Origin of the sequence: Pelomonas caseinilytica (assembly GCF_021353235.1) — a bacterium.
Lineage (GTDB): Bacteria > Pseudomonadota > Gammaproteobacteria > Burkholderiales > Burkholderiaceae_C > Pelomonas > Pelomonas caseinilytica.
Genome location: NZ_JAJTWT010000017.1, coordinates 1 through 55,132 on the forward strand (window position 1 = coordinate 1; position 55,132 = coordinate 55,132).

The 55,132-nt window shown below is 69.9% G+C and carries 51 protein-coding genes and 7 tRNA genes (1 of these 58 cut by a window edge); 31 read left to right on the top strand and 27 right to left on the bottom strand.

Annotated features, from left to right (window positions below):
- Positions 1-82: 82 nt before the first annotated feature.
- A complete protein-coding gene (locus LXT12_RS24570; protein WP_233394946.1) occupies positions 83-715 on the bottom strand; it encodes a hypothetical protein in 633 nt (210 codons plus the stop codon).
- A gap of 10 nt (positions 716-725) precedes the next feature.
- Positions 726-1,103, bottom strand: a complete 378-nt coding sequence (locus tag LXT12_RS24575; protein ID WP_233394947.1) for a hypothetical protein — start codon at positions 1,101-1,103, stop codon at positions 726-728.
- 362 nt (positions 1,104-1,465) lie between these two features.
- On the opposite strand from LXT12_RS24575, the gene LXT12_RS27165 reads away from it, so the two are divergent.
- Both LXT12_RS27165 and LXT12_RS24580 read left to right on the top strand, forming a co-directional pair.
- Positions 1,466-1,564, top strand: a complete 99-nt coding sequence (locus LXT12_RS27165; protein WP_419964795.1) for an SEC-C metal-binding domain-containing protein — start codon at positions 1,466-1,468, stop codon at positions 1,562-1,564.
- A 162-nt stretch (positions 1,565-1,726) separates the two neighbouring features.
- Positions 1,727-2,287 (top strand): HNH endonuclease, encoded by a 561-nt coding sequence (locus LXT12_RS24580; RefSeq protein ID WP_233394948.1) that lies wholly within the window; start codon positions 1,727-1,729, stop codon positions 2,285-2,287.
- 10 nt (positions 2,288-2,297) lie between these two features.
- Here LXT12_RS24580 and rtcR read toward each other — a convergent pair whose 3' ends face one another.
- Positions 2,298-3,905, bottom strand: coding sequence for an RNA repair transcriptional activator RtcR (gene rtcR / locus LXT12_RS24585; protein WP_233394949.1), 1,608 nt, complete (start codon positions 3,903-3,905; stop codon positions 2,298-2,300).
- 206 nt (positions 3,906-4,111) lie between these two features.
- On the opposite strand from rtcR, the gene LXT12_RS24590 reads away from it, so the two are divergent.
- From LXT12_RS24590 to LXT12_RS24615, 6 genes are all read left to right on the top strand, one after another.
- Positions 4,112-5,686 carry a vWA domain-containing protein gene (locus LXT12_RS24590; protein ID WP_233394950.1) on the top strand — a complete coding sequence of 525 codons (1,575 nt, stop codon included), beginning with the start codon at positions 4,112-4,114 and terminating at the stop codon, positions 5,684-5,686.
- Between the two features lie 750 nt (positions 5,687-6,436).
- Positions 6,437-7,654: an RtcB family protein gene (locus LXT12_RS24595; protein WP_233394951.1), complete on the top strand. Its 1,218-nt coding sequence runs from the start codon at positions 6,437-6,439 to the stop codon at positions 7,652-7,654.
- 57 nt (positions 7,655-7,711) lie between these two features.
- Entirely contained in the window at positions 7,712-8,527 is an 816-nt protein-coding gene (locus LXT12_RS24600) for a nucleotidyltransferase domain-containing protein (protein ID WP_233394952.1), read from the top strand.
- A gap of 19 nt (positions 8,528-8,546) precedes the next feature.
- On the top strand, positions 8,547-9,584 hold the full coding sequence (gene rtcA / locus LXT12_RS24605) for an RNA 3'-terminal phosphate cyclase (protein ID WP_233394953.1): 1,038 nt from the start codon (positions 8,547-8,549) through the stop codon (positions 9,582-9,584).
- A gap of 25 nt (positions 9,585-9,609) precedes the next feature.
- Positions 9,610-11,217: a hypothetical protein gene (locus LXT12_RS24610; protein ID WP_233394954.1), complete on the top strand. Its 1,608-nt coding sequence runs from the start codon at positions 9,610-9,612 to the stop codon at positions 11,215-11,217.
- Between the two features lie 185 nt (positions 11,218-11,402).
- On the top strand, positions 11,403-11,957 hold the full coding sequence (locus LXT12_RS24615) for a 3'-5' exonuclease family protein (RefSeq protein ID WP_233394955.1): 555 nt from the start codon (positions 11,403-11,405) through the stop codon (positions 11,955-11,957).
- A gap of 223 nt (positions 11,958-12,180) precedes the next feature.
- Here the strand turns inward: LXT12_RS24615 and LXT12_RS24620 are convergent, their stop codons facing one another.
- Positions 12,181-12,546, bottom strand: coding sequence for a hypothetical protein (locus LXT12_RS24620; RefSeq protein ID WP_233394956.1), 366 nt, complete (start codon positions 12,544-12,546; stop codon positions 12,181-12,183).
- A gap of 575 nt (positions 12,547-13,121) precedes the next feature.
- On the opposite strand from LXT12_RS24620, the gene LXT12_RS24625 reads away from it, so the two are divergent.
- The 10 genes from LXT12_RS24625 (at position 13,122) to LXT12_RS24670 (ending at position 16,586) form a co-directional block, all read left to right on the top strand.
- A tRNA-Arg gene (locus tag LXT12_RS24625) sits at positions 13,122-13,280 on the top strand.
- A gap of 28 nt (positions 13,281-13,308) precedes the next feature.
- A tRNA-Tyr gene (locus LXT12_RS24630) sits at positions 13,309-13,393 on the top strand.
- 10 nt (positions 13,394-13,403) lie between these two features.
- Positions 13,404-13,545 (top strand) — tRNA-Glu (locus tag LXT12_RS24635).
- A 111-nt stretch (positions 13,546-13,656) separates the two neighbouring features.
- Positions 13,657-13,733 (top strand) — tRNA-Pro (locus tag LXT12_RS24640).
- An 11-nt stretch (positions 13,734-13,744) separates the two neighbouring features.
- A tRNA-Asp gene (locus tag LXT12_RS24645) sits at positions 13,745-13,820 on the top strand.
- A 176-nt stretch (positions 13,821-13,996) separates the two neighbouring features.
- Positions 13,997-14,081, top strand: a tRNA-Leu gene (locus LXT12_RS24650).
- Between the two features lie 56 nt (positions 14,082-14,137).
- Entirely contained in the window at positions 14,138-14,314 is a 177-nt protein-coding gene (locus tag LXT12_RS24655; protein ID WP_233394957.1) for an SEC-C metal-binding domain-containing protein, read from the top strand.
- A gap of 53 nt (positions 14,315-14,367) precedes the next feature.
- Complete coding sequence (locus LXT12_RS24660) at positions 14,368-14,928, top strand: HNH endonuclease (RefSeq protein ID WP_233394958.1); 561 nt, start codon at positions 14,368-14,370, stop codon at positions 14,926-14,928.
- Positions 14,929-15,128: 200 nt separating this feature from the next.
- A tRNA-Ser gene (locus tag LXT12_RS24665) sits at positions 15,129-15,197 on the top strand.
- A gap of 252 nt (positions 15,198-15,449) precedes the next feature.
- A complete protein-coding gene (locus tag LXT12_RS24670; RefSeq protein WP_233394959.1) occupies positions 15,450-16,586 on the top strand; it encodes a slipin family protein in 1,137 nt (378 codons plus the stop codon).
- Between the two features lie 334 nt (positions 16,587-16,920).
- Here LXT12_RS24670 and LXT12_RS24675 read toward each other — a convergent pair whose 3' ends face one another.
- From LXT12_RS24675 to LXT12_RS24695, 5 genes are all read right to left on the bottom strand, one after another.
- A complete protein-coding gene (locus LXT12_RS24675; protein ID WP_233394960.1) occupies positions 16,921-18,270 on the bottom strand; it encodes a glycoside hydrolase family 27 protein in 1,350 nt (449 codons plus the stop codon).
- A gap of 206 nt (positions 18,271-18,476) precedes the next feature.
- A complete protein-coding gene (locus LXT12_RS24680; protein WP_233394961.1) occupies positions 18,477-19,511 on the bottom strand; it encodes a M48 family metallopeptidase in 1,035 nt (344 codons plus the stop codon).
- 2 nt (positions 19,512-19,513) lie between these two features.
- Positions 19,514-20,698: a YjgN family protein gene (locus tag LXT12_RS24685; RefSeq protein WP_233394962.1), complete on the bottom strand. Its 1,185-nt coding sequence runs from the start codon at positions 20,696-20,698 to the stop codon at positions 19,514-19,516.
- Positions 20,699-20,994: 296 nt separating this feature from the next.
- Positions 20,995-22,110, bottom strand: coding sequence for a YbdK family carboxylate-amine ligase (locus LXT12_RS24690; RefSeq protein WP_233394963.1), 1,116 nt, complete (start codon positions 22,108-22,110; stop codon positions 20,995-20,997).
- Complete coding sequence (locus tag LXT12_RS24695) at positions 22,107-23,354, bottom strand: cation:proton antiporter (protein WP_233394964.1); 1,248 nt, start codon at positions 23,352-23,354, stop codon at positions 22,107-22,109. The genes LXT12_RS24690 and LXT12_RS24695 overlap by 4 nt, the downstream gene beginning before the upstream one ends.
- Positions 23,355-23,459: 105 nt before the next feature.
- On the opposite strand from LXT12_RS24695, the gene LXT12_RS24700 reads away from it, so the two are divergent.
- Positions 23,460-24,020 carry an MOSC domain-containing protein gene (locus LXT12_RS24700; protein ID WP_233394965.1) on the top strand — a complete coding sequence of 187 codons (561 nt, stop codon included), beginning with the start codon at positions 23,460-23,462 and terminating at the stop codon, positions 24,018-24,020.
- Positions 24,020-25,153 carry a right-handed parallel beta-helix repeat-containing protein gene (locus LXT12_RS24705; protein WP_233394966.1) on the top strand — a complete coding sequence of 378 codons (1,134 nt, stop codon included), beginning with the start codon at positions 24,020-24,022 and terminating at the stop codon, positions 25,151-25,153. Before LXT12_RS24700 ends, LXT12_RS24705 begins: the two co-directional genes overlap by 1 nt.
- Positions 25,154-25,159: 6 nt before the next feature.
- On the opposite strand, the gene LXT12_RS24710 is transcribed toward LXT12_RS24705, so the two are convergent.
- Positions 25,160-26,248 (bottom strand): alkene reductase, encoded by a 1,089-nt coding sequence (locus tag LXT12_RS24710; RefSeq protein WP_233394967.1) that lies wholly within the window; start codon positions 26,246-26,248, stop codon positions 25,160-25,162.
- Positions 26,249-26,411: 163 nt separating this feature from the next.
- Here LXT12_RS24710 and LXT12_RS24715 point away from each other — a divergent pair, with 163 nt between their 5' ends.
- The 4 genes from LXT12_RS24715 (at position 26,412) to LXT12_RS24730 (ending at position 30,654) form a co-directional block, all read left to right on the top strand.
- On the top strand, positions 26,412-27,266 hold the full coding sequence (locus LXT12_RS24715; protein WP_233394968.1) for a 23S rRNA (adenine(2030)-N(6))-methyltransferase RlmJ: 855 nt from the start codon (positions 26,412-26,414) through the stop codon (positions 27,264-27,266).
- Positions 27,267-28,051: 785 nt separating this feature from the next.
- Entirely contained in the window at positions 28,052-29,041 is a 990-nt protein-coding gene (locus LXT12_RS24720) for a substrate-binding domain-containing protein (protein WP_233394969.1), read from the top strand.
- A gap of 29 nt (positions 29,042-29,070) precedes the next feature.
- The gene (locus LXT12_RS24725) at positions 29,071-29,832 is read left to right on the top strand and encodes a YecA/YgfB family protein (RefSeq protein ID WP_233394970.1); all 762 of its coding nucleotides are present in this window, start codon (positions 29,071-29,073) and stop codon (positions 29,830-29,832) included.
- 54 nt (positions 29,833-29,886) lie between these two features.
- Positions 29,887-30,654 (top strand): metallophosphoesterase, encoded by a 768-nt coding sequence (locus LXT12_RS24730; RefSeq protein WP_233394971.1) that lies wholly within the window; start codon positions 29,887-29,889, stop codon positions 30,652-30,654.
- On the opposite strand, the gene LXT12_RS24735 is transcribed toward LXT12_RS24730, so the two are convergent.
- Positions 30,629-31,597 (bottom strand): DMT family transporter, encoded by a 969-nt coding sequence (locus LXT12_RS24735; protein WP_233394972.1) that lies wholly within the window; start codon positions 31,595-31,597, stop codon positions 30,629-30,631. The two genes, LXT12_RS24730 and LXT12_RS24735, sit on opposite strands and share 26 nt — an antisense overlap.
- 37 nt (positions 31,598-31,634) lie before the next feature.
- Complete coding sequence (glpD, locus tag LXT12_RS24740; protein WP_233394973.1) at positions 31,635-33,107, bottom strand: glycerol-3-phosphate dehydrogenase; 1,473 nt, start codon at positions 33,105-33,107, stop codon at positions 31,635-31,637.
- 22 nt (positions 33,108-33,129) lie between these two features.
- Between glpD and glpK the strand changes: the two genes are divergently transcribed.
- Positions 33,130-34,596 carry a glycerol kinase GlpK gene (gene glpK, locus LXT12_RS24745; protein WP_233394974.1) on the top strand — a complete coding sequence of 489 codons (1,467 nt, stop codon included), beginning with the start codon at positions 33,130-33,132 and terminating at the stop codon, positions 34,594-34,596.
- Here the strand turns inward: glpK and LXT12_RS24750 are convergent.
- From LXT12_RS24750 to LXT12_RS24760, 3 genes are all read right to left on the bottom strand, one after another.
- Entirely contained in the window at positions 34,593-34,910 is a 318-nt protein-coding gene (locus LXT12_RS24750; protein WP_233394975.1) for a DUF805 domain-containing protein, read from the bottom strand. The two genes, glpK and LXT12_RS24750, sit on opposite strands and share 4 nt — an antisense overlap.
- A 66-nt stretch (positions 34,911-34,976) precedes the next feature.
- A complete protein-coding gene (locus tag LXT12_RS24755; RefSeq protein ID WP_233394976.1) occupies positions 34,977-35,555 on the bottom strand; it encodes a TMEM165/GDT1 family protein in 579 nt (192 codons plus the stop codon).
- Between the two features lie 142 nt (positions 35,556-35,697).
- Positions 35,698-35,898: a hypothetical protein gene (locus tag LXT12_RS24760; protein ID WP_233394977.1), complete on the bottom strand. Its 201-nt coding sequence runs from the start codon at positions 35,896-35,898 to the stop codon at positions 35,698-35,700.
- A 75-nt stretch (positions 35,899-35,973) separates the two neighbouring features.
- Between LXT12_RS24760 and LXT12_RS24765 the strand changes: the two genes are divergently transcribed.
- Positions 35,974-36,663 (top strand): helix-turn-helix transcriptional regulator, encoded by a 690-nt coding sequence (locus LXT12_RS24765; protein ID WP_233394978.1) that lies wholly within the window; start codon positions 35,974-35,976, stop codon positions 36,661-36,663.
- Positions 36,664-36,985: 322 nt separating this feature from the next.
- On the opposite strand, the gene LXT12_RS24770 is transcribed toward LXT12_RS24765, so the two are convergent.
- The 9 genes from LXT12_RS24770 to LXT12_RS24810 all read right to left on the bottom strand — a co-directional run bounded on the left by LXT12_RS24770 (position 36,986) and on the right by LXT12_RS24810 (position 47,265).
- Positions 36,986-37,318: a four-helix bundle copper-binding protein gene (locus LXT12_RS24770; RefSeq protein ID WP_233394979.1), complete on the bottom strand. Its 333-nt coding sequence runs from the start codon at positions 37,316-37,318 to the stop codon at positions 36,986-36,988.
- Positions 37,319-37,386: 68 nt separating this feature from the next.
- Positions 37,387-37,776, bottom strand: a complete 390-nt coding sequence (locus tag LXT12_RS24775; protein WP_233394980.1) for a DUF488 domain-containing protein — start codon at positions 37,774-37,776, stop codon at positions 37,387-37,389.
- Positions 37,777-37,786: 10 nt separating this feature from the next.
- Positions 37,787-40,615, bottom strand: a complete 2,829-nt coding sequence (locus LXT12_RS24780) for a PAS domain-containing hybrid sensor histidine kinase/response regulator (RefSeq protein ID WP_233394981.1) — start codon at positions 40,613-40,615, stop codon at positions 37,787-37,789.
- Positions 40,596-42,578, bottom strand: a complete 1,983-nt coding sequence (locus tag LXT12_RS24785) for a ferritin-like domain-containing protein (RefSeq protein ID WP_233394982.1) — start codon at positions 42,576-42,578, stop codon at positions 40,596-40,598. Before LXT12_RS24785 ends, LXT12_RS24780 begins: the two co-directional genes overlap by 20 nt.
- Positions 42,579-42,873: 295 nt before the next feature.
- Positions 42,874-43,956: an acyltransferase family protein gene (locus LXT12_RS24790; RefSeq protein WP_233394983.1), complete on the bottom strand. Its 1,083-nt coding sequence runs from the start codon at positions 43,954-43,956 to the stop codon at positions 42,874-42,876.
- Between the two features lie 153 nt (positions 43,957-44,109).
- Positions 44,110-44,658 carry an SRPBCC family protein gene (locus LXT12_RS24795; RefSeq protein ID WP_233394984.1) on the bottom strand — a complete coding sequence of 183 codons (549 nt, stop codon included), beginning with the start codon at positions 44,656-44,658 and terminating at the stop codon, positions 44,110-44,112.
- A gap of 75 nt (positions 44,659-44,733) precedes the next feature.
- A complete protein-coding gene (locus LXT12_RS24800) occupies positions 44,734-45,054 on the bottom strand; it encodes a BON domain-containing protein (protein WP_233394985.1) in 321 nt (106 codons plus the stop codon).
- 127 nt (positions 45,055-45,181) lie between these two features.
- The gene (locus LXT12_RS24805; protein ID WP_233394986.1) at positions 45,182-46,345 is read right to left on the bottom strand and encodes a vWA domain-containing protein; all 1,164 of its coding nucleotides are present in this window, start codon (positions 46,343-46,345) and stop codon (positions 45,182-45,184) included.
- 29 nt (positions 46,346-46,374) lie between these two features.
- Positions 46,375-47,265: an AAA family ATPase gene (locus LXT12_RS24810; protein WP_233394987.1), complete on the bottom strand. Its 891-nt coding sequence runs from the start codon at positions 47,263-47,265 to the stop codon at positions 46,375-46,377.
- Between the two features lie 144 nt (positions 47,266-47,409).
- Here LXT12_RS24810 and LXT12_RS24815 point away from each other — a divergent pair, with 144 nt between their 5' ends.
- The 4 genes from LXT12_RS24815 to LXT12_RS24830 all read left to right on the top strand — a co-directional run bounded on the left by LXT12_RS24815 (position 47,410) and on the right by LXT12_RS24830 (position 50,920).
- Entirely contained in the window at positions 47,410-48,282 is an 873-nt protein-coding gene (locus LXT12_RS24815) for a hypothetical protein (protein ID WP_233394988.1), read from the top strand.
- A gap of 46 nt (positions 48,283-48,328) precedes the next feature.
- Positions 48,329-48,547, top strand: coding sequence for a hypothetical protein (locus tag LXT12_RS24820; protein WP_233394989.1), 219 nt, complete (start codon positions 48,329-48,331; stop codon positions 48,545-48,547).
- A 3-nt stretch (positions 48,548-48,550) separates the two neighbouring features.
- Positions 48,551-49,087 (top strand): DUF924 family protein, encoded by a 537-nt coding sequence (locus tag LXT12_RS24825; RefSeq protein ID WP_233394990.1) that lies wholly within the window; start codon positions 48,551-48,553, stop codon positions 49,085-49,087.
- Positions 49,088-49,159: 72 nt separating this feature from the next.
- On the top strand, positions 49,160-50,920 hold the full coding sequence (locus LXT12_RS24830) for a hypothetical protein (protein ID WP_233394991.1): 1,761 nt from the start codon (positions 49,160-49,162) through the stop codon (positions 50,918-50,920).
- On the opposite strand, the gene LXT12_RS24835 is transcribed toward LXT12_RS24830, so the two are convergent.
- The 3 genes from LXT12_RS24835 to LXT12_RS24845 are packed head-to-tail and all read right to left on the bottom strand — an operon-like array spanning position 50,911 to position 54,540.
- Positions 50,911-51,687 (bottom strand): FAD binding domain-containing protein, encoded by a 777-nt coding sequence (locus LXT12_RS24835; RefSeq protein WP_233394992.1) that lies wholly within the window; start codon positions 51,685-51,687, stop codon positions 50,911-50,913. The two genes, LXT12_RS24830 and LXT12_RS24835, sit on opposite strands and share 10 nt — an antisense overlap.
- A 20-nt stretch (positions 51,688-51,707) precedes the next feature.
- Complete coding sequence (locus tag LXT12_RS24840) at positions 51,708-54,065, bottom strand: xanthine dehydrogenase family protein molybdopterin-binding subunit (RefSeq protein WP_233394993.1); 2,358 nt, start codon at positions 54,063-54,065, stop codon at positions 51,708-51,710.
- 1 nt (position 54,066) lies between these two features.
- The gene (locus LXT12_RS24845; RefSeq protein WP_233394994.1) at positions 54,067-54,540 is read right to left on the bottom strand and encodes a (2Fe-2S)-binding protein; all 474 of its coding nucleotides are present in this window, start codon (positions 54,538-54,540) and stop codon (positions 54,067-54,069) included.
- A gap of 98 nt (positions 54,541-54,638) precedes the next feature.
- Here LXT12_RS24845 and LXT12_RS24850 point away from each other — a divergent pair, with 98 nt between their 5' ends.
- Positions 54,639-55,132: the 5' portion of an XdhC family protein gene (locus tag LXT12_RS24850; RefSeq protein WP_233394995.1), read on the top strand. 487 nt of this gene lie beyond the right edge of the window; 494 of the gene's 981 nt are visible here — the first part of the coding sequence; the start codon lies at positions 54,639-54,641; its stop codon lies off the right edge, out of view.

Consider the following 55,132-nt stretch of genomic DNA (forward strand, 5'->3'; position numbering starts at 1 on the left):
CGAGGCGGGCTGAGGAGGCTCACCGCTACAGTTGTCCACAGCCGGCATCAGCCGATGCCGGCCCCAAGCCCTGGGTCAAAGTTCAATCGGCAGGGTGGGTCAAATTTAGATCGGCGCCAACACGCTTGACCACCTTTGCATCGCGGTCGCTCCAATGCCATTGGCCGGGGAACGCGCCTTCCCATCGACCAGACCAGTGGACGAAGATGACGTCGAGTTGTTCCCAGTCGCATTGGCCCTTCTTCTTGGGATTCGGGCATCCGTCGGGCGTGAGGTTCTCGAGGTCCTTGTCTAGGTCGACCAGTCTCTCGTAGTCTTGGAACATTCCGCAGGTCCTGCATACGAAGGTAAGCGGTGCGGGCGTGTACTCCATGTGCGACGGTCGGCACAGGTAGAAGCGGTCTTGTCCAGGCAGCTGAAACTGCGACTTGGTCTGGTCCAGCAACGCTTGGTCGACGCACTGAGCTGGGAGCACCCGCGGCTTGCTGGCGTCACCGTCACGGGCCGCGGAGGCCGCGTCGAACCACGCACGGCCGAGCTCGCTCATGCGCTCGAAGACCAGGTCCATGGTCGAGTCGGAGAGTTGGATGTACTCGCCCGCCGTTGAGCGAGCGATGCATGCCCCCAGCCCCCCCTCGAATGTGAAAAAGCTCTCTGGCGCATAGGCGGTCGCTAGCTGGTTGCGCGACCGATTCATCGTCTTGGCTTTTGCCATGTTCTCCTCCTCAGGTGCGCGACTCGGTAGCGCCGTCGGTCGAGTCGATATCCGCCCCTGACCCGCGGCGGATGAACTTCATTGCGCGCGCCGTCATGCCGTCGCTTACCTGTCTATAGCCAGCATCGGCTTTGGACTCGTGTATCAGCCCAGGCAGGTCCACGTCGCGCAGGGAGGTCATGGGGCGTAGAAGGCTGTTGCGCACTGCGAAGAACTTGCCCAATGGCGTGCTGTTGACGAACTTGTCGATGCCGAGGTCCTGTTGATAGAGGTTCAACTGGGTCTTAACCAGCGAGCGGTAGTAGTTCTTCCCTTCAGGCGACGGCGAGAAGGAAAGCCCAAGCGCTCTCTCCATGAAGCCCTCGGCCGCCTTGAGGTTCGCAGGCACATTGAGGAAATCTCGCACCGTGACGTCGCAATGACGGATCTCAAAGTCTCGTTGAGATCAGGGAACGGTTGGTTGACGCCAACGCGCCTTTCCGCGCGGCGCACAATGTCCTGAATGTCCGCAGCGGACACCGCTCCAGAGATGAGCTCGGAGTTCAACGCCTCCTCGTCGTACCCATCGGCCTTGTGCAGCTTGTCGAACTGCACCTTCTCCGTGTCGATGACCTGGTCGCCACCCTTCTTGTTCGTGACGTAGGTCAGCGCGATGCGGTGAAGGTCCACAAGTGTTAGCAGGGTCGCGAAGTCTTCCCATCTGAGACGCAGGTCAAGCGAGGCGACCGCATCGTCGGCGGCCACAAGGAGCTGCTCGAGAAGCTCGGCCGCAACGACCCATGCCCCTGCGGATCCGGGAGGTCGTTTCAAGCGCTGCTGCCTGAGCAGCGGCTGCTTTTGACGGCGTGAACCGACATCACTACCGGCGCTGATCCCGCGCCGACCCAAACACCAGGTGGGGTGTAGCTCAATCGGAAGAGCAGCGGACTTTGACTCCGCAGGTTGCAGGTTCGAACCCTGCCGCCTCTGCCAGAGAACCTGAACCGTGCCCGTCGCAGAAAGGAGGACGTCATGCACGACGTATTGCAGTTGGACATCACCGGCCTCCCGCAGGCCTGGATCTCGGTCGAGCAGGCAGCGGTGCACGTGGCGACGCGCTCGGTGGCCTGGTCGCTCGGCGACGAGCCGCTGGCTGTGCTTCGTGGCGGCATGAATGCTGACACCGGGCGCCAGTCCGTGCTCGAAGTGCCGGCGATCCTGGCGCTGCGTGGCAGCTCGCGGCTGAACCTGTTCGACATCACGCCCTGCTTCAGCAAGGGCAAAGTGTTGCGGCGCGACCGCCGGACCTGCGCCTACTGCGGCAGCCAGCACGAGCTGCGCGACCTGACGGTCGACCACATCCTGCCGGCGTCCCGTGGCGGCCCGCTGAGCTGGATGAACACGGTCGCTGCCTGCCGCGGCTGCAACGCGCTGAAGGCCGACCGCACGCCGGAGGAAGCGCGCATGCCGCTGCTGTTCACGCCCTACGTGCCCAGCCGCTTCGAGGACTTCCTGCTCAAGGGCAGGCGCATCCGGGCGGACGTGCATGAATGGCTGGCCGCACGGCTGCCGAAGGAATCGCGCCTGAGCTGACCCTGACCGGTCAGCCCGGGCGCTTGACCACGTCCCAGGTCAGCCCGAACTTCAGCAGGTACTTGCGCAACCGGTCAGCGTCGTTGATGACGGTGCGCTGCACGCGTGACCGATCAAAGAGCCGGCGTCCCGCTTCCGACAGGGTCGAGGACGTCTGGCAGATACGCACGACCGCCTCCAGCTGAAGGCGGTCAAATAGATCGAGCGATGCCTCGACCTCTGCCGACAGCTGCGAGCTCAGCTCAACCGCGGACTCGGCCTGGCCGTTCCCCACAGGCTTCCAGAGCCACTGCAGCCGCTGAATCTCCGCGTCGACCAACGCTGTGGAGATGCGCCCGCCATCTGCCAACGTCGCCATCCGCGTCGCGCTCGCCATCAGGTCCCGGAAGTTGCCGCTCCAGAGCGCCTCCGCGGACCGCGCGAATTGCAGGTACCTGGCCTTGGCCTCCACGTTGAACCGCACCGCGCGACCGGATTCCGCCGCAAACCGTGCCAGCAAGTGGTCGATGTTGGGCTCGATGTCCTCCGGCCGTTGCGCCAGGCCCGGCAGCGTGTAAGCCCACAGGTTGATCCGCGCAAACAGATCTTCGCGAAAGCGACCCTGGGCCACGTCGACGCGCAGGTCGCGGTTGGTGCCGGCGATCAGCTGGAAGTCGCTGCTGACCTCACGGTCGCTGCCCATCGGGAAGAAGCGCTTCTCCTCCACCGCCTTGAGCAGCATGGCCTGCTCGTCGAGCCCCAACTCGCCAATCTCGTCGAGGAAGAGCACGCCCTGGTGGGCGGTGCGCAGCAGGCCAGCCCGGTCCGCCGCTGCGCCGGTGAAGGCGCCCTTCTTGTGGCCGAACAGGGTCGAGGCCGCGCTGTCGCCGCGCAGCGTTGCGCAGTTCACCTCAACGAAATCGCCTTGCACCTGGTGCCGCGACTTCTTCAGCTCGAACATGCGCCGTGCCAGATGCGACTTGCCGGCGCCCGTGGGGCCGGTCAGCAGGATGGGTGCCTGCGAACGGATGGCCACCCGCTCGATCTCCTCGATGAGCGCGTTGAAACGAGTGTTGCGCGTCGGGATGCCGCTCTTCAGGAACTCCAGCGCCTCGGCATGCGCCTGATTGAAGCGCTGGGCCAGCACGTCATAGCGGGACAGGTCAAGGTCGATGAGCGTGTAGCTGCCCGGGTTGCCCGCCTGCTGCTTCTTGGGTGGCGCCGTCTGCAGCAGCACGCCAGGGATGAAGCGCGACTCCACCATCAGGAACATGCAGATCTGTGCCACGTGGGTGCCCGTGGTGATGTGCGCCCAGTACTGCTCGTGCGCCGGGTCGAAGCGGTAGGCGCGCGCCCAGTCGTAAAGCGCGGCGTACATCTCGCCGAAGTCCCAGGGGTCGGCCACGTCCATCGGCACGAGGTTGACCTGGGTGTCCGGCGAGGCGTTCGCGATGTCACGCACCAGTTGCTGCGCCAGTGCCGTGTGCTTGGCCGAGTGCAGCAGCTCCAGGCGGTCGATCAGCGTGTCGTCATGCTGGACGAGCGAGATGGTCGGACGCCATTTCTCCCAACGGCCGGCGCCCTGGCCGGAATCAAGCTGGGAGCCGAGGAAGCCGATGACGACGGTTTTCTTGGGCATAGCGAATTGGATAGCAAGCTAGCTACAAGTCTAGCTTTGGAGGGTTGTTCCCAAGTGTCGACACCGCGGCGCATCGCAGGTAAAGCCATTTTTCCAAGGCAATTCAATTATTTGCGCGCATCCGCCTGCACCGCCGCCAGACCTGGCACACCCGTTGCAATGAAGAAGGCACAAACGAAACGTTGAATGCAAAAGAGGAGAACCTCATGGTCAACACCCAGCTCTTCCACACGATCAAAGGCGCCCTGCTGCCCGCAGCCACGGCGCGCAACGCTCACCAGGCCACGGCCTACGCCTTCGGCCCTCGCCACCAGCTGGCGCAACTGGCCGCCACCGGCTGCCTGAGCCGCACGTTCTACGCAGACGCAGAGCAGCAACTCGACCAGGTGCTGGCACTGACCCAGACCCTGGAGCCCGCTTTCATCGCCAAGACGGCGATCTACGGTCGCCAATCCGGCTACATGAAGGACATGCCGGCCCTGCTCGCTGCCAGCCTGGCGGCGCGTGATGTCGCGCTGCTGGGTCAGGTTTTCTCTCGCGTCGTCGACAACGGCAAGATGCTGCGCAACTTCGTGCAGATCCTGCGAAGCGGCGCGGTGGGGCGCAAGTCGCTGGGTTCCCGCCCGAAGAAGCTGGTCCAGCACTGGTTGCTGACCGCAACCGAGAAGCAACTGCTGAACGCTGCGGTGGGCAACACGCCGTCGCTGGCCGACGTGGTCAAGATGGTTCACCCCAAGCCTGCCGAGGCCTGGCGTGCCGCGTGGTTCGCCTGGCTGATCGGCCGGCCTTTTGATGAAGCAGCGCTGCCGCCCATCACCCAGGCGTTCGAACGCTTCAAGCGTGCGGCTGCCCAGGGTGAGGCTGCCGAGCTGCCTGACGTGCCGTTCCAGATGCTGACCGCGCTGGCGCTGACCTCCGCCCAATGGGCGCAGATCGCTCGCCAGGGCTCGTGGCAGATGGTGCGCCAGAACCTGAACACCTTCGCGCGGCATGGCGTGTTCGACCTCCCCGGCATGACCGAGGTGGTGGCCGCCAAGTTGAGCGACGCCCAGGCTGTGGCCAAGGCGCGGGTGATGCCGTACCAGCTGCTGTCCGCCTTCAAGGCGGCCGGCGAGGCGGTGCCGGCGCAGGTGCGTGACGCGCTGCAGGATGCGATGGAGCTGTCGCTGGCCAACGTGCCGGCGTTGGCCGGTCGTGTCGTGGTGTGCCCCGACGTGTCGGGCTCGATGAGCTCGGCTGTCACGGGGCACCGCGGTTCGGCGACGTCCAGCGTGCGCTGCATCGACGTCGCTGCCCTGGTGGCTGCGGCGGTGCTGCGAAAGAACCCGCAGGCCCGTGTGCTGCCGTTCGAGCAGGATGTGGTGAAGCTGCAGCTGAACGCTCGCGACTCGGTGATGACCAACGCCCAGGCGTTGGCCAAGATCGGTGGCGGCGGGACGAACTGCAGCGCGCCGTTGGCGGTGCTGAACCGCGAGCGTGCGGCGGTCGACGTGGTGATCCTGGTCTCGGACAACGAGTCCTGGGTTGACGCTAACCGGCGCGGTGCGACGCAGACCTTGCGCGAGTGGGAACTGCTGAAGCAGCGCAACCCGAAGGCGCGCCTGGTGTGCATCGACATCCAGCCGACGGCGACCACGCAGGCGGCGGAGCGGCACGACATCCTGAATGTCGGCGGCTTCTCGGATGCGGTGTTCACGATGGTGGCGAACTTCGCCACCGGCAAGATGGACGCCGAGCACTGGGTCGGTGAAATCGACAAGGTGTCGCTGGCCGCGCAGTAAGGCCGCGACACCCACTTTTGGAAGGTGTCCCGGGCGAATGCCTGCAGGAGTACAGCACCCTTTGGCCGCGTGGGCCCGCAAGCCCGCAACGGAGAACCCGTAGGCCGCTCTTGCAACTCTCGTCGCCCGGGGCACCCACCTTTCAACACAGCACGCGTCGTCGCGTGGCGAATGCAGGTGGGACTACATCCCAAGCGTGTCTCACCGCCTGTTAGTCGCCACGCGGGGGCTCCGGTTTTGCGCGAATGCTGGCAGGACTACATCGGTACGCCGGGGGTTCGACTCCTCAGCTGGGAAACCAGTGTGGCTATGTCTTGCTTCTCTAGTCGCGCTTCTTGTTTGAGATGCCTTGCTGCGAATGCAGGTGGAACTACAGCCTTCTAAGCTCGTGGTCGCGGGTTCGAGTCCCGCCGGTCCCAGATTAGGGGGACCGTAGCTCAGCGGTAGAGCACGACGTTTCACCGTTCCTTGTCGCAGCAGGGCATCACCTTTGATTTCGGGCGCGCTGGCACAGAAGGGAGCGCCACTGCCAAAAATGATTGACATGCCGGCAGCCTGGGTAGCACCAGGTGCAGCAGGCAAGTTGGTCGGCGGGTACGGTTGAGGATGCAGGTGCCGGCTCCGATGACGGGTCGTCACTGGCGCGCGTTTCCAATCGCCGACGATGCCACTGGCCTAGAAACCGTGGTTGCTGCATTGATGCGGGTTCGAATCCCGTCGCGTCCACCAATGAATAGCCATGAGAACAACATGAACTACAACATCGAACAACCCGAAGGCGGCGTCCCCATCAAGATGTGGACGCAAGGCGTTCCCGTCGAGCCCGAGGCCAAGCAGCAGCTTGCCAACGCCGCCAAGCTGCCCATCGTCTTCAAGCACATCGCGGCCATGCCGGACGTGCACCTGGGCATCGGCGCGACCGTCGGCTCCGTGATCCCGACGATCAAGGCCATCATCCCGGCCGCGGTCGGCGTGGACATCGGCTGCGGCATGATGGCCGCGAAGACCACGCTGCGTGCGGAAGACCTGCCGGACAGCTTGGCCGCCCTGCGTTCGGCGATCGAGAAGGCTGTGCCGCACGGCTCGGCGCCCAAGCACCGCGGTCGTGACCCGGGCAGCTGGGAGAACCCGCCTGAGACGGTGGACCAGGTCTGGGCCACGCTGGTGGACGAGTTCGATGCGCTGTGCGAGCTGCACCCGCGCTTGAAGAACACGAACAACCGCAAGCACCTGGGCACGCTGGGGACCGGCAACCACTTCATCGAGGTCTGTCTCGACGAAGTCGGCTTCGTCTGGTTCATGCTGCATTCGGGCTCGCGCGGCGTGGGCAATGCCATCGGCACGCACTTCATCGAGCTGGCCAAGAAGGACGCGGAGCGCAACCAGCGCAACCTGCCGGACAAGGACCTGGCCTACTTCGAGGAAGGCGCCCAGTACTTCGGCGACTACGTGCGCGGCGTGTCCTGGGCCCAGAAGTTCGCGATGAAGAACCGCGAGGTCATGATGGCCAACCTGATCGCCACCGTGCGCTCGGTCATCACGAAGCCCTTCGAGGCGCATGTGGAAGCCGTGAACTGCCACCACAACTATGTGCAGCAGGAGCGCCACTTCGGCGAGGACGTGTTCATCACCCGCAAGGGCGCCGTGAGCGCCAAGCGCGGCGAGATGGGCATCATCCCGGGCAGCATGGGTGCGCGCAGCTACATCGTTCGCGGCCTGGGCAACCCGGAAAGCTTCGAGAGCTGCAGCCACGGCGCCGGTCGCGTGATGAGCCGCACCAAGGCCAAGAAGATGTTCACCATCGAGGACCAGGTCAAGGCCACCGAGGGCGTGGAGTGCCGCAAGGACGCCGACGTCATCGACGAGATCCCGATGGCCTACAAGGACATCGACGCCGTGATGGCTGCGCAGAGCGACCTGGTGGAAGTGGTGCACACCTTGAAGCAGGTGGTGTGCGTGAAGGGATGAGCGGGTGAGGGCCTCGTGCGCTCACCTGCTCAACCAAATGAATTGAGGAGGGAGAGCATGAAAAAAGAGTCCGTGTTGAGCGCCCACCCCGTCTCGGACGAGATGCGCGCCACTGTGCTTCAGAACCTGGCGGCCCTGGAACAGCGTCACGACGTGAAGGTGCTGTTCGCCTGCGAATCCGGCAGCCGCGGCTGGGGCTTCGCGTCGCCTGACAGCGACTACGACGTGCGGTTCATCTACGTGAACCGCTTGCCTTGGTACCTGACCGTGGAGCCGGGCCGCGATGTCATCGAGCAGCCCATCAGCGGTGATCTGGACATCAACGGCTGGGACCTGCGCAAGACGCTGCAGCTGCTGAAGGAGTCCAACCCGACGCTGCTGGAGTGGCTGCGTTCGCCCATCGTCTATCAGCAGGATGCCGAGTGGGTCGCACGCCTGCGCACGCTGGCCGAGGAGGGCTTCTCGCCGGTGCGGGGCTATCACCACTATGTGTCGATGGCCAAGAAGAACCTGCGCGAGCACCTGTACGGCGAGGTCGTTCGCTACAAGAAGTACCTCTACGTGCTGCGCCCTTTGTTGGCGGCGCGGTGGATTCGCGAAGGCCGCGGCGTGCCGCCGATGCGCTTTGCCGAACTCGCCACACAGACACTGACCGACCGTGCGGTGCTCGACGAAGTGAACGCGCTGCTGGAGGTCAAGATGCGCGCCGGCGAATCGGCGACCAGCCCGCGCTGGGTCGGCATCCACGACTTCATCGAGGCGGAGCTGGCCGAGGCGATGTGCTTCACGCCGGACCAAGGGCCGAAGGCGGATGCCAGGCTGCTGGACCAGTACCTGCACGACGCCGTCCTGCACTTCGGCGCCGAGACCTAGAACCACAAGAGAACAAGACATGATCGACATCGATGGCTCCGTCGGCGAGGGCGGAGGACAAATCCTGCGGACGTCGCTGGCCCTGTCCATGTGCACGGGCCAGCCCTTCACGCTGACCAAAATCCGCGCCGGCCGCGCCAAGCCCGGCCTGATGCGACAGCACCTGACCTGCGTGAACGCAGCGGCCGAGGTGTGTGGCGCGGAAGTGCAAGGCGCCGAGCTGAACTCGCAATCCATGGTCTTCACGCCGGGCCCGGTGCGGGCGGGCGACTACGTCTTCAACGTCGGCACCGCCGGCAGCTGCACGCTGGTGCTGCAGACCGTCTGGCCCGCGTTGATGCTGGCGGATGCGCCCAGCCGCTTGAAGCTGGGCGGCGGCACCCACAACCCGATGGCACCGCCCTTCCACTTCCTGGAGCGCGCCTATGCGCCGCTGCTGGCCAAGCTTGGCGCAAAGGCCGACCTTGCGCTGCGCCGGCTGGGCTTCTACCCCGCCGGTGGCGGCGAGATCGACGCCACGATCTGGCCGGCGAAGGAAAGCCTGAAGCCCTTCGACTTGAACGACCGTGGGGCGAAGCTGGAGAGCTATGCCGAATGCTTCGCGCCAGCACTGCCTCGCTCGGTGGCTCGGCGTGAGCTGGAACAACTGGGCACAGGCCTCGGCTGGGGTGACGATCAGTTGCGGGAGGCAGCCAGCCGCCAGAACGAGGGACCCGGCAACGCGCTTCTGGCGACGCTGGCCTACGAGAACGTCTGCGAGGTCTTTACCGGATTCGGCGAGAAGGGCGTCAGCGCCGAACAGGTCGCGCGCAATGTTGTGCGCGAGGTGCGTGCCTACCAAGTCAGCGATGCCGCTCTCGGGGCCCATCTGGCCGACCAGTGGGCACTTCCGCTGGCGCTTGCCTTATGGCAGCGTGGGGGCAAGGCGTCGTACACCTGTACGGAACTGACGCCTCACGCGACAACGAACTTCGACGTGATTGAGCGGTTTCTGCCGGTGAGGTTCTCACCTGTAGCGACCGCGAGCGGCTTCGCAGTAAAGGTACAAGTTGGATAGCCGATTTCGGCAATAGGGAGGAGCGATGCAACAACCAACCGCAGTCGCTGACGCAGCTCGGCACAACCATGATGACGCTGAATACCTCGGGTTCCTGGCCCGCATTCAGGCGAGGTTCCAGTCACGCAGCCGTGATGGTGCCCGCTCGGTTTTCCTCACCGATGCGGAAGATCTGTGGTCCATCTATTTGGACAGCTTCTCCGATCCGGTGAGCCGGCGATACCGCAGCTGCTCGGCGTGTCGGAAGTTCATCGACCGCTTTGGCAGCTTGGCCATCGTCGAGGAAGACGGCTCTGTTGGCTCGGCGTTCTGGCATCCAGAGGACGCACCCGACGAGTACGCAACGGCTGTTGCGCACCTCGACAAGGCAGTGCGCCGCGCCAAGATCGTCAGCCCATTCCTCAGCCGCGACGCAGTTTTGGGCCTGCCAGAGGCGGGTGGTTGGGTGCATCTGTCTATCACGTTGCCTGAGGCAATGCGCTACACGGGTGCGGTTCTGAAGCCCGAACAGGCGATGGCCGAGAAGCGCGAAGACTTCAAGACGGTCATGCACGCGTTGAACGAGTTCACGCTGCCGATGATCGAGACGGCCATGCGGCTGCTGAAGTCCGACCATCTCTACAGCAGCGAGCGTGTGCTTGGTCAGGCTGAATGGCTGCACAAGCTGCACGTCGCCCGAGCAGCAGCAACAGGCAACGGTAAAGCCGCAGTGGTGTGGTCGGCGATTGCCAAGGCGCCGGCAGGCTTTTGCCATCCGCGCAGCTCCATGATCGGCACGCTTCTGGAGGACATCGCCGCTGGCATGGAGTTCAGCGACATCGCCAGGCGATTTGCCGACAAGATGCACCCGCTGCGCTATCAGCGCCCGCAGGCACTTCCGAGCGCTGGCAACGTTGCTCAAGCTGAAAAGCTGTTTGCCCAGTTGGGCCTAGCACCGGCTCTGGACCGGCGCATGGCGCGCATCGACGAGATCCCACTGCTCTGGTCGCCGAAAGCCGACGAGCCGCCAGTGGGCGCCGGCGGTGGCATCTTTTCTCGCCTGAAAACAAAGTCGACCTCGGCTACGTCGGGCTTGAGCATTCCTGCCATCACCATGACGGCAGAGAAGTTCCTGCGCGAAGTTGCCCCTGACGCCGACACCATCGAGCTCGACCTGCCCGCCGGCAATCACACATTCATCGGACTGACGACAGCAGTGAATGCCGATGCCCCCAAGCTGTTCCAGTGGGACCATCCAGTCTCCTGGTACGTCTGGCACGGCGGCGCGCCTGCGAGCCAGTATGGGCTAAAACCTGGCTGGCTGAATGTCAACGGCATTACTCGCTTGCCGGCACGATGGAACGACGATGGCCAGCGCTTCAAGCACCACGGTGACGGGATCATCTTGTTGCTGGCAGGAGCGCGTGAGACGCGTCAAGCAGGCGCCGCACTGTTTCCCGCGCTGCTGCGGTCGGAGCTCCACGGTGTGCGCTCAACGATCGAAGCGCATTCGCAAGGGGCTCAAATGCACGGCTTGGCCGAAGGCAGCGCCGTTGGCATCGATCTCAGAGCCGGCGGGGATTCATTCCCGACAACCGTCCGCGTCAGGTCGGCCGGACACACGCAGACCTACATGATTGACCGTTGGGACTGAAGCGTGTCGCTGTCGCGTCATGCATGGCCAGCTAGCACGGATGCCGTGCCTAGCCGTTTCATCCGGTGGCCCTGAGCGACCTTCGGAGGCGCCTTGGCCACGCACGGGCAGTGATCCATTCGGGCGATGGCGGCCGGTGATCCTGATGCGACCTCGGTTGCCTGCCAACCAGATTCAATTGAGCAATGAAAGAGATCTACATCAGCACGGACGTTGAGACTGACGGGCCCATCCCCGGCCCGCATTCCATGTTGAGCTTCGGCTCGGCGGCTTACACGGCCGACAAGCAACTCATCAGCACCTTCTCCGCTAACCTGGAGACGCTGGAAGGCGCCACAGCCCATCCGGCCACGGCCGCATGGTGGGCCACCCAGCCTGAAGCGTGGGCGGCGTGTCGCTCCGATCTGCAATCACCGGAAGTCGCGATGCGGGCCTACGTGGCGTGGATCAAGTCGCTGAATGGCAAGCCGGTGTTCGTGGCCTACCCCGCCGGCTTCGACTTCCTGTTCGTGTACTGGTACCTGATGCGGTTTGTGGGCGAGAGCCCCTTCAGTCACTCGGCGCTCGACATGAAGACGTACGCCATGGCCGTCCTCAAGACGGGCTACCGCGACAGCACGAAGCGGAACATGCCCCGCAGTTGGTTTGACAAGCTGCCTCACACCCACGTGGCGCTTGACGATGCCATCGAGCAAGGCGCACTGTTCTGCAACATGATGAGGGCGAACCAGGCGGCGTGAGTGAATGGCGGCAATCGCTGGACACCATGCGCTTCTGAACCTGGATCTCTACGGTCAGCCCGGACAGTCAAGAAAAGTTCAGAACTCGATGAACGCAAACCCGAAATGTTCAGAACTCAGCGAGCAGGACGTCCAGAATCGTTGGAGCCGAGATGCTGCAACCCATTGAATTCCCATGCACCCCGAGTTCATGATTCAGAGAACTTCGACAGCAGCGCCATGGCTACTCCGCGAAGGACTTGAGCCACTGCCTCAGGCGTTTGCGCCCGTCGCTGTTGGTGGCCCGGTAGGTCTTGAGGGCCAGCGCCAGGAACTGCTGTTCGCCGGGAGACAGCCCCGCCGGCTCTCGTTCTTCATCCAGCCAACCGGCTGGCTTGCTGCAGTGCTGCTCGATCTGGCGGGCCAGCTTGTCGCCGATCGGCCTGGCCCCGCTCTTGGCCATTGACCAGGTGGCCCCGCTCACCTCGATCCGAGCCGCCCAGGCCGCCTCCAGCCCCTTGGGCGGGTCGCCCGCCGTGATGCGTTCTTCAGCAAAGGCCTGGAAGAGCGACAGGGCGTTGAGGCGGCGAAAGGTCGAGATGCTGGACACGGCATGTGTTGTGAAAACACTTCACATCCATTCTAGGTGCTCACGCCGGGTTGACGGCGGCGTGAACACTCTTCACAATCCGCCCATTCGTTGATTCACCCCCAACCCATTCGGTCTCATCATGTCCCGCCTAGCCCTCGCCACCAACGCCAAGCGCCCCTTCTCGGGCGAGATGGCCTTGTGCGTCGCTGCGGGTCGACATGAGACCGCGCTGGCTCTCAGCCAGCCGCGCCATGACCGATACGAGGGTGACGCAACGCCACCGGGGAAAGCTCCAGCCCACTGAAGCTTTCAACCTCCAGGGATCTCGAGATCCCCAGAAGCCCGGTCTCCCGCAGGAACCGGGCTTTTTGTTTGGCTCCTGCTGTTCAGGTCGATTCCTCCGGATTGGCGCCGACGGGCGCTGGTCAGGGGCGAGTCGTACCGGATGCCATCTCGGGTGTGCCCGTGCACAAGCACCGGCCTGCCTGGTGTGCATGTGTGCCCCAGCACGTTCTGCAGACGGAGCCGGCATGCAGCGGTTCAGCCGAGCTCGCCTCGTCTGGGTCGCGTGCGGACACAGCCGAGATGACATCGCCTCGTTAGCTCAGTGGAGAAGAGCGCCGGCCTACGAAGCCGGAGGCTGAGGCCGGACACGGGATCCACCTGCGTGGAGCCTGTGCCTGCCGAAGAGTGTGAGCTCTGCGAACACGCGGCCTGCAAGGTCGGAGGTTCGACCCCTTCACGAGGCGCCAGATACAGCGAAGGTCGACTTCGCACTACGGACGCTTGGCAGAGTTGGTCGATTGCGCCTGGCTGTAAACCAGGTCCTCACGGCACGGTGGTTCGAATCCATCAGCGTCCACCACATCAACAACGTCCCGTTGGACTTCCGGTGAGGTCCTCGGCCCTTCAAGCCGAAGAGGCGGGTTCGCTCTGATCGGCACTGCCGATCAGGACGCAGCCTGCTGCGGGCCGAAGGACTGGCGCACAGCGCCAGCACTCCCGCACGGGACACCAGACCCAGAAGCCTGTCGTCGAGCTCACGCTTCGACAGGCGCAAACCGGCCGCAACGATTGGGCGGCGTCGGAACCCGTCACCGACAACCATTCAGAGCACTGAAGGATGACCCGTGTGTGGCGCAATCAGGGAGCGCTGCTGCTTTGGGAGCAGAGGGTTGCAGGTTCGAGTCCTGCCGCACGGACCAGTAGTGAAGTAGCCGCCATAGCTCAGTTGGAAGAGCGCCAGTCTGTCGAATCGGAGGCCGCGGGATCGTAGCCCGCTGGCGGCGCCAGTTTGAAGACGACGTGTGTTTGGGGTTGACCGTCGCCTAGTGGCCTAAGGCTCAAGGTCGTGACCCTTGCATCACCGGTTCGCTCGGCGCGCCGCGCCGGACGCGCCGATGGCGCGGGCCGAAGGCCGAGCGCGAAGCGCGAGCTATCCGGTCGGTCAACCCCAAGCGCATTCGCACCCCTCGTGGCGGAAATGGCAGACGCAACGGTCCCAGAAGCCGTGGCCGCAAGGCATGCCCGTTCGACCCGGGCCGAGGGGACCAACACAGCCAGGAGAACACCATGAAGAAGATCCAGAACGACCACAGCTTTCGAGGTCATGAGCAAACGCCGCAAGGGCTTCCCGTCTGAGACGCAGGTCAAGCGTGGCGGCCGCATCGTGGGCGGCCACAAGGAGCTGATGGAAAAGCTCGGCCGCAACGACCCATGCCCCTGCGGATCCGGGAGGTCGTTTCAAGCGCTGCTGCCTGAGCAGCGGCTGCTTTTGACGGCGTGAATCGGCATCACTATCAACGCTGACCCGTGCCCAGTCGCAGAAAGGAGGACGCCATGCACGACGTATTGCAGTTGGACGTCACCGGTCTCCCGCAGGCCTGGATCTCGGTCGAGCAGGCGGCGGTGCACGTCGCGACGCGCTCGGTGGCCTGGTCGCTCGGCGACGAGCCGCTGGCCGTGCTGCGCGGTGGCATGAACGCCGGAACGGGCCAGCAGTCCGTGCTCGAAGTGCCGGCCATCCTGGCGCTGCGTGGCAGCTCGCGGCTGAACCTGTTCGACATCACGCCCTGCTACAGCAAGGGCAAGGTGTTGCGGCGCGACCGCCAGACCTGCGCCTACTGCGGCAGCCAGCACGAGCTGCGCGACCTGACGGTCGACCACATCCTGCCGGCGTCACGTGGTGGCCCGCTGAGCTGGATGAACACGGTCGCCGCCTGCCGCGCCTGCAACGCGCTGAAGGCTGACCGCACGCCGGAGGAAGCACGCATGCCGCTGCTGTTCACGCCCTACGTGCCCAGTCGCTTCGAGGACTTCCTGCTCAAGGGCAGGCGCATCCGGGCGGACGTGCATGAGTGGCTGGCCGCGCGGCTGCCGAAGGAATCGCGCCTGAGCTGACCCCCCGGGGGCGGCGCAGGCGCCAACAGATCTGCCTTGGAAGGCAAGGGCTCACAGGCTCGGGGGTACACCCCACCGGTGCGCTGCGGCCGGGTCCGTCCCGTCGCCTTGGCGCATGCCGCCCCGTCGGAAGAGGTTGATACGGTGAAACACGGTTGTCCCGCAAGGGCCCGGGTTCGACTCCCGGATTCACCACCACTGGATAGCTCAGTCGGGTAGAGCAACGGACGACTAATCCGTGTGTCGTGGGTTCGACTCCCACTCCACCAATGGCCTGAACCGCCAGTGAAACCGGTCGCTAGACCACCCCGCCGAACGTGCCGGCATGCCCTTGGGCTTGCAGGCATCAGCGCGGCCACCCGTGCTTCGGGCATGCGGGACCTGCGTTCACGGTCAGTCGAAGGTGTGCAGGGAGGGCATACACGAGACGCGCCGCGACACCCAGGCCTTGGCATCCGAGGTCCGTGTCCGTGCTGTAACGGCACCTATTTCAAAGCACGCTGAACAAGAAGGAGAACCCCATGACGATCAAGCGTGTCACTGTGAAGAAGAGCGAGCGCGGCCTGCTGCTGCGCAATGGCGACTTCGAGCGCGTGTTGCAACCCGGCACGCACTGGCTATTCGCCGGCCTGGACTCCCTCCAGATTGAAGTGTTCGAGTTGGAGGCGCCGGCCTTCGTGCACCGCCTGACCGAATATCTGCTGGCCAAGGAGCCCGAGGTGGTCGAAGCCGAGTTCTTACGCGTGGAGCTGAACGCGCACCAGGTTGGTCTGCGCAGCGAGAACGGCGTGCTGGTCGAGCTCCTGCCGCCCGAAACCCGGCGTCTGTACTGGAAGGGCTTGGTGGACGTTCAGGTCGAGGTGATCGACCTGGAGAAGTCCATCGAGCTGCCCGCGGCATTGACGGCGCGCCTGCTGCAAACCCAGCTGCGCCCGCGCAGCATCACCGGCCTCGCCGGCGTGCTGCAGGTGGTCGTGCCCGAGCACGGCGCGGGCATCCTGTGGGTGGATGGCAAGGTCGAACGCCTGCTGGGCGCCGGTTCCTTCGCGTTCTGGAGGTTCAACCGCAACGTGAGCGTGGAGCTGGTCGACCTGCGGCTGCAGGCCGTCGAGGTGACGGGCCAGGAAATCCTGACCCGCGACAAGGTGGCCCTGCGGCTCAACCTCTCGGCGACCTGGCGCTTCACCGATGTGCTGACCGCGTTCAGGGAGCTGGCCAAGCCGGCCGAGCACCTGTACCGCGAACTGCAGTTCGGTCTGCGCGCCGCGGTGGGCACGCGCTCGCTCGATGAGCTGCTTGAGAACAAGAGCGTCATTGACGAAGTCGTGACCGCCCAGGTCAAGACCAAGCTCGCGTCCTTCGGGCTTGAGCTGGCCAGCGTGGGCGTGAAGGACATCGTGCTCCCGGGCGAGATGAAGACCATCCTCGCCCAGGTCGTGGAGGCGGGTAAGTCGGCCGAAGCCAACGTGATCCGCCGCCGCGAGGAAACTGCCGCGACCCGCTCGCTGCTCAACACCGCCAAGGTGATGGAAGACAACCCCGTCGCCCTGCGCCTTAAGGAACTCGAAACCCTGGAGCGCGTGGCGGAGCGCATCGACAAGATCTCCGTGTTCGGAGGTCTGGACCAGGTGCTCAACGGGCTGGTGAAGCTGCGTTGACACCGCGCCCCATTCCGTATGGGATGGGGTGCACACCATTGGAAGAACAATTATGGAAACCCAATACATTCACGAAGACGTGCCCGGTGGCGTGCCGCTGAAGTGGACAGCCGCTTGCGCACGTCGTTGTTCGTCGATCGGTAGGTCTTGAGGGCCAGCGCCAGGAACTGCTGTTCGCCGGGAGACGGACCCCGGCTGCTGTGGAGTACTGACGGCGGGAGTCGTTTGCATCAGTCAGAAGGCCCGGTCGCCGGAGTTTCGGAACGCATCCGGCGGTCCAAGGAGGTCCTGGGGCTGCTGACCAGAAAACCCGGCTGAACGCCGCCGTGCCCGGTCAGCCGACCCGGTACAGGCCGGCGCCGTGCGGTGGCAGGGTTTGGGCGAAGCGCCCCGAGGCCGCGTCCAGCGGGCGCCGGGCCCACAGGTCGCGCACCGGGCGCCTGCCGTCCAGCCCCAGGTCGCGCAGCGCGACGGACACCTCGCGGGCTTTGTCCGTCGGGTTGAACAGCGCGACGTAGCGGCCCTTGCCATCGTCCGGCCTGGCTGACCAGATGCGCACGAAGTCCTCGACGAAATGCGGCCGGTTGTCGGAGCTGGCCTGGTCCACGGCCAGCACCTCGGGGTTGGTCAGCAAGGCCAGCGTCGGCTCGTCGAGGTGGCGCAGGTCGCCACCCATGATCAGCGGCGAGCGGGTGATGGCCCACAGGGTCATCAGCGTGCGCTGTTCGTCGGGCGTGAATCGGGTGTCGCGCTCCCCCAGAGCCAGGCGGCCCAGCGGCAGCATGTCGGGGTCGGGCCAGGCACCCGGCTGCCGCCAGGGATTCCAGTTCTCCAGGCGCGTGAACTGGGCCTCCAGCATGGGCCACTCGTCCCAGAAGTCGTCGGAGATGCGCCACATCTGCGCATGGCGGCGCACATGTTCGGCCCGGCTCACCGGAGTCTCGCCGGGCGAGAGACTCAGCACCATCGGCCGCTTGGTGTGCTGGATGGCCTGGTGGGCGGCCTCGATCTCCGGCGCATGGGCGTCGTAGGGGCGGCTCATGTCGTCCATCTTGACGAAGTCAACGCCCCAGGAGGCATAGAGGGCGAAGACGCTGTCGTAGTAGGCCTGTGCGCCGGGCTTGCGCATGTCCACGCCGAACATGTCGGGGTTCCAGGTGCAGGTGCTGGTGGTGTCGGCGATGTCGGCGGCGCGATAGGGCGTGCCCAGGATGGGCAGGTTGCGCTTCACCGCCAGACGGGGGATGCCACGCATGAGGTGGATGCCGAACTTCAGGCCCATGGCGTGCACGTCGGCCGCCAGCGGAGCGAAGCCGCGCCCCCCGGCGCTTGACGGGAAGCGGTTCACGGCCGGGATCAGGCGACCGTGGCCGTCCATCGCCGGCTCGGGGTCGGCGCTGTACGCGTAGCTCGACGCCGTGGGCTCGTACCACTGGATGTCGATGGTGAAGACGTTGTAGCCGGACGGCAGTAGCTTGTCCGCCATGATGCGGGCCGTCTCGCGGGCCTGGGCCTCGTTGATGGTGGTGGCGAAGCTGTTCCAGCTGTTCCAGCCCATCGGCGGCGTCGGGGCCAGCAGGCCCTTGGCAGGTCCGGCGGCGGCGCATGCGGCGCGGGCAGGCAGCGTGGACGCCGCGATGGCGGAGAGGCCGGTGCCGATCAGGTTCCTGCGATTCAAGGGCATGGGAGCTTGTCCTGTGTATTTTTGTGGCAGGACGGCGGTGTATGCCTTTCCTTCAAAACGATCCAATGGTGTTTTTAGCGAAACCCATGTCGTTTTGGACATGTCTCGAGGTCTTGGGCGCGAGGCACCCGTTCACGATCCAGTGAACTTCGACAGAGCCACCCGGGGAGCAGGGGACGGCCGCCGCGGTCGCCAGCTCCTTGGGATCACCTGGTCGCCTCTCCGCCCTGGAAATGCCGAACCCGTTCGCTGTCCGCAGGGTGGCTGGAGAAGGCTATGGCCAGCGGTGACTCGTCTTGTGCGCCATAAGTGTCACGGACTCGCTTGAAGAACAGCGCGATGCGACCGGCGTCCACGCCGGCGGCGAGCGTCAGGCGCCGCGCATAGTCGTCCGCCTCGCGCTCATGGTCGCGCGAGTAGGACGCGGTGAAGAGCAGGGCAGGCAGGCCGTTGATGAAGGAGGAGTAGTCCCCCAGCCACACGGCGGCCACCGCGGTGACGGCCGCCGCCCGCGCGGCCAGGCGCAGGCCGTGGCGGCCCTGCACATGGCCCACTTCGTGGGCGAGGATGGTTAGCACGGCGTCCGGTTCGTCGCGCATCAGGCCGATCAGTTCGTCGGTTACGCACAGCTTGCCGCCCGGCAGTGCGAAAGCGTTGGGGCCGAGCATGCGTCCGCCACGTCGGAAGCCCAGGTCAAGCCCTGCCGGAACCACCGCGCCCGCCTGCGCGCCGGCGCGGTGGAGCATGTCTGCGAACCGTCGGCGCCACATTGCCTGCTCCGCCTCGGTCAGCTCGGAGGGGCGCAGCCATTGTTCGTCCAGCAGTTTCATCGCTTGCTCACCGATGGGAGCTTCGGCGCTCGGCGGAATCCTGCGGACCAGCCAGTCTGCTGCCCACGGCAGGCCGCCCGTCAGGCCGACGGCAATGAGCAGGGCCGACAACATCAGCGAGGCGGTGGCCAGCCAGGCGCTGCGCTGCCAGCGGTCGATCCACCCCGGCGTTCGGCCTGCCTGCAGGGCCCAGGCGTCGAAGATCTCGGCTTGCTGGAAAGTGAGCGCCCCCCGGCCGGGCAGCTGCAGCTGACGCTGGCCCCATTGGAAGCCGTCCGGCCAGCCCAGTTCATCCAGGTGCAGGCGCTGGTCGGCGAAGCAGAGTTCCTTTCCCTCGATCCAGACCTGGACGAGCGTCGGACGGCCTTGGTGGCCATCGAACCAGCGGGCGTCGATGCTGACGGGCTTCATGGTCACAACCCCAGGTCCATGCCGAAGAAATCGCCCGCCGCCTCACCGGCGGCATCTGCATGTGCAACGCCCTTCGGCGCCAGCCAATGATCCGGCTCCGTCTCTACGGAAATGCCGATCGCCTCCAGCCGCAGCCGCAGTGTCGCCATGGTCGCCGACGGCCGATACAGCCCTGCGGTGAGCAAGATCAGCAGCCAGTTCCTGACCGTCAGATGGACCAGCGCCCAGCCGTCCAGCGAGCTCTCGAATCGCAAGCCATCGCTGCGGGTGTTGGACCACGTCAGGTTCTGCAGCCGCGTCGCCGCGTAGGGGGTCAGCACGCCGCCGTAGAACAACCCGAAGAGAAGCACCATCATGAGACTGACGTAGGTGCTTGAACCCGCCAGCCCGGCCCCATGGTTCAAGGCAAGGCCGAGCAGTGAGCCCAGCGCAAAGCCCGCCGCCATCACGACCAGGCTGGCGAAGAATCCCAGCATCGCCGACTTGAAGCCGATGAAGTAGACAGAGCGCGCCTGCAGCCTGATGCGCAGGCGCTGGTCGGCGATGCGGTAGCCGCCGTGCTGATAACGCTTGGCGAGGGTCAAGGTCCAGGGCGCCGTGAGCGAGAGGGCCAGGCCCGAGACCAATCCCCACAGCCCCGTGTTGAGCGCCGGGTCGGTGCTGGGCCCGTGGCTCGCCATGGCGCCGTCGAGCAGAGCGCTCATGGTCAGCGGCACGTAGACGGGCAGGAAGCACAGATAGGCGTCATGCAACGAACCTTCGAAGCCCATGCGCAAGCCTCGCCAGGAGGTGTTGGCCAGGCGGTACTGCATGGACGCCCGCCACAGCGCCGGCCACACGGCGTAGAGCATCAGCAGGACGGCAGCCGAAGCGGCCGGCGCGAATTCCCCAGCGCCGAGGTAGGCAACGGCCAGGACTGCGAGCATCAGGAAGCCGCGGAACATCCGCCATGGGTCGCCATGGAAGGCCAAGGCTTCGCCGTCCACCCAGGTGTTGGCGTGCACGTATCGCAGGCGACGTGCCTTGGCGAGCGGCAGGTAGAGCCCGAGCGTCAACAGCACGAGCAGGACGTTCACCGCCCAGATGCGGAAGTACTCGGTGCCAGAGCCGGTGAAGTGCACGGCGAGCTGTCGTGTCGCGGGCGCCGTTGTTGGCGCCGCCTCGATGGATGTCGGATGGCCGTCCACGTTTTTCCCTCCCTCGGCCGGTGTGCTGTGGCGGCGCACGCTAGGCCAGAGCGCAGAGAGCGGGCAGGGCGAGTCATGAAATGCCGACGCATGGCCATGAACGGCCCGGCCGGCACCACCAAAAGAAACGAGAAGGCCCGACGCGTCGGCGCCGGGCCTTCTGCCGGTCTGTCAATCGGGTGGCCTATCGGGGCAACCACACTGACTCGCGACAGGACCAATTTAGGCCGTCGCTTTCGCGTCGGCCAGCTCTCCTCGGCCGCATGCGCGCGTAGGTCGGCCCCTACAGCGGGGGATCAGCCATGCCAGCGGCGAGTGGCGCGGCGCACCACCTCGGGGAGCAACTGGTTCTCGTCCTCCACGCGGCGCAGCCAGGCGGCGTCGTTGCCCGCTCCGGCGATCTCGCGGCGCAGGTATTGCAGGGCGGCTTCGGCGTGCAGGTCGCCGGCATGACCGTCCAGGCGGCTGAGCACGGCCATCAGGTCGTCGCGCAGCACGCGGTGCTCGCCCGTCTCGGGGTCGACGAAGGTGCCGTCAAGCCCGAAGCGGCAGGCCTGGAAGCGGTTGAAGGTGTAGGGCAGGTAGTCGTCCTCGCTGAGCTTGAAGGGCTTCTCCAGCGTCAGCCAGCGGCCCAGGCACTGGATGAAGCCGGCCAGGGCCGCCGCCTTCTCGATGGTCAGCGGCGTGTCAAGCACGCGGACCTCGATGGTGCCGAACTCCGGCTTCGGGCGGATGTCCCAGTAGAAGTCCTTCATGCCCGAGACGACGCCGGTGCGGGTCATCTTGGCGAAGAAGCTCTCGAAGTCGGCCCAGGTCAGCACGAAGGGGGCGCGGCCGGAGAGCGGGAATGCGAACACCGAGTTCAGGCGGGCCGAGTCGAATCCCGTGTCCTCGCCCTGCACGAAGGGCGAGGAGGCTGCCAGCGCGATCAGGTGCGGGATGAAGCGGCTCATGCCGTGCAGCAGCACCAGGGCTTCGTCCGGCCCCGGGCAGCCGATGTGCACGTGCTGGCCGAAGACGGTGAACTGCTTGGACAGGTAACCGTACAGCGACGACAGCTCGTGGAAGCGCGGCGTCTCGAAGATGCGCCGCCGCGTCCAGTGCTGGAAGGGGTGGGTGCCGCCGCCGCACAGGCTCACGTCCAGGCGCTCGGCGCAGTCCACCAGGGCGTCGCGGATCTGGCCCAGCTCCGACAGCACCTGGCCGAAGCCGCTGCACACGCCGGTGGACAGCTCGATCATGCTGCTCGTGATCTCGGGCTTGACGTCGCCGGGGATGCTGCGCTTTTCCATCAGCCGCAGCAGGTCGCCCGAGACGGGCGCGAGGTCGTAGTCGTCGTTGTTGACGATCTGCAGCTCCAGCTCGACGCCCAGCGTCAGCGGCTGCGACTTGGCGAAGACGCCCAGGCTCATGGTGCGGCCTCCTTGCGCGGCTTGCGTTGCGGCGGGGGCGGCAGCTCGCCCGCCAGGCGCAGGGCGAACTGCACGGCGATGGGGCCGAACAGCTCCAGCACGGCGATGCTGGTCAGGATGATGGGCACGGCGCCGCGGGCAAGGTCGGGCTCCGCCCGCATCAGCTCGCTGAGCATGACCAGGGCCGTGGCGGACAGCGGCGTCATCGTGATGGACAGCGCCAGCCCCTGGCGCCAGCTGACCTTGGCCCAGGGCGCCAGCGCGATGATGGCCGCGGCCTTGACCAGGAAGCGCGTGGCCAGCAGGGCCAGGGCCGCGAAGCCGCCGGCGAAGAGGATCTGCGGCGTCCACGCCGAACCGACGATGACGAAGAGCATCAGCACCAGTGCCCCGCCCGAGGTGCCGAAGTGGCGCGGCCACACCCAGGGCCGCTCGCTGGTGTTGCGCAGCAGCAGGCCGGCCAGCAGCGGCATCAGCAGCGTCGACACGCCGATGGCCCGCGCCGCCACGAGGGCAAAGGCCACGAGACCGAACAGCAGCAGGGCCGCGCTCTCGTTGCGCAGGTCCAGGCGCCGCGCCGCGAGGTAGACGGCCCCGGCCAGCAGGGCCGACAGGCCTAGCGTCGTCAGCAGCGAGATGGACAGGCCGGCCAGGGCCTGCGTCAGGCTGCCGCCGTCGTCGGCGGCCCACCAGGTGCGCATCAGGGTCAGTGCAATCACGGCGTACAGCGTGTTCAGGGCCGTGAGCAGCAGGGCTCGTTGCGTCACCTGGCCCTCGGCGCCGAGCTCCAGGGCCACGCGGCCGGCCACGGCGGCGGGCGCCGGCATGGCGAGGATGGCGCAGGCCACGGCGGTCTGCCAGCCGACCTCGAACAGGCGCATCACGAAGGCCACGGCGACCGCGCTCAGCAGCGCCTCGGCCAGGCTGGTGGCCGCCAGGCCCGGGTTGCGGGCCAGCCAGCGCAGGTGGACGCGGCAGCCGATCTCGAACAGCAGCAGTCCGAGGGCGAGGTCGGTCACCGTCTGGGCGGCACCGGCCAGCGGCATGCCCACGCCATGGCCGAAGGCGGCTGCGGCGCAGCCGGCGAGCGTGTAGCCGACGACGCGCGGCAGCCGCGTCGTGGCGGCGATGAACTCGCCCACCAGCGCGCCTGCCAGCAGCACGCCGACGATGAACATCAGCCCGCTGGAGGGCGCGACGGCCAGCCCGGCCCAGACCCTGGCGCCGCTGTCGAGTGGGGTCATGCGGTCTCCCTTCGAAGTTTTCGCGGAAGCCTAGAGGGGCGTCGCGCCCGGCCTTGTAGGCCAACATGCCGAAATGACCGGCCCGCGGCGGGGACAATGGCCGCCATGCAGCTCCTCAGCGTCAACACCGCTCGCGCCGAGCGCTTCGTCGCGATCGACGGCCAGAGCGTCGTCTCCGCCATCCGCAAGCGTCCCCGCGACGGCCGCATCGCCGTAGGCCCTCTGGGCCTGGAGGGCGACGAGCAGGCCGACCCCAGCGTCCACGGCGGTCTGGCCAAGGCGCTGTACGCCTATCCGCAGGAACACCGCGCCTTCTGGACGACGGTGCGCGGCCAGGCCCAGGTCGCGGGCGCCCTCGGGCCGGGCGACATGGGCGAGAACCTGACCCTGGCCGGCCTGCTCGAAAGCCAGGTCTGGCTGGGCGACGTCCTGGTGTTCCCGGACTGCGAGCTCGTCGTCTCCGAGCCCCGCTATCCCTGCTTCAAGTTCAACGCCCACATGGGCTTTAACCAGGCTTCCAAGCTGATGGCGCAAAGCGGCTATTGCGGCTTTTACCTGGCCGTGCGGCGCGAAGGTTCGATCGCCGCTGGCGAGACGTTCGAGCGCATTCCCGGCCCGCGCGAGGTCGGCCTCGTCGAGCTGTTCAAGGCGCGGATGAAGAAGTGATGCCCGGCCGCCGTTCCCTGCTCGCCGCGGCGGCGCTGGCGCCGCTGGCCGCGCGGGCCGCACCGGTGCTGCAGGTGGGGCCGGGCCGCGCGGTCAAGTCCCTGGCCGCGGCCGCCAGGCAGGCCCGCGACGGCATGGTGGTGGAGGTCGATGCCGGCGACTACGTGGCCGACGCCGCGACCTGGCCCCAGCACGAACTCACGCTGCGCGCCGTGGGCGGACGGGTGCGGCTCATCGCCGCCGGGATCAACGCCCAGGGCAAGGGCCTGTTCGTGACGACGGGCCGGCGCCAGCGCATCGAGGGCTTCGACTTCATCGGCGCGGCCGTGCCCGACCGCAATGGCGCGGGCATCCGGCTCGAAGCGGGCTCGCTGACCCTCGTCGACTGCAGCTTCCGCGACAACGAGAACGGCCTGCTGACGGCCAACGACGAGGCCATCGAGCTCGACATCGTGGACTGCGACTTCGGCCCCATCCTGCCCCGCGACGGCCGCACCCACAACCTCTACGTCGGCGCCATCCGGCGGCTGGCCGTCACCGGCAGCTGGTTCCACCACGGCCTGCACGGCCATCTGCTCAAGAGCCGCGCGGCCCTCAACCACATCCTCTACAACCGCCTGTCCGACGAGATCGGCGGGCGGGCGAGCTACGAGCTGGAGTTCCCCAACGGCGGCGTCGCCGTCGTGATGGGCAACCTCATCATGCAGAGCTCCACCACCGAGAACCCGCACGTGATCTCCTTCGGCGTCGAGGGCGCCACCTGGCCGCGCCAGGCCCTCTATCTCGTCCACAACACCCTGGTGGACCAGTTGCCCAGCGGCGGCATCTGGCTGCGCGTCACGCCGCCCCAGGCCGAGGTCATGCTGGCCAACAACCTGCTCGTCGGCGCACCGCGCCTGGCCGCCGAAGGACACTGGACGCGGCGCGCCAACTTCAGCGCCGACTGGGACGAGTTCGTGCGCGCGGCGCGCGACGACTGGCGGCTCAAGCCCGGCTCCGAACTGCGCGGTCGGGCGCAGGACATGGGCGTGGCCGAAGGCCTGCGCCTCAGCCCCTCGCGGGAGTACCGGCACCCGCGCGGCAGCGTGGCCCTGGCCGGGCCGGCGCGCCACCCGGGCGCCTTCCAGTCCTGAGCGGCGTCAGGCGTAGGCCTGGCGCGCCGTGGGGTAGTCGGTGTAGCCCGTGACGCCGCCTCCGTAGAAGGTGTCCTTCTGAGGCTGGGTCAACGGCAGGTCCTCGCGCAGCCGCTCGACCAGGTCGGGGTTGGCGATGAAGGGCCGGCCGATGGAGACGGCATCCGCCCGGCCGCTCGCCACGGCGTCGAGCGCCGCCGCGCGGTCGTAGCCGTTGTTGGCGATGTAGGGACCGCCGAAGCGGCGGCGCAGCTCGGCGTAGTCGAAGGGCACGTTGTCGCGCGCGCCGCCGGTGGCGCCCTCCACCACCTCCAGGAAGGCCAGTTTCAGCGGCGCGAGCCGGTCGGCGACGTGGTTGAACAGCGCCTGCGGATCGCTGTCCTGGCCGATGTCGTTGCTCGGCGTCACGGGCGACAGGCGCAGTGCCGTGCGGCCCGGGCCGATGGCCGCGGCGATGGCGGTCATCACTTCCACCAGCAGCCGAGCGCGGTTCTCGATGGAGCCGCCGTAGGCGTCGGTGCGGTCGTTGGCGCTGTCGCGCAGGAACTGGTCGAGCAGGTAGCCGTTGGCGCCGTGGACCTCCACGCCGTCGAAGCCGGCCAGCATGGCGTTCTTCGCCGCCTGCACGTAGTCGGCGATCAGCGCCGGGATCTCGTCGGTGCGCAGGGCACGCGGCTCGTCGGTCGGCACGAGTTCGCCGTAGGCCGCGTAGGTGCGCGTCTTGGCGGCACGGGCGGTGGACGACACGGGCTGCTGGCCGCCCGGCTGCAGGCTCTTCAGCGAGATGCGGCCCACGTGCCAGAGCTGCACGACGATCTTGCCGCCGGCGGCGTGCACGGCGTCGGTCACCTGCTTCCAGGCGGCGATCTGCTCGGGGCTGTGGATGCCGGGGGTGTCGAAATAACCCTGGCCGTCGGGACGGATCTGGGTCGCCTCCGTGAGGATCAGCCCCGCCCCGGCGCGCTGCCGGTAGTACTCGACGTGCAGGGTGTTGGGCGTTTGCCGCGTGGCGCGGTTGCGCGTGAGCGGCGCCATGACGACGCGGTTGGCGAGTTCGATGTCGCCGAAGCGGGCGGGGTCGAAGAGGGTGGGCATGGTGGAAGGTGGCAGGAACTGCGAGGCGGCGAAGACTACGCACGCCGGCCCGCCCCTGCGGGCCGTGCGGTTGCCCGCGACTGTGATACATGCGCCGAGCGCGCTGTTTGCGCTGACTCAAGGCTTGGCGTCTTGCGCGCCGCGTGTTGGCGACAATCGGGCCATGCTCGCCTACCGCCACGCCTTTCATGCCGGCAACCATGCCGACGTCCTCAAGCACCTCGTGCTGACCCGCGTGCTGCGCTACATGGGCGAAAAGGACAAGCCCTACACCCTCGTCGACACGCATGCCGGCGCGGGCGGCTATTCGGTCGAGGGCCGCTACGCGCAGAAGAACGCCGAGTACGCCACCGGCATCGCGCGCCTGTACGACAGCTCCGACCTGCCCGAGCCGCTGGCCGATTACGTGAGCCTGGTGCGGGCCTTCAATCCCGACGGCCAACTCCGCCAGTACCCCGGCTCGCCGGCCATCGCCAACATGCTGCTGCGCCCGACCGACCGGCTGCGCGCCTACGAGCTGCACCCAACCGACCACCGCATCCTGGCCAGCTATCTCGAAGGCCGGCCCAGCACCCAGGTCAGCGACCGCGACGGCTTCGCTGCCATCAAGGGCGAGCTGCCCTCGCCGACGCGGCGGGCGGCGCTGTTGATGGATCCTCCCTACGAGCTCAAGACCGACTACGTGAAGGTGCTGTCGGCCCTGCGCGAGGCGCTGGAGCGCGCGCCGGACACGGTGGTCATGGTCTGGTACCCGCAGCTGCAGCGGCTCGAATCGACCCAATTGGCCACCCGGCTCAAGGCCAGCGCCGACGCCCTGGCCAAGAAGGGCTGGCTGCACGTGCGCCTGACGGTGGCTCAGGCGGACGAGCGCGGCTTCGGCATGCAGGGCAGCGGCATGTTCGTCGCCAACCCGCCTTTCACCTTGCACGATGAGCTGGCGGAGTGCCTGCCGCTGTTGGTGGAGAGGTTGGGGCATTACGACGGGGCGAGTTATGTGCTGGAGCAGAAGGTGGTGTGAGGGGGCCTTTTGCGGTTCGTTGAGTCGGTTGGTGGCGTGCTTTTGCGTGAGGCCTTTGCAACTCGGTGCTTTTTAGGTTGGTTGCTTTTGCTGAGAGCCTTTGCGACTCTCTGCACCGCCGCGGGAATCCGCCCCGCGAGGGCGGGTAACTTTTCTCTGTCGGCGCCAGAGAAAAGTCACCAAAAGAGAGGCGCTTTAAAGCGAGCCCTCTGGCGCGCTTAACGCTCAGCCCGGGCAACAGGCGACCCGCTTCGCTCTCGCCACTGTCCTTGTGACGAGCCCGATGCCTCCACCGTCCGTGCGCCTAACGTCGGCTGCACGCCGAACTCACGAGTTGAACGCAAGCGCCGCTCGGGCGGCGCGTCGTGGCGTGTGGTGCCTTCATTGGTGAGCCCGGCGTGCAGCCGGCGTTAACCGGCGTGAAGGTCCGATGCGTGGTGCTCGGCATAGGGACAGCGGCGAGAGCGCAGCGGGTCGCCTCTCGGCGCTTCTTGGCGTTCAACGCATCAGGGCGCTGGATTTAGAGCGCCTCTTCTTTGGTGACTTTCTTCTGGCGCGACAGAAGAAAGTTACCCGCCCTCGCGGGGCGGATTCCCGCGGCGGTGCACCGAGTCGAAAGGCTCGACGCAAAAGCCACCCGACCAAAGCCAATGCACCGAGTCGAAAGGCTCTCAGCAAAGCAGCCCGACCGAAACCGCACCGACCCGCAACGGCTCGTCAACCCGAGCAGTCCCAGCCCGCCCCGCTGATTTAAGCTGCGCCCCGTCCTTCACCCCAGCCCCCGCATGAGCGACAGCAGCAAACCCGTCACGATGGAGCAGATCGCCGCGCTCGCCGGCGTCTCCACCATCACGGTCTCGCGGGCGCTGCGTGACAGCCCCTCCGTGACGCCCGCCACGCGCGAGCGCATCAAGACGCTGGCCGAAGCCGCCGGCTACCGCTTCAACCACCACGCCCGCAACCTGCGCCTGCGCCGCAGCCACATGGTCGCCGTCATGCTGGAGATGCAGCCCGACGCCGACCGCCCCATGACCGATGCCTACCCGCTGCAGCTGCTCGGCGGCATCACCCAGGAGCTGACCTCGCGCGGCTACAGCGTGCTGCTGTCGGCCATGCAGAGCCCCGGCCAGGGCATGGCCGCCTCGGCCGACGGCCTCATCCTGCTCGGCCAGGGCGCCAACGGCTCGGCGGTGAAGTCGGCCGCGGCCATGGGCCTGCCCCTGGTCGTCTGGGGCGCCGAGCACGGCCGGGGTGACGCCATCGTCGTCGGCGGCGACAACGCCCACGGCGGCGCCAGCGCGGCCGAACGGCTGCTGGCCCTGGGCCGGCGCGAGCTGCTCTTCCTGGGCGACGTGCGCCACGCCGAGATCCGCGACCGCCAGCAGGGCTTCGTCAAGGCGCTCAAGCGGGCCGGCCTCAAGGCCCAGACGCTCACGCCCGCGGCCTTCACCTTCGGCGCCGGCTTCACCGCCGTGCAATCCCACCTCGCCAAGGGCGGCAGGGCCCCAGACGGTCTGTTCGCCGCCAGCGACCTGCTGGCCATGGGCGCCGTGCGCGCCTTCACCGACGCCGGCCTGGCCGTGCCCGACGCCGTCTCCGTCATCGGCTACGACGACTCCCCCGCCGCCCAGAGCTTCGCGCCGCCCCTCACCAGCGTGCGCCAGGACTGGCACCACGGCGGCGTGCTGCTGGCGCGCAAGGTGCTGGACCTCATCGCCGGCCAGGACACCGCCAGCGAGATCATGCCGACCGAACTCGTCGTTCGGTCGACCTGAGGCGGCCGCCGGGCGGACAATCGCCGCCCATGAGCACACAAGACCTCTCCGACGCCGAGTTCGCCGAACTCGACGAACTCCTCGCCGCCACGCCCGCGCCCCTGCAGCCGCTGGACGCCTCGATGCTGGACGGCTACCTGTGCGGCGTCATCGTGCAGCCCCGCCTCATCGAGATCGACGAGTGGCTGCCCAACATCTTCGACTACGACGGCGGCCGCCTGCCCGAGAGCGTCGACGCCACCTGGCTGGACCGGCTGACCCAGCTCGTCGAGCGGCGCCACGCCGCCCTCAACCGCGGCCTCGTCGAGGACGGCTGGTTCGATCCCGTCATCCTCGACATCGACGAGGCGCAGACCCCCGAACCCATGCCCGAGGACGCCACCGAGGAGGAGCGGGCCGCCCGCGAGAGCTATGACGCCCTCGGGCCCATCTCGCGCGCCCTCATGCCCTGGGTGGCCGGCTTCCAGCACGCGGCCCTGTGCTTCCCCGAGCTGGCCGACCTGCCCGACGACGCCATCGCCGCCGCCCTGGCGCGGCTGTACCGCCACCTGCCGGCCGAGACGCCCGAGGAGAAGGAGGTCGTCGCCACGCTGGATCGCGAGCACCCGCTCAAGGACCTGGACGACGCCATCGAGGAACTGGTCGTCACGGTCGCCGACCTGGCCGACCTCACCGAACAGGAGCGCTATCGCGTCGAGACCATCCGGCGCGACACGCCCAAGGTTGGCCGCAACGACCCCTGCCCCTGCGGCTCGGGGCGCAAGTACAAGCAATGCCATGGCAGCAACTGAGGCACCGAGGGCCAGGCGGCCGGCACCTGGCGCCCGGCCCGGTGCCCGACTGACTTGAAGCTGCAACTGCTGTCCGACCTGCACCTTGAGACCGAGTCCTACCCGCCCGTGCCGGCTCCGGGCGCGGAAGTGCTGGTGCTGGCGGGCGACATCGACACCACCTGGCGCAGCCTCGAGCTCTTCCGCGGCTGGCCGGTGCCGGTGCTCTTCGTGCCGGGCAACCACGAGTTCGACGGCCGCGACGTGGACGAGGCCCGCGAGGCGCTGCGCCGCCACGTGCAGGCGCTGGGCCTGCGCATGCTCGATGACGAGTCCGTCGTGCTGACCGATGCCCAGGGCCGGCGCGTGCGCTTCGTCGGCTGCACGCGCTGGTGCGACTTCGACGCCTTCGGGCCTTCGGGCCGCGAGCGGGCCATGCGGGCCGGCGGCTACTTCCAGAAGGTGATGAAAGCCACCCGGCATGGCCAGCCGTTCGACGTGGACGCCGTGCGCGCCCTGGCGCTGGAAAGCCGGGCCTGGCTGGCCATGGAGCTGGCCCGCGCCGGCGACTGGGACGCCACGGTCGCCATCACCCACTTCGCGCCCAGCCTCAAGAGCGCCGACCCCCGCTACGGCCGCCAGCCCGGCACGGCCAGCTTCTGCAACGACGACGAAGACCTGCTGCCGTGGGCGCAGCTCTGGCTGCACGGCCACCTGCACTGCCGGCACGACTACCGGCTGGGCGGCAAGCGCATCGTCAGCAACGCGCGCGGCCACGTGCGCAAGGGCGAGGCCGACGGCTTCGACGGCTTGCGCGTCACGGAGGTGTTCGCTTCGGCCTGATGCGCAACGCCCAGGCCACGCCGGCCACCAGCAGGGCCACGCCCGCCAGGGTCAGCGGCGACGGCTGGCGGCCCGTCCAGGCAAAGGCATAGGCCAAGGCGGCGAGCGTCTCGAAGACGATGAGCTGGCCCGACAGCGAGGTCGGCAGCCGCTGGCTCGCCTCGTTCCAGCACAGCGTGCCCAGCCACGACGAGCACAGCCCCACGGCCAGCATCAGGCCGACGTAGGCCAGCGGCCGGTCGCCGAGTGGGAAGGCCTGGCCGGCCTGCGTCAGCGTGCCCGGCGCGGCCAGGTGCACCAGGGTCAGCAGCAGGGCGCCCGCCAGCGCCATGGGCAGCGTCACCATGCCCTGGGCCGTGGCCCAGGCCCGCGGGCTGCGGTCCGCATGGGCGCGCAGCCAGTCGGCGTTGCGGATGGGATACCAGGTCCAGCAGGCCACCGCCAGCACGGCCAGGCCGGCCCCTTCGGCGTAGCGGCGCGGGTCGCCGGCCTGGGCCTGAAGGGCGCGCAGCTCCTCGCGGTTGACGCAGGCCAGCCCGGCGGCGATGAGGGCCAGCGAGGGCGCCAGCTTGCGCCATGGCAGGTGGCCGTCGCGCACGCGGTTGCGGTGGTTGGCGCAGACGGCGATGACGACGGGCAGCGTGCCGATGATCATGGTCGGCAGCGGCGCGCCGGCGCGCTGGATGGCGGCCGACAGGCAGAGGTAGTACAGGAAGTTGCCCACCAGGCTGAGCCGGGCGGCCTCCCACCAGTCGGCCGCCTGCAGCTCGCGCAGCGGCCGGCGGTCCAGTGCCAGGCCCAGGGGCAGGGCGATCAGCCCGAAGGCCAGGTAGCGGCCCACCGTCAGCTGGGCGGGGGCATAGCCGGGCAGCATCACGGGCGCCACGAACACCAGCCCCCACATCAGCCCGGCGGCGAGGGCGAACAACAGACCGAAGAGCATGGCCGCATCATCGGGGATGGCGGCGGCCGGGGCCGGCTCAGAACCGCGCGGCCACGGCGGCGCGCTGCGCGGCGTCGTAGTGCAGGCCGAGCTTGCTGCGCCGCCACAGCACGTCCTCCGCGCTGCGCGCCCATTCGCGCTCCACCAGGTGGCGCAGTTCGGCCTCGAACAGGCCCGGCGCGACCTCGCCGCCCGGCGATGCCAGCAGGGCCGGCGCCTCGCTGCCGTAGGCGAAGGCCAGCCGCGCGACGGTGGCCGCATCCACGCGCGGATGGCGGGACTGCAGCTCCGCGGCGAAGCCGGCGATGTCCACGCCATGCCGGCCGAGGTCGCCGCCGGGCAGGCGGGCGCCGTGCGTCCAGGGCCGGCGGGCGTCGCCCAGCAGGGCGCCGAGCTGGCCGGCGCCGTCCTCGGCCAGCTTGCGGTAGGTCGTGAGCTTGCCGCCCCAGACGTTGAGCAGCGGCGCACCGCCGGCCGCGTCCGCCTCGAGCAGGTAGTCGCGCGTCACGCTCGAGGCCGAGCCGCCTTCGTCCAGCAGCGGCCGCACGCCGGCATAGCTCCACAGCACGTCCGCCGGCCGCACCGGCTCGGCGAGATAACGGCTGGCCTGCTCGCAGAGGTAGTCCACCTCGGCCGCGTCGATGGCGGCGCGCCCGGGCGGGTCCTCGTGCTCGGGCAGCTCGACGTCCGTCGTGCCGATCAGCGTGAACCGGCCCTGGTAGGGGATGGCGAAGAGGATGCGGCCGTCCGCGTTCTGGAAGATGTAGGCATGGTCGTGCGCGAAACGCGCGGCCACGACGATGTGGCTGCCCTTGACCAGGCGCAGGCCTCGCGCCGCCAGCGGCTGCCCGGCGGCACCTTGCGCGTGGTCGCGCAGGAAGCGCTCGGCCCAGGGCCCCGCGGCGTTGACCAGGGCGCGGCTGCGCAGGCGGCGCCCGCCCTGCAGCGCCAGTTCCCAGGCCTCGGCGCCGCGCACGGCGCGCGTGACGGCACAGCGCGTCAGCACCTCGGCGCCGCGGGCCCGCGCATCCTGGGCGTTGGCGACGACGAGGCGGGCGTCGTCCACCCAGCCGTCGGAGTAGGCGAAGCCGCGCGTGAACTCGGGCTTGAGCGGCGCGCCATAGACGCTGCCCCGCAAGCGCAGGCCCTGCGAGCCGGGCAGCAGCTCGCGGCGGGCCAGGTGGTCGTAGAGGAAGAGCCCGATGCGGATCATCCAGGCCGGCCGCAGGTGCGGCGCATGCGGCAGCACGAAGCGCAGCGGCTGGATGAGGTGGGGCGCGCTGCGCAGCAGCACCTCGCGCTCCTGCAGGGCCTTGCGCACCAGCGAGAACTCGTAGGTCTCCAGGTAGCGCAGGCCGCCGTGCACCAGCTTGGTCGAGGCGGAGGAGGTGTGTGCCGCCAGGTCGTCACGTTCGGCCAGCAGCACGCGCCAGCCACGGCCGGCCAGGTCCCGCGCCAGGCCGGTACCGTTGATGCCGCCTCCCACCACCACGACGTCAAAATCGTCCATGCAACCACTCTAAATGACCGCCATGGATGCTCTGCTCGCGCTGGACCAGGGAACCTCGAGTTCGCGGGCCCTGGTGTTCGACCGTTCCGGCCACCTGCTGGCGCTGGCCCAGCGTGAGCTGACCCAGCATTACCCGCACCCCGGTTGGGTCGAGCACGACGCCGAGGAGATCTGGGCCGGCCAGCTGGCCTGCGCCGAGGAGGCCCTGGCGCGCGCGGGCGTGAAGGTGGCCGCCATCGGCATCACCAACCAGCGCGAGACCACCGTGCTGTGGGACCGCCGCACCGGCCAGCCCCTGCACCGCGCCCTCGTCTGGCAGGACCGCCGCACCGCCGGCCTGTGCGAGCAGTTGAAGGGCCAGGGCCTGGAGCCGCGCGTGCGCGAGCTGACCGGCCTGGTGCTGGACCCCTACTTCTCGGCCACCAAGCTGCGCTGGCTGCTCGACCACGTCGACGGCGCCCGCGAGCGCGCCGAACGCGGCGAGCTGGCCTTCGGCACCGTGGACAGCTGGCTGCTGTGGAAGCTCACCGGCGGCGCCGTCCACGCCACCGACGTGAGCAACGCCTCGCGCACCCTGCTCTTCGACATCCACCGCGGCGACTGGAGCGACGAGCTGCTCGGCCTCTTCGGCATCCCGCGCGCCCTGCTGCCCGAGGTGCGCCCCTCGGCCGGGGGCTTCGGCCAGGCGGCGGCGTTCGGCGCCCCCATCGCCGGCATCGCGGGCGACCAGCAGGCCGCCCTCTTCGGCCAGGCGGCGCTCGCGCCGGGGCAGGCCAAGAACACCTATGGCACCGGCTGCTTCCTGCTCATGCACACCGGCGGCGAGGCGCGCGCGTCCACGCAAGGCCTGGTCACGACGCGGGCGGCCCAGGTCGGCCCGGCGCCGCAGTTCGCGCTGGAAGGCAGTGTCTTCGTCGGCGGCGCCGTCGTGCAGTGGCTGCGCGACGGCCTGCGGGCCATCGGCGGCAGTGGCGAGGTCCAGGCCCTGGCCGAGAGCGTGAGCGACGCGGGCGGCGTGATGTTCGTGCCCGCCTTCGCCGGCCTCGGCGCGCCCTACTGGCGGCCCGACGCCCGCGGCGCCCTGCTCGGCCTGACGCGCGGCACCACCCAGGGTCACATTGCCAGGGCCGCCCTGGAAAGCATCGCCTTCCAGAGCGCCGCGGTGCTCGCCGCCATGAATGCCGACGTCGGCGCGGCCGATCGCCTGACGGAACTGCGCGTGGACGGCGGCGCCAGCGCCAACGACCTGCTGATGCAGTTCCAGGCCGACCTGCTCGGCATCCCGGTGCTGCGGCCCCGCGTCATCGAGACGACGGCCCTGGGCGCGGCCCTGCTGGCGGGCCTGGGCGTCGGGCTCTACGGCTCGGTGGCGGACATCGGGGCCATCTGGCAGCTCGAGCGCGCCTTCGAGCCGCGCATGTCGCGCGACGAGGCCGGCGCCCGGCTGGCCCAGTGGGACCGGGCCGTGCGCCAGGTGCTGGCGCCCTAGACGGCTTCGGCGCCGCCGCTGCTCTCCTGGGCCAGCAGCACGAACAGGACGATCCAGCCGACCAGCGGCACCAGGGCGATCAGCTGCCACCAGCCGCTGCGGCCGGTGTCGTGCAGCCGCCGCGTGGCCGCGGCGAGGGAAGGCAGCAGGGTGCCGATGGCGAAGACGCCCGACAGGGCGTGGCTCACATAGGACAGCGCGGCCGAACCGAGCAAGATGAAGAGGAAGAACCACCAGTACTCGGAGCGACTCGCACGGCCGCTGAAGTCGGCGTATTTCTTGAAGCAGATCTGGATCGATTCCTGGAAGGTCATGTCCTCATCCCGGGAGGTGGTGATGCCGGGTGCATGCTAGGGCCAGGCGCCGCCGCCCGCACCCCCTCAAAACCCGAGGCTCTCGCCCGCGCCGGCCAGCGTCGCCACCCCGAGCAGGGCGAAGATCACGGCCGCCACCGTGTGCACCAGCTTGACCGGCAGTTTCTGCGCCAGCTTGCCGCCGATGAGCACGGCCGGCACGTTCGCGACCATCATGCCGAAGGTCGTGCCGGCGACGACGCCGAGGAAGTCGTGCGGGAAGCGCGCCGCCAGCGCCACGGTGGCGATCTGCGTCTTGTCGCCCATCTCGGCCAGGAAGAAGGCGATGACGGTGGTCAGGAAGACACCGTGGCCGGGCTTGGGCGCGTCGTCCTCGTCGAGCTTGTCGGGGATGAGCATCCAGCCGGCCATCGCGAGGAAGGACAGGCCGAGGATCCAGCGCAGCACGGTCGGCCCGATGAATCCGGTGAGCCAGGCGCCGAGGGCGCCGGCCGCGGCATGGTTGAAGACGGTCGCGACGAAGATGCCCAGCACGATGGGCACCGGCCGCCTGAAGCGGGCCGCGAGCATGAAGGCGAGGAGCTGGGTCTTGTCGCCGATCTCGGCGAGGGCCACCAGGCCGGTGGCGATCAGGAAGGCTTGCATCGAGGCATTGTCGATGGAGTCTTCGGCCACCTCCGACTGCTGACAGACGCTGACGGCTCAACCGAGCAGCATGCGGGCTTTCGGACGCTGGAGGCCCCATGGCGGCTGCCGACTTTTCCAGACCCGACCGTGCCGGACCCGCTCAGGGATGGGAGCCCGTTGGTTGCACCGGGGCGGGCCGGCTGCGCCCTGGGCGGGGGCGGCGGGGCCCCGGCGAGGGGCGCGTGCCGGTGGCGACGAAGAGCTGGCCGGGTGCGAGCGATGGCTGCGGGGCGCTGATGGCGCCCAGGGTGGCCAGGTCGAGCCCGCAGGTGCCGCGGGCATGGGAGGCGTAGAGGGCCATGGGGGTGTTCGACGTCGTTGCCGGTGACCCCTGTCTTTCGCAAGGGTCGTGCCTGCTCATCCACAATGGCCCACTATGCGCCGCGCCGACCGCCTCTTCCAGATCGTCCAGCTCATCCGCGGGCGCCGCCTCACGACGGCCGACTACCTCGCCCAGAGGCTGGAGGTGTCGATGCGCACCGTCTACCGCGACATCGCGGCGCTGGGCCAGCAGGGCGTGCCCATCGAGGGCGAGGCGGGCGTGGGCTACCGCATGCGGGCCGGTTTCGACCTGCCGCCGCTGATGTTCAGCAAGCAGGAGGCCCAGGCCCTGGTCGCGACGGTGCGCATGGCCGAGTCGCGCCTGGACGCCGCCCTGGCCCGCCAGGCCGAGAACGCGCTGTCCAAGATCCTGGCCGTGCTGCCGCTGGATGCACGCGCCGCGGCCGAGAGCCTGGCCCTGTACGCGCCGCTGCCCGCGCTGGACCCGGCCACCAGCGCCCACCTCACCGCCATGCGCGAGGCCACGGAGGCGCGGCGCAAGCTGAAGGTCGGCTACCTGGACCTGGGCGGCGTGCGCAGCGACCGCGTCGTGCGCCCGCTGGCCTGCCTGTTCTGGGGGCCGGTGTGGACGCTGGCCGCCTGGTGCGAGCTGCGCGGCGATTTCCGCAGCTTCCGCGTCGACCGCGTGGAGACGCTGGAGGTGCTGGACGAGGCTTTCCGCGACGAGCCGGGCAAGACGCTGGCGGACATGAACCGCCAGCGGGAGGCGCAGGAGTGTGGATGAGGTGGGTGTGAAGCCCCTCGTCCGGGCCCGCGGCTGAACGCCAGCGGGCCCGGCCGGTCTGGCAGACCGCGCAGCCGACGGAGCGGCTGCTCTTCGGCAGGCACGACAAGTCCTCAGGACTTGCCGTGTCCGGCCTCAGCCCCCAAGGGGACGGCGACGCTTGCGGCATTGAGCCGCAAGCACATCGCCTGCGGGCCGGCCCGGGAACTGGAGTCGGACACAAGCAGTCCCTGCGGACTGCTTGTGCCTACGACAGGCCAAGGGCCTCTGGCCCTTGGCAGCCCAGCGCTCGGCCCGCAGGGCGGATGACGCCGTCAGCCGTTCAGACCGAGGCCATCCGCCGGCAGGCCTCGGCGCAGGCGCGGCAGGCGGCGGCGCAGTCCTGGCAGTGGGTGTGGTCGTGCCGGGCGCATTCCTCGCCGCAGGCGTCGCACACCAGGGCGCACAGGGCGCAGATGCGCTTGGCGAACTCGCCCTGCCGGGCCATGCTGAACGCCGCCAGGCGGCAGATGGCGGCGCATTCCAGGTCGAGTTCGATGCAGTGCGCCATGGCCTTGACGTCGGCCTCCTGCAGGCAGGCGGTGGCGCAGCGGTCGCAGGCGTCGGCGCAGGCATGACAGGCGTCGATGCATTCGGTGTCCAGGTCTCGGGCCATGACGGTCTCCTTGGCAAAAGAGACCGAAGGCGGCAATCGGGATGCCCATCCCGCGGCCCGGCCTCCGCTCAGTCGACGATCTTGGCGCCGTGGTCGGCCAGCAGCCGCCTGAGCAGCGAGCGATGGCAGCGCGACTCGTCCTCGCAGTAGCAGCCCACCGAGAAATTCGTCTGTGCCGACAGCGTGGCCAGCAGGGCCAGGGCGTGCTGGGCCTCGGGCTGGGCCATCTCGGCCTGGTATTTCCTCGTGAAGGCCTTCCAGTCGGCATCGCTGCCGGCGGCCTGGCCGAGTTTCATGGTCTCCAGGCTCGGCGCGAGGTTGGGGAACCACACGTCGTAGAAGTCCCGCGAGGCGAACTCGGCCTTGGGCACGCCGCGCGGCGGGCGGCGCACGGTGCCGATGCGGGTGCCTTCATCCGGCGCGCGCGGGCTGCCGAGGCGGACGATGCGGATGGGCATGGGTTGTCCTTCAGGGCTGGCGCCCGAGCACGCGGATGACCTCCGCCTCGGCCACCGGCTTGGCGATGAAGCCGTTCATGCCGGCGTCGAGCGCGGCCTGGCGCTCCTGGTCGAGCACGGCGGCGGTGAAGGCGTGGATGGGCAGGCGCGCGGTCGCGGCGTCGGCGCGCAGCAGGGCCGTGGCCCTCAGCCCGTCGATCTTGGGCATGTGCAGGTCCATCAGCACGCCGTCCAGGCGCTGGGCCTGGGCGCGGGCGATGGCGACGGCCTGCTCGCCGTCCTCCGCCTCGACGACCTCGGCCCCCAGGCGCTGCAGCAGGGCCGTGATGATGAGGCGGTTGACGGGGTTGTCCTCGGCCACCAGCAGGCGCTGGCCGGCCAGGGGGTAGCGCGGCGGCGGCGGCAGGCGCAGCCGCGTGCCGGTGTCGTCGGCGGTCAGGCTGGTAGGCAGGGCCACGTCGGCCCAGAAGGTGGAGCCGTGGGCGCCGTCGCTGTCGACGCCGACGCGGCCGTCCATGCGCGCCGCGAGTTCCCGGCAGATGGACAGGCCCAGGCCGGTGCCGCCGAAGCGGCGCGTGGTGGAGTCGTCGGCCTGGGCGAAGGGGCGGAAGAGGCGGCGCTGCAGTTCGTCGGGAACGCCGATGCCGCTGTCCTCCACGGCCAGCCGCACCCGGTCGACGCCAGCCGGCGACAGCGTCAGGCGGATGTGGCCGCGCTCGGTGAACTTCAGCGCGTTGACCAGGAAGTTGGCCATGATCTGGCGCACCCGCAGCGGGTCGCCGACGACCAGGCGCGGCAGGCCGGGCGCCAGTTCGAGGCGCATCTCCAGGCCGCGCTCGCGCCCCAGTGCGGCGCAGCCCTCGAAGCTCGCCCGGGCCAGGGCGTGCAGGTCGAACTCGATGCGCTCCAGTACCAGGTGGCCGGCCTCGATCTTGGACAGGTCGAGCACGTTGGAGACGATCTCGTTGAGCGACTCGGCGGCGCCGACGAGGTGGGAGAGGTATTGCGGCCGGCGCGGGTCGTCGGGCCCGGCCTGCTGCAGCAGCCGGGCCAGGCCGAGCACGCCGTTGAGGGGCGTGCGGATCTCGTGGCTCATGGTGGCCAGGAAGGCGCTCTTGGCGTGGCTGGCCGTCTCGGCCTGCTGCTTGGCGGCCTGCAGCTCGCGCTCCTGGCGCCGCCGCTCGGTCACGTCCTCGGCCACCCAGAGCGTGGCCCGGTCGGCGTCGCCAACGCCGCCGGGGCCGGCCAGGCGCGCCGGCAGGCCGCGGGCGTTGAACTGCACGGTGATGCGCCGGCCGTCGGGGCGGATGAAGTCGCGCTCGAAGGCCAGGGCGGCCTCGGCGATGTCGTGCGCGGCGGGCAGCGGCGGGCTGCCTTCGGCCAGGCGGGGCTCGACGCCACCGAAGATCTCCTGCCAGTGGCGGTTGGTGCGCCCGAAGCGCTCGCCGCGGGTCAGGGCGATGCCGACGCTGGCATGGTCGAGGATGGCGTCGGCCTCGATGCGGGCACGCTCGCGCTCGGTGATGTCGCGGGCGATGATCATGGTGGCGGGCTCGCCGTCCCACTCCATCGTGGCCGCGGAAACCAGCAGTTCGCGCCAGTGGCCGTCGACGACGATGGCCGAGCGGAAGTCGCGCACGAGACCGGTCGCGGCCAGCTCGGCGGCCAGGCGCCGGGGTTCGGTGCTGTCGGGCCACAGGCCGAGCTCGCGGGCCGAGCGGCCCAACAGTTCCTCGCGGCTGTGGCCGGCCAGGGCGCAGAACCCCGTGTTGGCGAAGCGGATGCGGCCGTCGCCGATGTGGGCCACGCAGATGGCGTCGGGGCTGGCGCGCAGCACGCGGTCGAGCATGCTGGCGGTGCGCTGGTGCTGCTGCAGGGCCAGCCGCTCGCCGGTGATGTTATGGCTCACGCCGCGCCAGCCCGTGTGGCGGCCGGCGGCGTCGAAGACGGGCTCGCCGGAACTCAGCGTCCACAGCAGCCGGCCGTCCGGCGTGCGGAAGCCGTTGACGCGGTCGCGGTAGGCACGCTTGGCGTGGATGTCCTCAATCAGGGCCTGGAAGTCGGCGTCGCGCACCAGCACCGGTCCGTCGGGCTGGCCCATGCGCATGAACTCGTCGCGCCGGTGGCCCGACAGCGGCTCGAACTCGTCGGACAGCCAGGTGACCCGGAAGTTCTCGTCGGCCTCCCAGGCCCAGTTGTGCGAGGCCTGCACCAGCCGGGCCAGGCGGGCCTCCTCGCCCAGGGCCTTGCGCAGCGCGGTGCCGACGATGCGGTGGATGAGCAGGGCGCCGAGCAGGGCCGTCGCGGCGATCAGCGCGTGCGCGACGACGCGGTCGGCCAGGGTGATGTGCAGCGGCGCGGCCTGCCCCGGGATGGCGCCGCGCGCCTCCATCAGCGCCAGCAGGCCGACGGCGAACAGGTAGAAGCCCGTCAGCAGCCACGCGGCGCCGCTGCCGGCCAGGCCGCCGCCGAGGGTGATGGCCAGGCAGGCCGCCACCAGCGACATGGCATGCACGCCCAGGCCCACCTGCATGGCGTGGAAGGCCAGCGTCATGATGGCCACCACCAGGGTCACGACGCAGGCCGACACCGGCCGCCCGGCGCGCCGCAGCCACTGGCCCAGGCCGGCCGCCGCCAGCATGCCCAGGGCGATCATCAGCCGCTGGGCGGACAGCTCGCTGGTGCGGCCCATGGCGTACTCGAACGCGGCCAGCAGCGACATCGCCAAGCCCAGGCAGGCCAGCACGATGACGAGCACGCGCGCCGCCAGCTCGTGAGGTGACTCGCGGGTGCGCGTGGCGCGGCTCGGCGAGGCGGGCTTAGTCGGCGCTGAAGCCATTGCGTGCGTGGCTGCCGTCGCAGAAGGGCTTGGTCTGGCTGCCGCCGCAGCGGCACAGCCGCGCCTGGGCGACGCGGCAGACCATGCGGCCGGTGCCGCTGATGACCTCGACCTGGCCTCGCAACTGCAGCGGACCGTTGGGTTCGGGCTCGATGTCGACGCGGCCGTCGCGGCGGGCCGGCATGTCAGTGGGCAGGCCGAGCAGGCCCGTCTCGGGCTCGCCCGTCGCGTCGAAGCCGGCCTCGTGGTGGCTGCCGTCGCAGAAGGGCTTGTTCTTGCTCGCGCCGCAGCGGCACAGCGTCGCCCGCGTGCCGATGGCCTGGCCGCGCAGCACCAGCTCGCCGCGCAGGGCGTAGGGGCCGGCCTCGCGCACCGAGACGAGGTTGACCGGCGGCGGCCCTTCGTCGGGCTGGCCGTCCTTGCGGCGCAGCTGGATGGCGCCCGAGGGGCAGGCATGGGCGATGTCGACCAGGCGCTCGACGGGCATGGCATCGGGGTAGAGCCAGTCGCCCTTGACGTTGGCCAGGAAGACCTGCGGCGCCCCCGTCACGCAGAAGCGCGCGTGGATGCAGCGCCGCGCCTCGAAGCGCAGCTCCACCTTCTCGCCCTGCACGACCTCGACGCCGTCGACGTGCTCGGCGGGCGGCGCGGGAGGCGCCGGTGCCGGCGCGGCCGTGGGTGCGGCGGCGGGCGTGGCCGGTGCTTTCAGGTCCAGACCGCGCTCGGCCCGCTCGCGCAGGGCCTTCAGCAGGCTGGCCGCCCGGCCGGTCCGTTCGGCGCCGAGGCTGGCGTGCAGGCTGGCCGCGGCATCCGCCAGCTCGCCCAGCCGCTCCAGCACGAAGCGCCGCGCCGCCGGGCCGGGCGGCATGGCCGCGGCGTCGCGCAGCGACGTGAAGCTGGCGCCGGCATGGCAGCCCGGGTTGCTGGGGCCGGCCGGCAGCCGGGCGGCATGCTCGGCCAGCGGCGTAAAGGCGCGCATCAGGCCCAGGGCCAGGTCGACGTGCAGGCGCTTCTCGGCCGAGGGACCCGGCAGGGCATAGCTCTGTGCCAGCAGTCGCAGCATCAGGCCGTAGCTGGCGTTGGCCACGTCCACGGTCTCGCTGGCCGCCGGGTTCTCCAGCCAAACCCGCCCCTCCGGCCGCGGCGGCCGGCGCAGCACCGGGTTGGTGGCCGCGGGCCAGGCCGGCTCGAAGGCGGGGTTGGCCTCGCGCAGGGCGCGCAGCTCGGCGCGGATGGCGGCGAAGCGCTGGTAGTGCGAGGTCTCGCTGTCGCTGGGCGCGCCTTCGCCCTGCCGCACGATGGCGTCGAAGGCGGCCAGCGCCGTCCTGGAGCACAGCACCGGCTTGGCGCCGCCGAGGATGAGCTCGCTAGGGCCCAGCTGCAGCCCGCGGTCGCCGCAGAAGCTCTCGACCTCGCCATGCGCCGCGACGAAGGCGGCCAGCTCGGCGCTGAGGGTGGCGTAGAAGTGGCCGACGGTGTCGTAGTCGCGCGCCATCGGCGTGACGCGTAGCGCCGCCGTGCCGCGCTTGAAGAGGCGCTCGGCCGCGAAGCCGTCGCCGTCGGGCTCGTCGCTGCCCTCGGGGCGTTCGAGGTAGACGAAATGCTGCAGCGTGGCCTCGCTGAAGGGCGCGAGCTTGACGACCACGCGGGCCGGCAGATAGCCCGGGTCGAGCGGGAAGTTGCCGCGGCCGAAGCGCGGCGCGCCGCCCAGCGCCGCCGTGATGTTCCAGACGGCGACGAGGTGGCCCATCTCCTCGACCGCCACCGCGACGATCTCGCGCCGCCAGCGCTCGACGGCCTCGGCCTCCTGCGGCCGCAGGCCCTCGGCCTCGCCCTGCCTGAGGCTGAAGGCCGCGTAGAGGTAGGTGCACATCAGGTTGTGCTCCAGCTCGGCGGCCTCGTAGAGGCTGTGCAGCAGTTGCTCGCGGCTGGGCGCCGCGGCGGCCGGTGGGGGCGTGGTCATGAGGGCGCGTCCTGTGGGGCCATGGGCCCGCTGGCTGCGCATGACCTTAGCACGCAGTCATCTCCGCGCGGATGGCTGTTTCAAGGGACTGCGGGCCGAGCGACGGGCCGCTCCCGAGCCGGCCTGCAGGAGATGTGCTTGCGGCTGGATGCCGCAAGCATCTCCGTCCCCTCGGGGGCTGAGGCCGGACACGGCAAGTCCTGAGGACTTGTCGTGCCTGCCGAAGAGCAGCCGCTCCGTCGGCTGCGCGGTCTGCAAGACCGGCCAAGGTACCCCTTGGACGAGGGGCATGGGTTCATGCGGTGCGCAAGCCGGGCAGCCAGGCGCGCGGGTCGAAGCGCGCGGCCGGCGCCTCCACCCAGCGGTGGAAGGGCACGGCCAGGCAGTTGGCCAGCAGCCAGGTGGCGGCCAGCAGGACGAGGCCGGACGCAGGCCCGGCCTCGGGCAGGCCGGCCAGCAGGGCGTTGGTCAGCAACAGCACCGGGAAGTGCAGCAGGAAGAGGGCATAGGACGGCGTCGCGGCGCGGGCCAGCGCCGGGGCCCAGGCCGCCGGGATCAGCGGCCGGCCCGCGGCCTGGCGCGCCTCCGCCCACGACAGCCACAGCGCCGTGGCCAGCGCCAGGGCCAGGCGGTCGCGCCAGTCCAGCCACAGCGCGGCGGCCATGGCCGCGGCCACCAGCACCAGGCCGGCCCGCCGGAAGCGCCACAGCCCCAGCCAGTGCACCAGGGCGCCGAGGCCGTAGGAGACGAAGAAATAGGGCGCGAAGGCGTCCAGCCCCGGCTGGCGGTTGAAGACGAAGGCCGAGGCCAGCACGGCGCCGGCCACCAGCACCGGCCCGACGATGAGGCGGCTGGGGTGCCGCCAGCCGCGCCGCGCCAGCCACAGCAGGCCCACCAGCGCGGCGAACAGCTGCAGGTCGATGGCCACGTACCAGGCCCCCACCGTCAGTGCCTCGTAGCCGAGCACGTCGTGCAGCAGCAAGGCGTGGGCGAAGAGCTGGCCGATGCTGATGTCGGCGGGCACGAGCTCGGGCCAGGACGAGGCGACGAAGCCCGAGGTGCCCAGCGTCAGGGCCAGGGCGGCGAGGAAGGGCAGGGTCAGGCGCAGGTAGCGCCGCCACAGCAGCTCCGGCACGGCGGCCTGCAGCGAGCGCCCGCGCGGCGACAGACCGCGGGCGCTGAGGTAGCCGCCGACGACGAGGAAGACCTGCACGGCCATGCGGCCGTATTGATGCATGAAGCCCGCCAGCAGGGGCAGGGCCTCGTGGGCGGCGCGGGCGATGGGGCCGTAGCTGACCAGGTGGTGCAGCACGATGACCTGGGCCGCCAACGCCTTGAGGGCGTCGATGTGCGGCAGTCGGCGGGCGGCGTGAGACATGCGAGGTACAAAAAGAACGGGCCTGCGGTGGTCGAGCAGGCCCGTGGTATGTCGGACGCGTGAAATTCTAACGGTTCAACCCCCGGGGAAACCCCATTGGTTTCAGGTGGTCACGAAGCGGGGCGGCTCGTTTGCAAACCGCACCGTCGTGCGTCAGCCGATCCTGCGGGCCAGCCAGGCGCGCAGCCGTGCCCACCAGCCGGTCGTGGCGGGCGTCGGTGGGGGCGGCGTGGCCGCCTCGGCGACCGGCGGTGGGTGGCGCTCGACGAGGGCGGCCTTGAAGCGCGTGAAGAAGTCCTCCGCCAGCTTCTGCGCCGCCGCGTCCACGAGGCGCGAGCCGATCTGGGCCAGCTTGCCGCCGACGCTGGCGGTGACGTCGTAGTCCAGCCGGGTCTCGGTGGCCGACAGCGCCGTGAGGCTGACCGCCGCCTGGCCCTTGCCATGGCCGGCCGGGCCGCCGCTGCCCTCGAAGCCGAGCCGGTAGCTCTGCGGCGGATTCAGCTCGGACAACTGCAGCCGCCCCTTGAACCTGGCCTTGACGGGACCGACGGAGACGGCCATCAGCACGTCGAAGGCCTGCTCGCCGGCGGGCGCGATGGACTCGCAGCCGGGCAGGGCGGCCTGCAGCATGGCGGTGTCGTTGAGGGCCGCCCAGGCCTGGGCCTGGCTCACGGGCAGGGTCTGCTGGCCGGTCAGGTTCATCGGCGCATTCTGGCGCCGGACGGCCGAAAAGGCACGGCCCGCCGGCGAAGGGCGGGCCGTGGCGGCGACCGGCGCTTACTTGCCGGTGACGGTCAGCTGGTTGTCGACCGACTTCACGCCCTGGACCGACTTGGCGATGGTCTCGGCGCGATCCTTGTCGGCCTGGGTCGCGACCTTGCCGGTCAGTTGCACGTAGCCGTCAGCGTCGGTCTCGACGTGCACCCGGGCCAGGGAGGAGACCTTGCTGGCGGCCAGCTCGGCCTTGACCTTGGTGGTCACCATCGAGTCCTTGACCCAGGTGCGGGTGGCGCTGGCGGGCTTGTGGTCCTCGGCGTGGGCCAGGGGCGCCACGAGGGCGCCGACGACGAGCAGGGCGGCGAAGGGGGAGGTTTTCATGATGGGTCCTTTCATCGGAAGGCGGTAGCACCCGATGCGCACCGCTGAGCCACGAATCTAGGCAGAGGTGCTGGCCCGCCATGCCGGGCGAGGAGAGGTCGGCGTGTAGGAGAGGGCCTGGCGCGGCTTACGCGCCGGACAGCGAGGCGATGAAACGCTCGACGCTGTCCAGGTCATGCACCGGCAGATGCCGGCTCACCCGCGGCAGCAGCACGCGCACGCCGGCCGCGCGGGGCTCGAAGCCGGCATAACGCAGCAATGGGTTGAGCCAGACCAGCTCGCGGCAGGACAGGCGCAGCCGTTCGGCCTCGGCGGCCAGGCGGGCGCGGGCGGGGTCGTCGCCGCGGTCCAGCCCGTCCGTCACCAGCCACACCGTGGCCCCGCCGGGCAGGCGGCGCAGCCAGTCGCGGTTGAAGGCGCGCAGGCATTCGCCCAGGCGCGTGCCGCCCGACCAGTCGGGCACGGCGGCCGAGACGGCGGCGAGGGCGGCATCGGGGTCGCGCCCGCGCAGCAGCCGGGTGATGCGGGTCAGCCGCGTGCCGAAGACGAAGACCTCGACCGCGGGCCGCTCGCCGCTGCCGGCCGGCGGGTTCAGCAGGCCGTGGGCCAGGTGCAGCAGCACCCGCGAGTAGCGGCCCATGGAGCCCGAGATGTCGGCCAGCAGCACCAGGGGCGTGGTGCGCTGCCGCCGCTGCTCGCGTGCCGGCCGGGCCGGCTCGCCGCGGGCCTCGGCGCGCAGCGAGGCCCGCCAGTCGATGCGCCCCTGGGGCGCGGCGGCGTGGCGGCGCGTGAGCTGGCGGGCCAGGCGGGGCTGCAGCTCGGCCAGGGCGCGGCGGGCGGCGTCCCATTCGGCCGGCGTCATGGTGTCGAAGTCGCGCTTTTGCAGCAGCTCGCGATCACTGGCGGCGAGGCGGGCCTCCAGCTCCAGCTGGCCGTCGGGCGGGCGCGCCCTGGGCTCGGCGGCCGGGAACAGGGCCTCGGCCAGGCGCCGGTTCTCGGGCGGTGGTGGCGTCGCCGCGCGCGCCCGGACCTGGGGCAGCAGCAGCCGCATGATGCGGCCGAGCAGGTCGGGGTCACGCCAGAAGGCGTGGAAGGCCTGGTCGAACAGCGGCCGGTGCTCGGGGCGGTCGACGAGGCAGGCGGCCAGGGCCGCGCGGAAGTCCTCGTGGGAGCCCAGGGTGCCTGCCCCGAGGGCCTGGGCGGCGAGCAGCAGCCGGTCGGTGCCCACCGGCAGGCCGGCCGAGCGCAGCACGCGGCCGAAGTGGACGAGGTTGTCGGCCAGCCGGTCCATGGTGTCGCCGAGGTCCGCGGACGGCGCCGTCAGGCCCGCGCCGCCTCGCGCAGCTCGGCCAGCAGCCGGGCCGCCTCGCTGCCCTGCACGCGGGCGATGTCGTCCTGGTACTTCAGCAGCACGCCGAGGGTGGATTGCACGGTGGCCGGGTCGAGGCTTACGGCGTTCAGTTCCACCAGGGCGCGCGACCAGTCCAGCGTCTCGGCCAGGCCCGGCAGCTTGTAGAGGTCCAGCCGCCGCAGGCCCTGCACGAAGGCCACGACCTGGGCGGCCAGGGCCTCGGCGATGCCGGGCAGGCGGGCGCGCACGATGGCCAGCTCGCGGGCGGCGTCGGGGAAGTCCACCCAGTGGTAGAGGCAGCGGCGCTTGACCGCGTCGTGGATCTCGCGGCTGCGGTTGCTCGTCAGCACGACGATGGGCGGCTCGGCGGCCGTGATGGTGCCGAACTCGGGCACGGTGACCTGGAAGTCCGACAGGAACTCGAGCAGGAAGGCCTCGAAGGGCGCATCGGCGCGGTCCAGCTCGTCGATGAGCAGCACCGGCGCGGGCGTGGCCGTGAGGGCCTGCAGCAGCGGGCGCTCGATGAGGAAGCGGCGGGCGAAGAGGTCGTCGGCGGTGCGTTGCCGGTCCTGCGCCTGGGCGAGGCGGATCTCCAGCATCTGGCGCGCGTAATTCCATTCGTAGGCGGCCGCGGCGAGGTCCAGGCCTTCGTAGCACTGCAGGCGGATGAGCGGCCTGCCGAGGGCGGCGGCGAGGGCGGCGGCGATGGCGGTCTTGCCCGTGCCCGGGGCGCCTTCGAGGAGCAGCGGGCGCTTGAGCCGCAGCGCCAGGAAGGCGGCCGTGGCCAGCTCGCGCGAGGGCAGGTAGGCCTGGGCCTGGAGGGCGGCGGCGGTGGCGTCGATGCTGTCCGGTTCGAGCACGGCGGGCCTTTCGGGAGCGACGGTGGCTGGAGTATGCGGCGGGCTGCGACTGGTTACATCTGCGGCGGAAGGACGACGGTGGCGCCGGCGTTGTCAGCGCAAAGGGACCGGATCGGCCGGCCCGCCCGATTCGACGGAGCTTCCATGAAAACGCCCTTCCTTGTGCTTGCTGCCCTGTCTGCCGCCCTGGCCCGTGCCGACGAGGCGCCGCCCCAGCCTGTCCGGAGCAGCCTCGACCTGGCCGTGCAGCGGGACGGCCAGCATGGCCAGAGCGCCGCGGCCTCCGTCAGGCTGCCGGTGGCCGCGGGTGCCTGGGTGCAGGCCGGCGCCGGCCAGTCGCGCCGCCGGGAGGCCGACAGCGGCCTCACCTACCGGCCCGTCCAGGCGGCACTCGGGGCCGGGGTGGCGGGTGGCCGCTGGCAGGCCGGCGTCAACGCCAGCCAGCGCCGCGACGGCCGCGCGCTGCGCCAGACCGACGTGGCCGTGACGGCGGAGTGGAAGCCGACCGACGCGGTCACGGTCGGCGTGGACGCGGCCCACCGCCGCGGCCGGGCGAGCGTTGCCGCCGGCGGCGGCGGGGCCTCGCCGGTGGAGCAGCGCCTGCGCGGGCGCGGCGCCGGCGTGCACGCCGCCGTGGCGCTGACGCCGCGACTGAGCGTCTACGCCGCGACGATGCGCAGCCACTACACGGTCAGCACGACGCAGGCAGGCTCCGACGGCGGTCTGCTGGCCGGGCTGCCCCTGCTGCCCCGCCGCGTCAGCGCCGTCAACCGCGACGAAGCTGCCCTGGACCGAAGCCACCAGCTCGGCGCGACCTGGCGCGTCAACGACCGCGTGGCGCTGAACGGCGAGGCGATGAAGGACCGCCTGCACGACGGCGGCAACCTGAGCAGCCTGCAGTTGAAGGCGGCCATAGCCGCAGGAGGCGGCTGGACCGTGGCGCCCGGCATCGGCCGCAGCCGCGGCCCGCAGGGAAGCACGAACTACGGGTTGCTGGGGGCGAGCTACGCCTGGTGAGGCCCTAAGCTGGTGGCCTTGCCCAGCCAACAGCCCAAGCACAGCCATGAACTTCATCCGCATCGTCGGCATCCTCCTCATCGTCGCCGGCACCGCCAGTCTCGCCACCGGAGGCTTCAGCTACACCAAGGACAGCACCGTCGTGAAGCTCGGGCCGCTGGAGCTGACGGCCAAGCAGAAGGAGGAGGTCAACCTGCCGGTCTGGCTGGGCGTGGGCGCCATCGCCGTGGGCGGGTTGATGCTGCTGCTGGGCCGCAAGGGCTGAGCCATGGCCGGCGCCGTCCTCGACTTCTGGTTCCACGAGACCCAGCCGGCCCAGTGGTGGAAGGTCGACCCAGCCTTCGACGACCTCATCCGCCGGCGCTTCGCCGCCCTGCATGCCCAGGCCCGGCGCTGCGAGCTGTTCGCCTGGCGGGCCACGCCCGAAGGCCGGCTCGCCGAGGTCATCGTGCTGGACCAGTTCGCCCGCAACCTGCACCGCGGCACGGCGGACGCCTTCTCGGCCGACCCGCTGGCCCTGGCCCTCGCGCAGGAGGCGGTCGCCGCGGGTGCCGACCTGGCGCTGCCGCCCGAGCGGCGGGCCTTCCTCTACATGCCCTACATGCACAGCGAGTCGGCGGCCATCCATGCGGTGGGCGAGCCGCTGATGCGAGAGCGCGCGCCGCAGCACACCCACGAGTTCGAGCTCAAGCACAAGGCCATCGTCGACCGCTTCGGCCGCTATCCCCACCGCAACGCCATCCTCGGGCGCACCTCCACCGCCGAGGAGGCGGAGTTCCTGAAGCAGCCGGGGTCGAGCTTCTAGGCATGGTCCAATCGAGGCGTTGGAACCGATTCCAACCACGATGACAGCCGGGCCCGCCGGCGAGGACGAGACATGCCACGCAACAGCTTCCGAACGGCGCGTTCGCGCGCATCCACCCTCGGCGCCTCCCTGATCGCGGCTGCCGCCCTGGCCGCGCCGCCGGCACGGGCCGACGCGCCGGACTTCGGCCCCCACGTCCACGTGCTCGCCCCCGACACGCCGGGGCTGCAGCAGCGCATCCTGGACATCTACGAGGCCCAGCAGCCCAACCACTTCGGCCCGCGCCGCGACGCCATCCTGCTGATGCCCGGCACCTACCGCGACCTGCGCATCCCCGTGGGCTTCTACACCCAGGTGCTGGGGCTGGGCGCGCACCCGGACGACGTCCACGTCATCGGCGACTTGCGCTCCACCGCCCTGCTGGCCAACGACAACGCGACGCAGAACTTCTGGCGCGGCGCCGAGAACTTCTCGGTGACGCCGACGCTGGGCATCGGCGACGGCACGATGCAGTGGGCCGTGTCCCAGGCCATCCCCTTCCGGCGCATGCACGTGCGCGGCAACATGCGGCTGAACCAGAACCAGGGCTGGGCCAGCGGTGGCTGGTTCTCGGACGTGCGCGTCGACGGCCGCATCGATTCGGTGACGCAGCAGCAATGGATCTCGCGCAACAGCGAGTGGGGCGGCTGGACGGGCTCGCACTGGAACATGGTCTTCGTGGGCGTGCGCAACGCGCCCGCCGGCGACTTCCCCGAACCCGGGGCGCGCTACACCCGCGTCGAGCGCACGCCCCTCGTGCGCGAGAAGCCCTGGCTCTTCGTCGACGCGCAGGGCCGCTATGCCGTGCGCGTGCCGGCCCTGCGCCGCGACAGCGTGGGCGTGTCCTGGGGCGGTCCCGGCGAGGCACCCGGCCGGACGCTGCCGCTGTCGGCCTTCCACATCGCCCGCCCGGGCGAGACGGCCGCGGCCCTCAACGCCGAGCTGGCCGCTGGCCGGCACCTGCTGCTGACGCCGGGCGAGTACCTGCTGACGGAACCGCTGCGCGTCATGCGCCCCGGTACTGTCGTGCTGGGCCTGGGCTTCCCGACGCTGCGTTCCGACAACGGCCAGGCGCTGGTGAAGACGGCCGACGTGGACGGGCTGACGCTCGCCGGCCTCTTCCTCGACGCCGGCCGCGAGCGGGCCGACGTGCTGATGGAGGTGGGCCCGCCCGGCTCGCGCGCGCGCCATCGCGCCGACCCGACGGTGCTGCACGACGTCTTCTTCCGCATCGGCGGCGCGATGCCGGGCCGGGTGCGCACGGCGCTGCGCATCAACGCCCACGACACCCTTGTCGACCACACCTGGCTCTGGCGCGCCGACCATGGCGAGGGCGTGGGCTGGACGAGCAATCCGGCGCTGCACGGCCTGGAGGTCGACGGCGAGGACGTGACGGTCTACGGCCTCTTCGTCGAGCACTTCCAGGGCCACCAGGTGGTCTGGCGGGGCGATGGCGGGCGGGTCTACTTCTATCAGTCCGAACTGCCCTACGACCCGCCGAGCCAGGCGGTGTGGACCAGCCCGACCGGCCGCGGCTTCGCCTCGTACAAGGTGGCCGACGGCGTCACCCGGCACGAGGCCTGGGGCCTGGGCGTGTACAGCGTCTTCCTGCAGCCCGACGTGCTGCTCGACCGCGCCCTGGAGGTGCCGCGCCGCCCGGGCGTGCGCCTGCACAGCATGATCACCGTCTGCCTGGCGGACAAGGGCAGCATCGAGCGCGTCGTGAACGACGCCGGCGAGCCGGCCCGCTGCCGGGGCGGCAGCAACACCTCGACGCTGACGGCCTATCCCTGAGCACCCGCCACGGCGCGCGCCGCCAGCTCGGGGATGAGGGCCGCGCGGTACTCGGGCGTGCCGTGCAGGTCGTGGTTGAGCCCCTCGGGGCCGACGCGCACGGCACGGGCCGCGGCGGGGCTCCAGTCGCGGGACAGGGCTTCTTCCAGCGGGGTGCAGCGGAACACGCCGGGCCCCGCGCCGGTGACGGCCACGCGCACGCCGGCGTCGAAGCGGGCGACGAACACGCCCACCAGCGAGAAGCGCGAGGCCGGCTGCTTGAACTTCTGCCAGCCGGCCGCGCGCGGCACGGGGAAGCTCACCGCCGTGATGAGTTCGTCGTCCTCGAGGGCGGTGGTGAACAGGCCCTGGAAGAAGTCGTCGGCCGCGATGGCGCGGCGCTGGGTGTGCACGGTGGCGCCGAGGCCGAGAGTGGCGGCGGGATAGCAGGCGGCGGGGTCGTTGTTGGCGAGGCTGCCGCCCAGGGTGCCGACGTTGCGCACCTGGCGGTCGCCGATGCGCCCGGCCAGGTCGGCCAGGGCCGGGATGGCCCGGGCCACGTCGGCCGAGGCGGCCACGGTGGCGTGGGTGGTCGCGGCGCCGATGCGCACGGCACCGCCGCCGACGGCGATGCCCTGAAGCTCGGGCAGGCGGCGCACGTCGACGAGGCCAGCGGGCGCCGCCAGGCCGAGCTTGATGGCGCCCAGCAGGCTCTGGCCGCCGGCCAGGAAGCGCTCGTCCGGGCCCAGGGCGGCCGAGGCGGCGGAGGATGCGGCTTGGTAGTTCATGGTCTTTCCCTCCCGGCCCATCAGGCCTTGGTGGACTGCAGCGCCGTCCAAACCGCGCAGGGCGTGGCCGGCATGGGCAGGTCCTTGACGCCGAGGGCGTCGCAGATGGCGTTGATGACGGCGGCCGGCGAGCCGATGGCGCCGGCCTCGCCGCAGCCCTTCACGCCCAGCGGGTTGTGGGTGCAGGGCGTGCCCGGCGCGGCCTGCACGGTGAAGCTCGGCAGGTCGTCGGCGCGGGGCATGGCGTAGTCCATGTAGCTGCCGGTCAGCAGCTGGCCGGAGTCGGTGTCGTAGACGCCGTGCTCCAGCAGCGCCTGGCCGATGCCCTGGGCCAGGCCGCCGTGCACCTGGCCCTCGACGATCATCGGGTTGACGATGTTGCCGAAGTCGTCCACGGCGCTGAAGCGGTCGATGCGCACGACGCCGGTGGCCGGGTCCACCTCGACCTCGCAGACATAGCTGCCGGCCGGGTAGGTGAAGTTGGTGGGGTCGTAGAAGGCGTTCTCGTTGAGGCCGGGCTCCAGTGTCTCGAGCGGGTAGTTGTGGGGCACGTAGGCGGTGAGGGACACCTGGGCGAAGGGCACGGCGCGGTCGGTGCCGGCGATGCGGTACTGCCCGTCCTTGAACTCGATGTCGCCCTCGCCGGCCTCCAGCAGGTGGGCGGCGATCTTGCGCCCCTTGGCGATGACCTTGTCCACCGCCTTCAGGATGGCCGTGCCGCCCACGGCCAGCGAGCGGCTGCCGTAGGTGCCCATGCCGAAGAGCACCTTGCCGGTGTCGCCGTGCTGGATGTCGACGTCTTCCAGCGGGATGCCGAGGCGGTCGGCCACGACCTGGGCGAAGGTGGTCTCGTGGCCCTGGCCGTGCGAGTGGCTGCCGGTGAAGACGGTCACCTTGCCGGTGGGATGCACGCGCACCTCGCCCGCCTCGAACAGGCCCGCCCGTGCGCCCAGGGCGCCGGCGATGTTGGACGGGGCCAGGCCGCAGGCCTCGATGTAGGTCGAGTAGCCGAGGCCGCGCCTGAGGCCCTTGGCCGCGCTCACAGCCTTGCGGGCGGCGAAGCCGGCCACGTCGGCCAGTTGCTGGACCTGGGTGAGCGTGGCGTCGTAGTCGCCGATGTCGTAGGTCAGGCCGACCGGCGTCGCGTAGGGGAAGGTGGTGATGAAGTTGCGGCGGCGGATCTCGGCCGGGTCCATGCCCAGCTCGTGCGCGGCCGTCTCCACCAGGCGCTCGACGACATAGGTCGCCTCGGGCCGCCCGGCGCCGCGGTAGGCATCCACCGGCGCGGTGTTGGTGAACACGCCGGTGACTTCGGCGTAGATCCTGGGCGTCGTGTACTGGCCGGCCAGCAGCGTGGCGTAGAGGATGGTGGGCACGCAGGACGCGAAGGTGGACAGGTAGGCGCCGAGGTTGGCCGTGGTGTGCACCCGCATGGCGAGGAAGCGGCCGTCGGCGTCGGTGGCCAGCTCGGCCGTGGTGACGTGGTCGCGGCCATGGGCGTCGGCCAGGAAGCTCTCGCTGCGCTCGGCCGTCCACTTGATCGGCCGCCCGAGCTGCCTGCTGGCCCACACCAGCGCCGTCTCCTCGGCGTAGAGGAAGATCTTGGAGCCGAAGCCGCCGCCGACGTCGGGCGCCACGACGCGCAGCTTGTGCTCGGGGATGCCGAGGACGAAGGCACACATCAGCAGCCGCTCGACGTGGGGGTTCTGGTTGGCGACGTAGAGGGTGTAGGCGTCGTCGGCCGGGTTGTAGCTGGCATTGGCCGCGCGGGGCTCGATGGCGTTGGGGATGAGGCGGTTGTTGCGGAACTCCAGCCGCGTGACGTGCGCGGCGGTGGCGATGGCCGCATCCGTGGCGGCCTGGTCACCGCAACCCCAGGTGTAGCAGCGGTTGTCCGGCGCCTCGTCGTGCACGACGCCGGCATGGCCCAGGGCGGTCGCGGTGTCGGCGACGGCGGGCAGCTCCTCGTAGTCGACCTCCACCAGCGCCGCCGCGGCCTTGGCCTGGGCCAGCGTCTCGGCGACGACCAGGGCCAGGGCGTCGCCCACGTAGCGCACCTTGCCGTCCGCCAGGATGGGGTGCTTGGGCTCCTTCATCGGCGTGCCATCGATGCTGGTGATGAGCCAGCCGCAGGGCAGGCCGCCCACGCTGCGGAAGTGCTCGCCGGTGTAGACCGCCAGCACGCCCTCGGCCGCCTGCGCGGCGGCGGTGTCCACGCGCCTGAGTCGGGCGTGGGCATAGGCGCTGCGCACGAAGACGCCGTAGGTCTGGCGCGGCAGCACGATGTCGTCGGTGTACTGGCCGCGCCCGGTCAGTAAGCGCGCGTCCTCGCGCCGCCTGACGCTCTGGCCGATGAAACCGTCCTTGGGTGCGTTCATTTCAAGCCTCCATCGCCGTCTTGCCGGCCTGCACGGCCCGCACGATGTTCTGGTAGCCGGTGCAGCGGCAGAGGTTGCCTTCCAGCCCTTCGCGGATGGCGGCCTCGCTGGCGCAGTCGTGGTGCTGCACCAGGTCGACGGCGCTCATCACCATGCCCGGCGTGCAGAAGCCGCACTGCAGCCCATGGCATTCCTTGAAGGCGGCCTGCATGGGGTGCATGCGGCCGTCGGCGGCGGCCAGGCCCTCGATGGTGGTCACGGCGGCGCCGTCGGCCTGCACGGCCAGCACGCTGCAGGACTTGACGGCGCGGCCGTTCAGGTGGACCGTGCAGGCGCCGCACTGGGCGGTGTCGCAGCCGACGTGGGTGCCCGTCAGGGCCAGGTCTTCGCGCAGCAACTGCACCAGCAGGCGGTCGCTCTCGACCTCCCTGCTGACGGCGCGGCCGTTGACCATCAATTGGATCTTGTGGCGCATCGCATGTCTCCGTCGTTGTGAGGCGCATGCTCGGCGGCCTGCAAGGGCTTGTGATTGCCGATTACCCTAGTGGAAATTTCAGTTGGGGGAACAGGGCGATGGACAACCTCGATCTCGGCGTGCTGCGCACGGCCGCCGGCTGGCGGGCCGAGGGCCGCGGCGTCGTGCTGGGCACCATCACGCGCACCTGGGGCTCGGCGCCACGGCCGGTGGGCTCGCTGGTGGCCGTGCGCGACGACGGCCTGATCGCCGGCTCGGTCTCGGGCGGCTGCATCGAGGACGACCTCATCGCCCAGCTGCGGGCCGGCAGCCTGCGGCTGGACCGCCCGGCACCGCTGCGCTATGGCGTCGGCGCCGAGGAGGCCCGCCGCTTCGGCCTGCCCTGCGGCGGCACGCTGGAGCTCATGCTGGAGCCCGTGGGGCCGCAGTCGGCGGTGGACGAACTGCTGGCGCGGCTCGCGCGCGGCGAGCGGGTGCGCCGCACGCTGGACCTGGCCACCGGCGCGGTCACCCTGGCCCCGGCCGAGCGCGGGGCCGACACGCTCAGCCTCTCGGCCACCGAGCTCACCAGCCACCACGGTCCGCAGTGGCG

Bases quoted from the DNA above. Each gene is read 5' to 3' on its own strand.
- LXT12_RS24570 (WP_233394946.1), bottom strand. From the start codon at position 715: ATGGCAAAAGCCAAGACGATGAATCGGTCGCGCAACCAGCTAGCGACC.
- LXT12_RS24580 (WP_233394948.1), top strand. From the start codon at position 1,727: ATGCACGACGTATTGCAGTTGGACATCACCGGCCTCCCGCAGGCCTGG.
- rtcR (WP_233394949.1), bottom strand. From the start codon at position 3,905: ATGCCCAAGAAAACCGTCGTCATCGGCTTCCTCGGCTCCCAGCTTGAT.
- LXT12_RS24590 (WP_233394950.1), top strand. From the start codon at position 4,112: ATGGTCAACACCCAGCTCTTCCACACGATCAAAGGCGCCCTGCTGCCC.
- LXT12_RS24595 (WP_233394951.1), top strand. From the start codon at position 6,437: ATGAACTACAACATCGAACAACCCGAAGGCGGCGTCCCCATCAAGATG.
- LXT12_RS24600 (WP_233394952.1), top strand. From the start codon at position 7,712: ATGAAAAAAGAGTCCGTGTTGAGCGCCCACCCCGTCTCGGACGAGATG.
- rtcA (WP_233394953.1), top strand. From the start codon at position 8,547: ATGATCGACATCGATGGCTCCGTCGGCGAGGGCGGAGGACAAATCCTG.
- LXT12_RS24610 (WP_233394954.1), top strand. From the start codon at position 9,610: ATGCAACAACCAACCGCAGTCGCTGACGCAGCTCGGCACAACCATGAT.
- LXT12_RS24615 (WP_233394955.1), top strand. From the start codon at position 11,403: ATGAAAGAGATCTACATCAGCACGGACGTTGAGACTGACGGGCCCATC.
- LXT12_RS24655 (WP_233394957.1), top strand. From the start codon at position 14,138: ATGAGCAAACGCCGCAAGGGCTTCCCGTCTGAGACGCAGGTCAAGCGT.
- LXT12_RS24660 (WP_233394958.1), top strand. From the start codon at position 14,368: ATGCACGACGTATTGCAGTTGGACGTCACCGGTCTCCCGCAGGCCTGG.
- LXT12_RS24670 (WP_233394959.1), top strand. From the start codon at position 15,450: ATGACGATCAAGCGTGTCACTGTGAAGAAGAGCGAGCGCGGCCTGCTG.
- LXT12_RS24675 (WP_233394960.1), bottom strand. From the start codon at position 18,270: ATGCCCTTGAATCGCAGGAACCTGATCGGCACCGGCCTCTCCGCCATC.
- LXT12_RS24680 (WP_233394961.1), bottom strand. From the start codon at position 19,511: ATGAAGCCCGTCAGCATCGACGCCCGCTGGTTCGATGGCCACCAAGGC.
- LXT12_RS24690 (WP_233394963.1), bottom strand. From the start codon at position 22,110: ATGAGCCTGGGCGTCTTCGCCAAGTCGCAGCCGCTGACGCTGGGCGTC.
- LXT12_RS24695 (WP_233394964.1), bottom strand. From the start codon at position 23,354: ATGACCCCACTCGACAGCGGCGCCAGGGTCTGGGCCGGGCTGGCCGTC.
- LXT12_RS24700 (WP_233394965.1), top strand. From the start codon at position 23,460: ATGCAGCTCCTCAGCGTCAACACCGCTCGCGCCGAGCGCTTCGTCGCG.
- LXT12_RS24705 (WP_233394966.1), top strand. From the start codon at position 24,020: ATGCCCGGCCGCCGTTCCCTGCTCGCCGCGGCGGCGCTGGCGCCGCTG.
- LXT12_RS24710 (WP_233394967.1), bottom strand. From the start codon at position 26,248: ATGCCCACCCTCTTCGACCCCGCCCGCTTCGGCGACATCGAACTCGCC.
- LXT12_RS24715 (WP_233394968.1), top strand. From the start codon at position 26,412: ATGCTCGCCTACCGCCACGCCTTTCATGCCGGCAACCATGCCGACGTC.
- LXT12_RS24720 (WP_233394969.1), top strand. From the start codon at position 28,052: ATGAGCGACAGCAGCAAACCCGTCACGATGGAGCAGATCGCCGCGCTC.
- LXT12_RS24725 (WP_233394970.1), top strand. From the start codon at position 29,071: ATGAGCACACAAGACCTCTCCGACGCCGAGTTCGCCGAACTCGACGAA.
- LXT12_RS24735 (WP_233394972.1), bottom strand. From the start codon at position 31,597: ATGCTCTTCGGTCTGTTGTTCGCCCTCGCCGCCGGGCTGATGTGGGGG.
- glpD (WP_233394973.1), bottom strand. From the start codon at position 33,107: ATGGACGATTTTGACGTCGTGGTGGTGGGAGGCGGCATCAACGGTACC.
- glpK (WP_233394974.1), top strand. From the start codon at position 33,130: ATGGATGCTCTGCTCGCGCTGGACCAGGGAACCTCGAGTTCGCGGGCC.
- LXT12_RS24750 (WP_233394975.1), bottom strand. From the start codon at position 34,910: ATGACCTTCCAGGAATCGATCCAGATCTGCTTCAAGAAATACGCCGAC.
- LXT12_RS24755 (WP_233394976.1), bottom strand. From the start codon at position 35,555: ATGCAAGCCTTCCTGATCGCCACCGGCCTGGTGGCCCTCGCCGAGATC.
- LXT12_RS24760 (WP_233394977.1), bottom strand. From the start codon at position 35,898: ATGGCCCTCTACGCCTCCCATGCCCGCGGCACCTGCGGGCTCGACCTG.
- LXT12_RS24765 (WP_233394978.1), top strand. From the start codon at position 35,974: ATGCGCCGCGCCGACCGCCTCTTCCAGATCGTCCAGCTCATCCGCGGG.
- LXT12_RS24770 (WP_233394979.1), bottom strand. From the start codon at position 37,318: ATGGCCCGAGACCTGGACACCGAATGCATCGACGCCTGTCATGCCTGC.
- LXT12_RS24775 (WP_233394980.1), bottom strand. From the start codon at position 37,776: ATGCCCATCCGCATCGTCCGCCTCGGCAGCCCGCGCGCGCCGGATGAA.
- LXT12_RS24780 (WP_233394981.1), bottom strand. From the start codon at position 40,615: ATGGCTTCAGCGCCGACTAAGCCCGCCTCGCCGAGCCGCGCCACGCGC.
- LXT12_RS24785 (WP_233394982.1), bottom strand. From the start codon at position 42,578: ATGACCACGCCCCCACCGGCCGCCGCGGCGCCCAGCCGCGAGCAACTG.
- LXT12_RS24790 (WP_233394983.1), bottom strand. From the start codon at position 43,956: ATGTCTCACGCCGCCCGCCGACTGCCGCACATCGACGCCCTCAAGGCG.
- LXT12_RS24795 (WP_233394984.1), bottom strand. From the start codon at position 44,658: ATGAACCTGACCGGCCAGCAGACCCTGCCCGTGAGCCAGGCCCAGGCC.
- LXT12_RS24800 (WP_233394985.1), bottom strand. From the start codon at position 45,054: ATGAAAACCTCCCCCTTCGCCGCCCTGCTCGTCGTCGGCGCCCTCGTG.
- LXT12_RS24805 (WP_233394986.1), bottom strand. From the start codon at position 46,345: ATGGACCGGCTGGCCGACAACCTCGTCCACTTCGGCCGCGTGCTGCGC.
- LXT12_RS24815 (WP_233394988.1), top strand. From the start codon at position 47,410: ATGAAAACGCCCTTCCTTGTGCTTGCTGCCCTGTCTGCCGCCCTGGCC.
- LXT12_RS24820 (WP_233394989.1), top strand. From the start codon at position 48,329: ATGAACTTCATCCGCATCGTCGGCATCCTCCTCATCGTCGCCGGCACC.
- LXT12_RS24825 (WP_233394990.1), top strand. From the start codon at position 48,551: ATGGCCGGCGCCGTCCTCGACTTCTGGTTCCACGAGACCCAGCCGGCC.
- LXT12_RS24830 (WP_233394991.1), top strand. From the start codon at position 49,160: ATGCCACGCAACAGCTTCCGAACGGCGCGTTCGCGCGCATCCACCCTC.
- LXT12_RS24835 (WP_233394992.1), bottom strand. From the start codon at position 51,687: ATGAACTACCAAGCCGCATCCTCCGCCGCCTCGGCCGCCCTGGGCCCG.
- LXT12_RS24840 (WP_233394993.1), bottom strand. From the start codon at position 54,065: ATGAACGCACCCAAGGACGGTTTCATCGGCCAGAGCGTCAGGCGGCGC.
- LXT12_RS24845 (WP_233394994.1), bottom strand. From the start codon at position 54,540: ATGCGCCACAAGATCCAATTGATGGTCAACGGCCGCGCCGTCAGCAGG.